This is a genomic window from Bartonella capreoli (genome assembly GCF_902813205.1).
Taxonomy (GTDB): Bacteria; Pseudomonadota; Alphaproteobacteria; order Rhizobiales; family Rhizobiaceae; genus Bartonella; species Bartonella schoenbuchensis.
In genome coordinates, this window is record NZ_CADDZX010000005.1 from 57,672 (window position 1) to 115,342 (window position 57,671).

Sequence of the window (57,671 nt, forward strand, 5' to 3'; positions counted from 1 at the left end):
TTCTGGTCAATATAACTCATCTGAACCGTTTCCCCGATGCGTACTGTACCTGAATCAGGCTGTTCCTGCCCTGTTAACATTTTAAATAAGGTAGACTTACCCACACCATTGGCACCAATAACGCCCACAATTCCACCGGCAGGAAGCTTGAAAGAAAGAGAATCGATTAATACACGCTCACCATATGCTTTTGACAAATTATCAACCTCAATAACAACCTGTCCCAATCTTTCTCCAACTGGTATAATAATTTGCGCATCTCCAGGACGGCGTTCACGCGCAGCCTGAACCAATTCATCATAAGCCCTGATACGAGCTTTTGATTTTGCTTGGCGCGCTTTCGGACTGGAAGCTATCCACTCCTTTTCGCGTGACAATGCACGTTGACGAGCAGCTTCTTCACGCCCCTCTTGTGCCATACGTTTAGCTTTAGCACTCAAATAAGCAGAATAATTTCCCTCATAAGGGATACCTTTACCGCGATCTAATTCTAATATCCAACCCGTTACATTATCGAGAAAATAACGGTCATGTGTAATCAGAAGTACTGCACCTGGATACTCACGTAAATGCCTTTCAAGCCAAGCTGTAGTTTCAGCATCTAAATGGTTTGTTGGTTCATCTAAAAGCAATAAATCAGGTTTTGACAAAAGTAATTTACAAAGCGCAACACGCCGCCTTTCACCACCTGAAAGTTTAGTTACACCCTCCTCCCCTGGTGGACAACCAAGAGCGGCCATAGCCATTTCTACTTGATTGTCTAAATCCCAAAGATTTTGGTTGTCAATAATATCCTGAAGTTTAGCACTTTCATCGGCTGTTTCATCACTGTAATTCATCATCAATTCATTATAGCGATCTAAAATTGCCTGCTTATCTGCAACCCCTTCCATCACATTACCCCACACGTCCTTACTTGAATCAAGAACAGGTTCTTGCGGAAGATAACCACAACGTGCTCCTTCAGAAAGCCACGCTTCTCCTGTATATTCTTTATCTAACCCACTCATAATACGTAAAATCGTCGACTTACCTGCACCATTCGGCCCTAAAATACCAATCTTAGCATCTGGATAAAAAGATAAATGAATATTTTCCAAAATTTTCTTATTGCCGTAAACCTTATTGACTCCAGCCATATGATAGATAAATTGACGCGCCATAAATTTCTCTTTGATATTATACAAAATTAAAGGGTGAGAATTTCGAAAGTATTATTTTCGCTTTTCTTAAATTTCACAATTAGCAACACTTAAATAATACCCTAACAGCTTTATCTTTATATTGATATATTTTTTCTAATCCCACAAGCCCTACTTTGCGCTTCAAATGCAGAAAAACACTATCCCAAAGTACAAAAAGGAAATATTCTTAAATTATACTTGAATTATGCTATCAAATAGCTCTTTTCTGCTCTATATAAGATACAAAACTACGCTTTTACCATATTAAACCAATCTATTAGTGCAACAAAAATCATAAGAGAAAGCCAATTTTCTATGCACCATTTTCTCATCTTACAGATTTTACATCATACCACCTTCCTCCACCCCTTTTCATCATTTTGATATCATCAAAATAAATGATCCCTACTATATTATTTTATGTGATTAAAACTGCATTAAAAAATGAGAACACATTTATAAAATCTAATGCCCCAGCCCTATTATTATCAAAGCTTTGTACCAACACATAGTTTATCACTAAATAGTGCACCACTTATATATTGATCCACAGTTACAAATTAGCACAAAATTACAAAAATTATTGTACCAACTGATCCATTTATCTCTTTTGTTTTTTAAATCATCAAAATAAGCACAAACATTGACCAAATCATCTCAAAACTTTAAGACGAAACACAATCTTTAAAAGGCTACGACAAAAAAATCACCCACAGGAACAAATTTATGGAAAAAAAAGCCTTAATCGTTATCGATGTACAAAATGACTTCTTACCAGGAGGAGCACTTGCAGTCCCACAAAGCGATATTATTATACCTGCCGTCAATGACCTTATAAACCGTTTTGATCATGTCATTTTAACCCAAGATTGGCATCCCAAAGGCCATTGCAGCTTTGCTTCTTCCTATCCCCACAAATCTCTTTATGATACAATTAAGCTTGAGTACGGATTTCAAACACTGTGGCCCGATCATTGTGTACAAGGAACACAAGGAGCGAAATTTCATACGTCTCTCATGGTTGGTAAAGCACAACTTATCCTTCGAAAAGGTTATCATCAGAAAATTGACAGTTGTTCTGCTTTTTTTGAAAATGACCAAAAAACGCCAACAGGCTTACAAAGTTATCTCAAAGAGTGCGGTTTTACACAATTAATTATATGTGGTTTGGCTACTGATTTCTGTGTGGGATTTTCTGCACTTCACGCCGTAAAATGCGGCTTTAAAGTGAGTGTTTCACTGAACGCCTGTGCCGGTATTGATCTAAATGGATCATTAAATACGATGCTTAAAACTATGAATGAAACCGGCATAGAGCTCTTAATGACATTATAAATCACTTCCTCGTCCTATCTTGTGGTAATAAATAGAAGAGTTTTTATAGAATCTGTATTTCAAAACAACAGATTATTCGGAAGATAATGTTTTATGTTTAAAGCGAATGGAGGAATAAAAAGCCACCCCAAGAATACATACACCAATAAGTCCTGTTAATGCTTCAGGCACCGGCATAATAATTTGTATATACATAATCACTGCAAGTACCAAGATTGCGTAAAAAGCACCGTGTTCCAAATAGCGGTAATGCAACAATATTCCTGTTTCAACCAACATGATAGTTATAGCACGTACATAAAATGCACCGATACCAAGACCAATTGCAATAACAAAAAGATTATGTGAAAAAGCAAAAGCACTCATAACACCATCAAAAGAAAAGCTAGCATCTAGAATTTCTAAATAAAGAAATGAGCCCACTCCTCCCTTAGCAATAGTGACTAAAGTATTTTTTGGGGAATCCAAAAGTGAACTAACTGCTTCAACCACTAAAAATGTTAAAAGCCCATAAAGCATGGCAAATAAAACAGTCAGCTTATTTTCTGTTGTAATTTGCCCTGAGAAAAATAACATCAGAATCAAAACAATAGCAATATCAACTCCAACAAATGAACCAATCTTTTGAGCTGGTTTCTCTATAAATGCTAGCCAATGCACCTCTTTTTTAGGATCAAAAAAATATTTTAAACCAACCATTATGAGGAAAGTTCCCCCAAAAGAAGCAATACCCGCATGAGCATTTGTCAAAATTTCAGCATACTGATGTGGCTCCCATAGCGCTAATTTGACTGCTGCAATTGGACTAATCCAAGCCGCAAAAGCAACAATCAGTAATGGAAAAATAATTCTCATACCAAATACTGCTATTAAAATGCCCCATGTCAAAAAGCGACGGGACCATAGCTGATCCATCCTTTTAAGAATACGTGCATTGATAATAGAATTATCAAAAGATAGAGAAATTTCTAAAATTCCCAAAACACAGCAAATGAAAAAATATTTTAAAAAACCAATGAGACTACCCGTCTCAAACCAACCAACAAATCCACCCCCCAAAACACCAATAATTGTGAAGAAAAAAGCCCATCTAAAATAGCCTAATAGGGCCATGATCACGCCTCAAAATTTATCTCTTTAATCTATCCTGGTACTCACTCATATTGAAAGATCACAAGACTGAAAGATTACATCTATCGATAAGTACAATAATATACATTGTAAAATTTATATGGAATCTCTCCAAGAAAAAACAAGAGAAGAATCAAAAAAGCCTATATTTCTTCCAATAAAAAGGTTATTCCTTATAATAATAAAATACAAAAAATTAAAATTTAATCCAAATATTTATTAAATATTTAAAAAAATAAGAGGAATAAAAGTCAATAAATATTGACATTAGGTAATGAGATATTCATACATTGTGTGCTTTTACCAACACAAAGCTCATACCATGATGATTTACTGAGGGAGATAATTCGTGGCACGTCCTGAAACTGAAGCAAAAACTGTATTTGGAAAACGTTTACGTCATGTACGCCTCGCTTTAGGCGATCCGTCACGTGAAATATTAGCTAAAAATTTTAGCATGACAAAAAATTCTATCGCCTTTTATGAGCGTGGAGAAAGAGAACCTAACCTTAGCGTATTACAAGCATATCGCACGTTGTATGGAGTCAACATTAATTGGCTGTTAACTGGACAAGGAAAAATGTTTGACACCGAATGCACTAGAAGTGAATTCGACTGGAATTATTTTATTAAAAAAATTGAAGCAATTGAAGATATTCTTACCAAAAATGATCATAACGATACACTAAATCAAAAAAAGATTGAAAATTCTTATGAAAAATTACAGCAATATCTTTTGACACAAGGTATATCCAATAGCCTCAATCCAAAGGCAATTACTTCTCTGGTCAATATGAAAGCAAATATGGCCAACTCTTATGCTCTTAGTTTGTTTATCGATTTACTTATTCGAAGCATATCGCACAAAGAAACAACCGCTAACTAATAATATTCATTTTAAATAAAATCAGGCTTAAATTTTATTAACGTGGACAGTAGTATTTCGCTTTTACCATATTGATAAAGTTTAAGCTGCTTTATAATTTTTTCCGTAGTAAAATAATCAAACAAGTTCTATTTGAAGCAATAACTTTTTTTATTTTCAATACCAGTTAAAATCGAAAAAAATTAGTTCTAAAGTATGAAATAGCTTCTTATTAAAGAGGTCTTTCTCAGAAGGAAGAGGACATAAAATGTTCTTTGCGGTTGTCAACGCACTTATTCACAGCCTCCACCTACAGGCTTTTATAAGTAATACACTTTTTGCCAAAACTAATCACTAAATCATCATTAAAGCTTGTCATCATCCTGCAATAATACCGATTATTCTTAACTGAAAAGAAATAAGAAGTTATTTTAAAGCGTAGAGGAAAGCAATGGGTGAAAAAATATCTTGAGATTATACTTGATGCATCCGCTGCTCTTTTAGAAATTTTGGTAAATGTTTGTCAGATTGGAAAGAACGTTGAATAATACAAACAGATAAATCTTTAAAAGTAGCAACAACAAGGTTAAAAATAGAAGGTGAGATTGATAAGAAAAGTGACGCTAATTTGCGCTCTGATCTTTCTGACAGAACGCGTAACAAGTGAAAATGCTCCTTGCGTTGGATGTTGCCAATGTATTTAGACAGCAAGATTACAACAGGATCAGTTCAAACTTAGCAAGAGACATTTTAAAACATAATGAACACAGAAAACATTTATGTGGGTAGGAAGCCTATTCACAAAACAAAATGATTGTGATGTTAATTTCTATTGTAAATCATCTTTATCGTTGCGGATTATAGCACGTAAACCATTCAAGGATGTACATTTTCACGCCCCATTTTAGCATCTTCAATAGCTTGTGTAATGTTTTCAAATTGGGTTGGAATGAATCAAGTGACAACTTTCGATTCTTAGCAATATCAATAATTTCACCAGGAATACGGATCGGATCTTTCTCATTATGAAATCTCCTATCTATATTGATATTACAGCACATAATAAACAAAGTCTATGTAAAAATCCTATTCCCTAACCTTATTATTTCATTCCCTAACCTAAAAAAATAATAATAAAATCAAGTGGTTATAAAGATAAAAGAGGGTATGGTGGGCCCGGAGGGACTCGAACCCCCAACCAAGCGGTTATGAGCCGCTGGCTCTAACCAATTGAGCTACAGGCCCTACAGACTATTTTTTTCTAAACTAAAATGCCTTACGATACAAGAGACTGCTTGAATTATAATTCACTTTTTTAAGTTTCTCTCGTTTTTCATCTTTCAGTATTTTAATACTTTACAACGATTCCCGAAAATGGAAAAGTAAAAATCTATAAATGAAAGGAGTGAAAATGAATATGACACAAATAATTTTCCAGCTAAAAAATACTAACTTAATTAAAATTTCCATGTTAGCAGCATTAACATTACTAACCACTTCGTTCTCTGTACATGCAGAAGAATGTACAACGAAAAATTCAACTATTGTAGTTACTGCAACAGGTGAAAGCCAAGCAACACCAGATATGGCAATTATCAATCTATCTATTGTTACTCACGACAAAACCGCTCAAAAAGCATTAGCGGACAATAATAAATTTATGAACAATGTTTTAGCTTCTTTTAAAAAGAATAATATTCAAGAATACGACTTGCAAACATCAAATTTGTCTATTTATCAGTCTAGCTCAGATAAACAGCAAGAACAAAAAAATAGCGAAAATCTTTATCAAGTTTCCAATTCTTTAACAGTGCGTATCCGTGATCTTGCTAACGTTGGTAAAATATTTGATCAAGCAATATCTTTTGGCATTAATTCTGTCCATGGCATTACCTTTACCAATGCCGATACAAAACCTTTTTATAAAGAAGCGCGTCAAAAAGCCATTGCTGAAGCTATTGAAAAAGCAGAAACTTTAGCACAAGCAGCTAATTTAAAATTGGGTAAAATCATTGAAATTAATGAAAATAATAATAGCTTTCATCCAACACAGCGCTTAAGCAGAAGTGCACAATTTGCAAGCTATACAGATACAAATTTTTCAAGCGGTGAATTGAACTATAATGTCAGTGTTACTGTAACATTTTCTATCGACTAAGTAAGGTATCGTCATTAATTCGTACATAAAACAGTACAGAAAAAAAATTGTATCACCGGCCCTCATATAAAATGCCGGTGATATATTGAAGATAAGCCTCGTCAGATGATAATTCATTTTCGTAAACTTCAATCTTCCCGTGTGCAGAAAATTGTGCTTGATGTACCGTTTGGCGATTTCCTGATATAAGTGGATGCCACCAATGAAGGTCTTTCCCTTCATTAATTAACCGATAAGCACAATTTTTTGGCAGCCAATGAACTTTTTTCACCGTTGCAATATCCAATAATATACAATCTGGAACTATTGATTTACGATGAACATAATCTTGACACTGACAAGTTTCCATATCTAAAAGACGGCAAGCAACGCTAGTTGTATAAATATAACCAGTGTTTTCATCTTCTACTTTATGCAAACAACAAAAGCCACAACCATCACAGAGACTCTCCCACTCAACAATGGACATCTCTTCTAATTTTTTAACTTTCCAAAAGGGAGCCTCTTTACTCATAAATCGACTATACTCTTTTTAAAAATAAGAAAATTTATGCAAAATGAGTATAATGTTGTCTCTGTAACATTATACATCTCTAAGCTAATTTAATACCATCCATATTCATTCTGCCCCAAAATAATCTTCCCAAAGATTAATTCAACAAAGATAAAAGACATCTCTAGAAAAAATCTCATATAAAAAATACCTTATAAAGATATCTTATCACAAATGAACTTAAACCCAGAAACAATACCTAATTGTAATATCCTACAAACTACAATTACTGACAAAAACTAAATGAATTTTTTTCTACAAACTATACACTTGTATAAACCATTTTATAAAAAAGAGATTTTTGTGTTTACCTATGATCTAATACACTTCAACATGAAGCATATTCAACATCATCCCATCTGGAGCTAACTTCATCTACATGTACAAATAATAGTTTTTATGACACCATTTATTTCTTCGTAGATCATTTCTATGATTTTACACTGTCTTTTTTTTCACAGAGTACAGTAAATAAATATTTAAGTCATTATATTGCTTGAACATTGAATTTTCTCCAATTATTCAGCATACCTCTTTTATCTTTTTAAAAAAATTTTTTCAAAAAATGACACAGTAAACTTTTCATTACAATAAACGGTACATTTTGAAATATACTGTAAAATTATTAAGAATCAAGAAAACTGCGTAATTTCCGTGAACGGCTAGGATGCTTCAATTTACGAAGCGCCTTTGCTTCAATCTGACGGATACGTTCACGTGTAACTGAAAACTGCTGACCAACTTCTTCCAACGTGTGATCAGTGTTCATCCCAATACCAAAACGCATCCGCAAAACACGTTCTTCACGCGGTGTTAGTGAGGCAAGTACGCGAGTTGTTGTATCTCGTAAATTAGCTTGAATAGCTGCATCAATCGGCAACAATGCGTTTCTATCCTCAATAAAATCACCTAAATGGGAATCATCCTCATCACCAACTGGTGTTTCAAGTGAAATAGGCTCCTTTGCAATTTTAAGTACTTTTCTCACTTTTTCTAATGGCATAGAAAGTTTGCTAGATAATTCTTCCGGTGTAGGTTCACGCCCAATTTCATGCAAAATCTGACGTGATGTACGAACAATCTTATTAATAGTTTCAATCATATGAACAGGAATACGAATTGTGCGCGCTTGATCAGCTATCGAACGTGTAATCGCCTGACGAATCCACCATGTCGCATAAGTTGAAAATTTGTATCCACGCCGGTATTCAAATTTATCGACCGCCTTCATCAAACCGATATTGCCTTCTTGAATAAGGTCAAGAAACTGTAAACCACGATTAGTGTATCTTTTTGCAATTGAAATCACAAGGCGTAAATTGGCTTCTACCATTTCCTTTTTAGCGATTGTTGCTTCACGCTCACCTTTTTGTACCTGCGTAACAATTCGACGAAACTCCCCAATTGAGATAGCAGTTTCTTGCGCAAGACTTTGTATTTCACTGCGCAAACTCTGTATTACCTTGGCTTCACGAGTTGAAAATTCTTTCCAGCCAGATCCCGGCAAAGTTGCAATATAATTAATCCAATCTGCATCTAATTCACGACCTTGATATTCTTTTAAAAAATCTTCGTGCCCAACTCCATAGTTGTTAGCAAGCCGCTTCAATTTACCTTCACTATGAACCAACCGTTTATTGATATCATAAAGCTGTTCAACCAACGCCTCAATACGATTTTGGTTCAAAGAAAGAGACTTTACTGCTTGAATTAAATCAGCTTTCAATTGAGTGCATTTCTTTTTTTGAGAAGATGAAAGAGCATCCTCTTTACAATCTGCCAAACTGCTTTCAACGTGTTGATCTTGCAGTTTTCGCAGTTTTACATACGTCTCAGCAATAAAATCTAAAGTTTCCATAACCTGAGGACACAACTCATTTTCCATCGCTGCAAGCGATAAATTAACTTCATCCTCCTCATCATCTTCAACACCAATGTCTTCTGCAAGATCGTCTACATCATGCATACTAGAACACGGCATTTCCTCTTTTATTCTTTCTACTCCACTGCGCTCAATAGCAGGAGCTTGCTTGGCTTCTGGGCCAGCATAAGTCATTTCAAGATCAATAATTTCACGAAGAAGGATACGCTTCTCATTTAATTCTTCACGCCATATAATTAAGGCTTGAAATGTTAAAGGGCTTTCACATAGCCCCGCAATCATTGTTTCACGCCCTGCTTCAATACGCTTGGCAATGGCAATTTCACCCTCACGTGAAAGTAATTCAACTGCTCCCATTTCACGCAAATACATGCGCACCGGGTCATCAGTCCGATCTGTTGCATCCCGTTTTGATATCGTTGCAATTGATCGGCTGGTGGCTTCCACCAAATCGCCACCTTCTATCGTAATTTCTTCCTCATAAGGTTCAGAATCGATTTCATCCTCGTCGTCTACAACATTAATCCCCATTTCAGACAGCATGGCCAATGTATCTTCAATTTGCTCAGATGTAACTGATTCAGAAGGAAGAACTGCATTCAATTCATCCATTGTCACATAACCATTTTTCTTGGCGAGTTTAATCATCTTTTTGATAGCATCATCGGAAAAATCAAGAAGAGGACTGTCCAAACTTACTTGGCCCGTTTCTGCCACGCTATCTTTTTGTTTAGCCTTTGTTGCCATACCATTAACTCCACTTGATCACTACTAGATTTCATGTGACCAGCTTTTTGCGTTTTCATTTAGCGCATCAACAATTTCTCATATGCATTTTATCCTAGGATAAAATCCTCATTTTCAAAGACACACTTTATATACGCTTTTACCCACATAAAAACGCGGGAAAACTATAGAAGTTTCCCCGACACTTTCAGCCCTTTTGAGATAATCTCTACACTCCATAGTAAGAATCAATTTCCGCTTTTTTAAAATTCACTCGTCATTCTTCACAAAAATGCCGTCTCTTACAATAGATTTTTTCACATTAGACTTTGGTGACTGATTCGCTTAAAAAAAGCGAATCATTTTATCTTATTTGCCTCACTCTCATCTGTTTCTTCATCAAACCAACATCCAAACCCTTCAATCAAAGCGTCCGTTGCCCGCATTTGTTCCAATTCAGTTTTCGTTTCACGCAGTAGATCAAAAACCTCATTATTAGGATTTTCCATGAGTTGTTCCTCAATATCTTGTAATCTCTTATGTAGGTGGTGTTCTCGAAGATGCAAGTAGATAGCTTGTTTTAATACAGCACGAGCATCTTCTATGGGAGCTTTAGTAAAAGTAGTACGCATACCAACGCTTTGCACAAGATTTCTCATACGTTCTAAAATAGCCTTTTGCCCTTTTTCTTCTAAAAGCGTAATCATTACTGTTTTATCATGAATCTGTTGGCTTCCTAGAATTTCCAGCATCGATTGATGAAAATTTGTTAATTCAGTATTTTTTAATTCTAACTTAGAAAGAACTTCAAAATTTTCATGCCAAAGATCAGGATAATGAGCTAAAATTAATAAAATAACTGCCTCACGCAATGGAATAGAATGCGGCATATTGCGCACCATATTAGAATTTTCCAAAGTAGAAAAAGACTGTCTTTTAAATATTTCATCTTTTTGATTTTTACCATATCCTCCTACATTCTTTTTTTGTAAAAAAGGAGGACAAAAAAAATCAAAAAGCCGTTTCTTTATATCTTGAAAATAATAACGACGTACATCTTCATCTTTAATCGTAAAGACCTCTTGTTTAAGTCTTCTTTCCAGTGCTGCTCGCGTTTCTGGTGTTTCAAAACGTTGCCCATAAGTAGCACGCCACCATAAAAGCTCAATCAGTGGAATTGATTTTTGCAAAAAAGAATTAAAAAGAGGAGCACCACCAGCACGAACAATTTCATCTGGATCTTCACCTTGCGGCAATAAAATAAAATGTACAGATACCCCCACCCTTAAAAGGGGTAACACACGATCAGCTACACGAAAAGCAGCTTTTAAACCAGCATCATCCCCATCAAAACAAAAAACACAGTCAGGTTCTATTTGCCATAAAAGCGCAATTTGCTCCTCTGTTAATGCTGTACCCAAAGGCGCTACCACTTTTTCAAAACCAGCCTTCGTCAACGCAATCACATCCATATAGCCTTCAACGACAAGAATAGAACGTGCTTTTTTCTCTTCCATGGAATGATTGCTTTTGCGAGCAGAAGCTGCATTGTAAAGCATATTTCCCTTATGAAAAAGTACCGTTTCAGGACTATTGAGATATTTTGCTCGCACGTTTTTATCTAATCCGCGTCCTCCAAAAGCCACCACACGCCCACGTAAATCTTCAATAGGAAATATGATACGATTTCTAAATCGATCGTAGGGAACCGTAACATCCTCACCCGATACAAGAAGACCACAATCTTCCATCTGCTTTACCGAAATACCACGCATACTTAACGCTTCTTTTAAAGCTGTACGCCCTGTTGGAGCAAAACCAATTCGAAAGCGTTTTATAAGTTCTGGTGTCACGCCACGCTCACCAAGATAATAACGCGCCTGTTCTCCCTCTTTATTATGTAAGCTACATTGAAAAAAATCCGTAGCCATTCCCATAACATCATAAAGACTGGCTTTTTGCATTTCACGTTCATAACTTTGTGGATCAAGAACAGGTAGTTTCATACCTGCAAGATCAGCCAAACGCTCTACAGCTTCTAAAAACTGCAATCCATCAAGTTCACAAAGAAAAGTGAAAATATTACCGCTTACACCACAACCAAAACAATAATAACAACCTTTACGATCATTACAGTGAAAACTTGGGGTTTTTTCACCATGAAATGGGCAACAAAACCAAAAATCTCCTCGTGCTGGCTTGCTTTTTTGAGGGTCAAATGTCACCCTTTGGCTAATAACCGTTGAAATTGGTAATCGGCTGCGGATCTCATCAAGGAAATCAGGTGGAAAACGCATTATATCTCACAGAGTTTTAAATTCTTTTTTATATTGTTTAACTACTTTGAAGCATAATTCCAATACTTCTCTTAAATGGTTGATAAATTCCAAGTGATCAACCCTAAAATAATTTGAGAAACGGAGATAGAAAAGTGACCGAATTTCTTGCTCAATATCCATTGTTAGAGGCTATTTCTTGGCTCATTATCCTTACTCTTATTGCTATTTTAATTAATATTTTAGCACGCAAACTGCTTATTCATAAAGCAAAACAGCTTTTTTCTTTTCTTCCCGCAGATACAACTAATGACACTGAGTATACCATTCGGCACATGGCTAATACTGCTTCAGCCTTTATTTTCTCAATCGGTGTTAATTTTATCCCTACATTGCCCAATCCACTCAGTACCATTATTCGTAATGTTTCCAACGCTTTTATTATTTTTGTTATTGTCTTAATAATTTCTGCACTTCTTAATATTGTTAATACTCTTTATGAACAACGGCCAACATCGCGGTTAAAACCGATAAAAGGTTATATTCAAATCGCTAAAATTGCACTTTTTACCGTTGCTACTGTTTTAATATTAGCTAAATTGATTGACCGCTCCCCTCTTATCCTCTTTTCCGGTCTTGGTGCGATGGCAGCTGTCTTGATTTTGGTCTTCCAAGATACGCTTCTTTCCCTCGTTGCAAGTATTCAAATTTCATCTACTGATATGGTGCGTGTTGGTGATTGGATTGAAATCCCCAATCTCGGTGCAGATGGAGACGTAATTGAAATTGCACTCCATACTGTCAAAGTTCAAAATTTTGATAAAACGATTACCAACGTCCCTATTCGTAAACTTGTAACCGATCCTTTTAAAAATTGGCGTGGTATGCAAGAATCAGGTGGAAGGCGTATCAAACGATCTCTTTTTATTGACCAATCCAGTATCCGATTCCATAGAGAAGAAGAACAAGAATACTTGATGCAATTTAATCTATTAGAAAACTATTTTGCAAAAAAATTACCGGAAATCAATGAATGGAATGCTAAATTAGATAAAAATCGCGATATATCAGCTAATATCCGTCGCTTAACAAACATTGGAACTTTCCGTGCTTATGCTTTATCTTATTTACAAAATCACCCAAATATTACAAATAATATGACTCTCATGATACGGCAATTACCCCCTACACCAAATGGTTTACCTTTAGAAATCTATTGTTTTACGAACACCACTATTTGGATAGAGTATGAACAAATTCAAGCTGATATTTTTGACCATCTTTATTCCATCCTCCCTAGTTTTGGTCTTAAGCTTTTTCAAAACCCAAGTGGTTATGATTTTGTTCACGCATTTGAAACCAAACAAAACCGTAAGTCTTAATTATGTAAATTCTTTAAATCGAACTATATTCTCAACATAAAAAGGAAAGAAAAAGTATCACGAATAGCATTAGTAATTCTTCATCTTTCAGGTTCTATTTCTTTACTTTTTTGGATTACACACACATGGTGTGAACAGGAATTAAACATGTGAAACTACTGCCACAAAACCTTTACGTGATAGCGCAATTTTGCCTAATACCGCCATCATCTTTCAACAGATCTTATTTCTGTTTTTTGTTGGTGGTAGTTGTAATTTATTTTTTACATTCATTCCATTACAGAAATCATTTTGTTAATAATTTTTGCTAATTATAATCTTACTCATACCCAACTATCGTTATGATGGTCCTTAGCATTAATTTAGGCTCTTCTTTCGCAACTCCAATTTTAATGCACAATGCCTACATTATTTTAATATGTTCGCCCTTCTTGCAAAAAAATACTATCAATAGAGTTTAAAAACCAACCCCTAAACTCATTCATATAAGTACAAATGCAGCCTAACAAAACTCCTGACTTTAAAAAAACAGCTCTTGATGATAATGCTTTTAATCGCCCAACTTCAGTTTTCTAACGTCAGATGTGAGGAGTGATCTATATCTGTAATCTTGTTGATTATAATGCTACAAAAAATGAAATTTTACGAAAATCCAGATCACTCCACCGTATATGAGCTTAATCAATAAATATTAGTTGTTAAAAGAAATAAAAAAATCCACAATTCACTCACAACAGTTGAAATGACCCGCTTTATTCCTATGCAACTGTTTTAGCTAATGCGCATATTGCATTAATGTTTTCATCTCATGCGATACCCATACTGTACATTATTATTAGCGCAAAAAAGATCAGCTCCGTAATTTAGAAAAAATGAGCTTAAAAAATTAAATACCTACATGAAATTAATATCCAAAATATAGAAACATCCAGTCTGTATCTTGATAGTGTTCATCATCTAAAAACAAATTAATTCTCTTCTCTCTTCTACGGTCTATCCTATTTTAGAAGAACAGGAACTACCCCACAGTTTTCGTCTCCATAACCCTTCTAAATAACAAGCAAGACTTGACCTTTAAAAAGCTTACCCTACCTAGAATTTACAGTTTAATTCAGGCAAAGGAGAGCGTAATGGAAGATGCAAACATCGGCTGGATTGCAGCTATTATCATTGGTGGTCTTGCAGGTTGGGCTGCACAATATTTTATGAACAGTCGAACAGGAATATTTTTAAACATCATCCTAGGAATTATTGGAGCGTCATTGGCTAGTTTTCTTTTTGGCCTTTTTGGTGTTACTTTTGTTGGTATATTTGGTTACCTTATTTCAGGTTTCATCGGCGCCTGCATTCTTATATGGGTCGGTCGAAAAATCCGACCATAAAATGCTTAGTTTCAAAGGCACCTTTTGGTGCCTTTTTAAGCCACCTTAAAATTCTATCCTAGTTTTGAAATTATAATCTACTAGCTAAATATAGTAGTAACCATTCAGCACAACAATCATCCTACTAGAATTAATATTGATCTATCGACGACTAAAACCTTAAAAGCGTAATCAATGATAAAATCTTGATGTGAAGACGAAAAAATATTTTTCACACACTAGCTAATATTCTCTAAAAACTTTCTCCTATATAGCAAATTGCTTAAATAATAACTGTGTCCAGTATGAAATAATTACTGTAATTCACATTTATACCATTAGCATTTCCTGCATAAAATAATGTAAAATAATATAATATCGATAATCAAAATTCTTAAACTAAAATAAAATGCGCTAATCATACTAATAAATTTTTGTTTATCGCCGAAATACTAAAACTATAGCCATAAAGCCAATAATCCATTTCATGCCCTACCCTTATCAGCTTGCTGCTTTTGTATTTCTACATTATAATTAGGAAGCTTTATAATAGGTATTTTAACAACCTGTATTATCTAGAACAACATGCAGTTTGAATCATGTCGAGTACTAGAACTAGAAATTCTATTTTACCACCGCTAAAGTGGTTATCTGATCAAGACCTTTCAGTGCCTATTACTATCAAAGATTGGTTGATGGAACCAGGCTCTATGACTCGTCGTTTGGAACGTTACTGTACTCAGATACATATTGAACCACAACGTGAATGCTTCATTACTTATGATGAGCTAGAGGAAGAGGCTGAGCATTTGCCTGATACCTCCCGTTATTGGCTACGCGAAATTGTACTAATGGGAGACAATCAACCTTGGCTTTTGGGGCGTACAGTGATCCCACAAGAAACTCTAGATGATCACAATCAACTAACAAACTTGGGAAATGTACCTCTAGGGCGTTATTTATTTAACAGTAAAGAACTAACCCGTGATTACATTCATATTGGCCAAAAAGATGCGCTATGGGCGCGCCGTTCTCGTTTGCGGCTAGCAGACAAGCCACTATTGCTGACTGAGCTGTTTTTAATTGCTTCACCAATATATAAAACTGACCTTATATAAATCAGGAAAATCAATATTTTGAAAAGAAACGTAGTATACAATAAATAACAAAGATCTTATTCATTGCCCTCCATCAATGAAAACTCACTAATTTGACTACTTTTTTCTAAGTCCCTCATAATATTTATATAGTCGAGTGTTATTTATAAATAACGCATTTTATTTTTTGCTAGCTTAACGCTCTACTCGTTATAAAAAACAGCTTGAGATATTCTTAGTCAATTCGATAAACTTATTTAAGCGTTTATGAAACGCTATCACTATAACCTTAAAAAATCTACTTACCTATATAATCGTCTCTTTTGAACAAAGTTATAATTTACTCACCCTATATTGCATCATTCTTTAACCCTTGTTACCTAAAATACCATAAAAACCTAATCACCTTGTGCCCTATTAACTGGTAGAGAGATCGCAAACAACAACCCCTGCTACTTGCGTTTTAATCCCCAAAATATCAGTTTATTTATAAACACGTGTTGATTTCTAAAAGCATTATTTTTGTTAAAATAGAATGTTCCTAGCTATTATCACTTTTATTTTTTCATCATCATCAAACATTCTAAATACTCTGACATTTCTTAATCACGTAATATCCATTAAGTAACGTAGAGCAAAACATGTTCTCTCTCTTCTTCTACAAAATCATTTGGAGTGCTTTATGAAGCTAATCAATACAACATAAATTTATCCAATTTTGTTCAAATGGGTATATACTCTTTTTAATACTCTTTAATATCTGACAATGCATAATAATAACAAAAGTCTCGGAAAATCTAAAAATGGGGCTTTACCTATTTATGGAATATACTTATACTTTCAAAATTAAGCAAAACATTGCAAGATAATATACAGCATCTGCTATGGCTGCGGTTTTCGTATGACGTCGAACTGTGAGCGCACACTATGACACAAACCACCCTATCTCCCAAACCTTGGTGCACCAGCAAACCTACAGCTCTTTTAGTATTAGCTGATGGAACCGTTATTGAAGGCAAAGGTGCAGGAACTACAGGTATTGTTGAAGCAGAAATATGTTTTAACACTGCCATGACAGGTTATGAAGAAATTCTTACCGACCCCTCATACACTAAACAAATCGTTAACTTTACCTTTCCTCATATAGGTAATGTAGGTATAAATAGTGAAGATATTGAAGATCTTACACCAATTAATCACCATGGTGCAGTTGGTGCTATTTTTAAGGCAGATATTACTCACCCCTCTAATTACCGTGCGAATGAAAACTTAAATCAGTGGCTTAAAATGCGTCAAATCATTGCAATTTGCGGCATTGATACACGTGCACTAACTGTTCTTATCCGTGAAAAAGGTGCGCAAAATGCTATTATTGCTCATGATTTAAATGGTAATTTTGATCTTAGTGCTTTAAAAAAACGTATGCAAAAATGGTCAGGGATCACCAATCTCGACCTCACAAAAAAAGTGACATCACACCAGTTGATGGAATGGAATGAAAAAGCGTGGACTTGGAATCAAGGTTACGGTAGAAACAGTAAACATAATTTTCATATCGTTGCGGTCGATTATGGTATTAAGCGCAATATACTCCGCCTTATGGCAACACAAGGTGCGCGTATTACTATTGTGCCAGCACATACAAACGCAGAAGAAATTCTGGCAATGAAGCCTGATGGCATTTTTCTTTCCAATGGACCAGGAGATCCATCTGCCACAGCCGCATATGCAGTCCCAACTATAAAAAAACTAATTGACTGTAATATTCCACTTTTTGGTATATGCCTTGGCCATCAGCTTCTTGCCCTTTCTGTTGGAGCTAAAACCATAAAAATGCATCAAGGGCATCACGGAGCAAATCACCCTGTAAAAGACCTTACCACTGGAAAAGTAGAAATTACGTCAATGAATCATAGTTTCACTGTAGATGCAACATCTCTACCAAAACATGTTGAAGAAACACATATTTCTCTTTTTGATGGCTCAAATTGTGGCATTCAGATTATTGGAAAACCCGTTTTTTCTGTTCAACATCATCCTGAAGCTTCCCCTGGGCCACAAGACAGTCAATATCTTTTCCAGCGTTTTCATAATCTGATCGTAGAGTATAAAAAAACAGCCTAATTAATTTGAATTTTCCACCAAACATTGGTGCATTTTATTGTATTCAAATACACCAGCTCTTGAAATAACAAAATAGTTAGATTCACTCATAGAGCATAGGAGTTATATTTTATTGAATTATTTTGGTAAAACATCTCCAGGAAGCTTTTTTAGAGACTGTCTTACCCAGAAAGCAAACACTAAAATTGCTAAAAAAAGCACACAGAAACTCCCGGCAAAAGGTGCACCAGAAAAATGAAATGCTGCATCTTTATGCGTAAATTGTTCGAAGAGAAATGTATAAAAAATGGGCCCAATTATCAAACTTAACGAAGTAATAGATGTCATTGCCCCTTGTAATTCCCCTTGTGCATTAGCTGGTACTTGTGCTGCAGCAATAGAACGTATAGGTGCATGAACAAGATATTCAAGCATTGTACAGACAAAAACAACATAAATCATCCACCCTTGCGCCGCAAACATATAGCCAAGCATAGCAATCAATGAAAAAATGAGTCCTACCATAGTCATGCGCCAATCGCTCCAGCGCTTAGAAAGATATGGTAAAATGAGAACCATCACAAAAATCTGGCCTATACCAAAAACACTATAAGACAATCCAATAGAAAATGTGTTCCAATCATAGCGTTCTTTAGCAATAAATGCCCAAACGCTCGGCCATACGGCTTCTGCAAGCCAATAAAGAAAAAAGGCTAACAACACCCAAATAACTGCTGGATATTGTCTAAATTGCAAAAGTGCACCTAAAGGATTAGCACGCTTAATATTAAAACGGCGTCTATCATGCATAGCAAGAGTTTCTGGAAGCATAAACCATGCAAAAATAAAATTAACAAATGAACAAGCAGCTGCGAAATAAAAAGGCAAGCGCAACTCAAATTGGCCCAAAAAGCCACCAATAAGGGAGCCTATAATAAATCCTACCCCAAATGCCATTCCTATCATACCAAAATTACGTGTACGAGTTTTATCATCTGATATATCTGCTAAATAAGCTGAACAAGTTGCAAAGCTTGCACCACTTATCCCCGATAAAAGACGCCCAATAAACAACATAGAATAACTCCATGCTATAGCACATATAAAATTATCAATAGCAAAACTGATAATAGAGATAAGCAAAACAGGACGCCGACCATAACGGTCAGAAAGATTACCAATCAAGGGAGCAAATAAAAATTGCATTACTGAATAAACTGCCAGCAACACACCCCCATTTATGGAAACCTTACTAAGATCCTCTCCAGTCAAATGATGAAGATATTCAGGCAAAACAGGACTAATAATTGCAATACCAATAATATCCAATAACAGAGTAATAAAAACTAAAATGAGCCCACGACGGATAAATTTTGGATCGAGCTTTTGATCTTTCACAGTATGCATATTTCTTCGCCTATGTTTTTTAAACCTTACTTATTTTTAGAGCGGCCCAAAAACATAACTTGAGTTTCATATATAACAATAGCAAAATAAAAAAAGGTTACGAAAAACATGAAAAAATATGATATAATACTATTTATTATTAAATTTTATAATCATGTCTAAACTATTCACCACACGTAAGAAATCTGAATAAATTTCAAAACTCCATAGCCGTGTATGTTTTTTCAAAACATTATCATTAATTTTACTGCTCACATTTAGTATTCCTACACCATCACTTTTGAAAAATCTTTTTTAGTTGGTTAAATCAATCAAAATCTTAATGTAACAACCTTGGCAATTCTATCTATACAAGAAATATTAAAAATGCTATAAACTCATTGCATATTTATGTAGGTTATTTCTTAAAAAAATAAATCAAATTCATACATAATAACGTAAGTTTAGAAAATAGCGCAGTGTGCGATTTTGGTATCACCATTCAGTTTGGAATGTACCACTAAAATAAAAATTATAATCAGCCAAATAGTGATAAAACCAATAGCAAAGATGCAATCTATAAATATCAACATAAGTTCTTGCCAACACGTGGTTATATCAGCAGAAAATTACAGCCAAGTATCTTTCTAGCAATGTTGAACATTCATTACCGTGTTTAAAAGAGAGCTCTATTTTGAACGTCATCACTAAAGAGAACACAATCAAATTATCATCCAAAAATTTAATAAGGATAATCAGCACATAAGTATGCTGCAGTTATTGCTGTACACAAACAGCTTAATTTTTATCTGTCTAAATTCTATTTACGATCAAAAGCTGTTTATATCTTATCAAACACACCAATCTTCAATACATTGATTTGAACATGCTTTTTGCTAATACACTATTGTCTCTTTTATCAAAAAACATACTTTCATAGCTATATAAAGTTTATCAGCAACAAAGAAGAAAATATTGATTTTCAATTTTTATAAAAAAAGCATGGAAAAAGCATTTTATTGATTACTTTCCTCGTTTATTAACCTATAAAGTGAGTTTAGCCTTAAAATTTTCAATATTCTGCCTGCCACAACTGCGCACAGAAATTTGTGATAGGAAAAAACATGCCAAAACGTACAGATATAAAATCTATTCTTATCATTGGAGCAGGACCTATTATTATTGGCCAGGCATGTGAATTTGACTATTCAGGTACACAAGCTTGTAAAGCTTTAAAGGAAGAAGGATACCGAATTATTCTAGTCAATTCTAATCCTGCCACTATTATGACCGACCCAGATTTAGCTAACGCAACTTATATTGAACCCATCACTCCAGAAATAGTCGCCAAAATTATCGCTTATGAACGCCCAGACGCTCTTTTACCTACCATGGGAGGACAAACAGCACTCAATACAGCTTTATCATTAAAGCGCATGGGAATTTTAGACCGCTATAACGTTGAAATGATTGGAGCTAATGCTGACGTTATTGATAAAGCCGAAGATCGTGCTTTATTTCGCAAATCAATGGCAAAGATTGGTTTAGAAACACCGCGTTCTATGTTAGCCAATGCAACTGAACTCAAAGAAGAAGATCGTCAGTTATACGAAAAAAGACGTAATGAACTGAACACTGAACTTTCCGGTGATGCACTTGAGCAAGCATTAGAGAAATTTGATCACGATTGGTATCATACAGAAGCCGATCGTAAACAACGTTATATAGCACATGCCACAGCAAAAGCAGTTCAAGCCCTTGATATTATTGGGCTTCCAGTTATCATTCGCCCTTCATTCACGCTTGGTGGCACAGGCGGTGGCATCGCTTATAACCGCTCTGAATTTTATGAAATTATTGAACGTGGCCTTGAAGCGTCTCCCACAACGGAAGTTCTGATTGAAGAAAGTGTTTTGGGGTGGAAAGAATATGAAATGGAAATCGTCCGCGATAAACAAGATAACTGTATTATCGTTTGTTCCATTGAAAATATTGATCCTATGGGTGTCCACACTGGTGATTCTATTACCGTTGCCCCTGCTCTTACTTTAACCGATAAAGAATACCAAATCATGCGCAATGCCTCAATTGCTGTATTGCGTGAAATTGGTGTCGAGACTGGTGGGGCTAATGTGCAGTTTGCTGTCAATCCTGAAAATGGTCGTTTAGTTGTTATTGAAATGAACCCTCGTGTTTCACGTTCTTCAGCACTTGCTTCAAAAGCAACAGGTTTTCCAATTGCCAAGGTGGCAGCAAAATTAGCGGTTGGTTATACACTTGATGAATTAAAAAACGATATTACGGGTGGCATAACACCAGCGTCATTTGAACCCTCTATCGATTATATTGTCACCAAAATCCCTCGTTTTGCTTTTGAAAAATTTCCTGGTTCATCATCTGTCTTAACCACTGCAATGAAATCTGTTGGGGAAGTCATGGCAATTGGCCGTACTTTTCAAGAATCATTGCAAAAGGCACTCCGTGGACTTGAAACAAGTCTTACCGGCCTTGATGAAATTGAGCTTCCTGAACATGCTGAAGGTGATGAAAATAATTCTATACGTTCAGCCATCGCAATACCAAGCCCTAATCGTCTACGTTATGTGGCTCAAGCAATGCGCATGGGATTACCTTTAAATGAAATCCACCAAATAAGTAAAATTGATCCATGGTTTTTAGAACAAATAGCTTCTATCGTCGAAATGGAACAGCGTATTCGCACTCATGGTCTTCCTCAAGATGCAGACAATCTACGTATGTTAAAAGCCATGGGCTTTTCAGATACACGTTTAGCTAACCTTACAGGGCAAGAGCCAGACAATATTGCTACTTTACGTAAATCGCTTAATGTTAAACATGTGTTTAAACGGATTGATACTTGTGCTGCTGAATTTGCTTCACCTACAGCTTATATGTATTCAACCTATGAAACACCTTTTGCAGGGGTAACATGTTCAGAAGCACACGTTTCTCAACGTAAAAAAATCGTCATTTTGGGTGGTGGTCCAAACCGCATCGGCCAAGGAATTGAATTTGACTATTGTTGTTGCCACGCTGCTTTTGCCTTGCGTGATGCAGGCTTTGAAGCCATCATGATTAACTGCAATCCTGAAACTGTTTCGACTGACTACGATACATCTGACCGCCTTTATTTTGAACCTTTAACAATAGAAGATGTTTTAGCTGTTTTAGAAACAGAACAGGAAAAAGGTGAGGTGATTGGAGTTATCGTTCAATTTGGCGGACAAACACCGTTGAAATTAGCAAGTGCGTTAGAAAAAAATAACATTCCCATTTTAGGTACTTCACCTGATGCTATTGATCTGGCAGAAGATAGAGATCGCTTTCAACAATTATTATTCAAGCTTAACTTGAAACAACCCCAAAATGGCATTGCCCATTCAATTGAACAAGCACGTCTTATCGCTCATGACCTAGGGTTTCCATTAGTTGTACGCCCTTCTTATGTTTTAGGCGGACGTGCCATGCAAATTATCCGCGATGAACGCAGCTTGCAAAATTATCTACTTGAAACAGTTCCCGAATTAATTTCCGAAGATATCAAAGCTTGTTACCCTAATGATACAACAAAGCAGATCAATACATTACTCAGTAAAAACCCACTTTTATTTGATACCTATCTAACACAAGCTATTGAAGTTGATGTTGATTGTCTGTGCGATGGTGAGGAAACACTAATCGTTGGCATTATGGAACATATTGAAGAAGCAGGTATCCATTCTGGCGATTCCGCTTGTTCTTTACCTGTAAACACACTTTCATCTGAATTGGTCCTTGAATTAGAACGCCAAACAAAAGCTTTAGCACAAGCACTTCATGTTGTGGGCTTAATGAATGTACAATATGCCATCAAAGATGGAGTGATTTATGTTTTAGAAGCCAATCCCCGTGCTTCGCGTACTGTTCCATTTGTTGCAAAAACCATTGGCCGACCAATTGCTAAAATTGCTGCACGTATTATGGCGGGAGAAAAACTTCACAGTGCACTTCAAGCTTACGGTGGATTACCTTCTACACTACAAAAACCGCATATTGCCGTCAAAGAAGCAGTCTTTCCTTTCGATCGTTTTCCTGGTGTAGATACACTGCTTGGTCCAGAAATGCGTTCAACCGGAGAGGTTATGGGGGTCGATTACGAATTTGCACTTGCTTTTGCTAAAGCACAACTTGGGGCTGGTGTTGACCTGCCATATGAGGGAACTGTATTTGTTTCCGTGAAAGATGAAGATAAAAAACGTATCCTTAAGTGCGTCAAACGTTTAACTGAGCTTGGTTTTTCTGTTTTAGCGACAAGTGGAACACAAAAATTTCTTGATGTTCATGGTGTTAAAGCCCAAAAAATTAATAAAGTGCTAGAAGGCCACCCTCATATTGAAGATGCCATTCGTAACCGGCAAATCCAATTGATTTTCAATACAACAAATACGGCCAGTGCCATTTCAGACTCTAAATCTCTGCGCCAAGCAACACTCATGCAAAAAGTACCCTATTACACAACAATAGCTGGAGCTGAAGCCGCAGTACAAGCCATTGAAGCACTCAAATTCAGCCCTTTGGAAGTGCGCCCCCTACAAAGCTATTTTGCTTAAGATTTGAACTGCATCTATAAAACTAACGTCTCTTACTTCTACTGACCTTTTCTTTGCATAAAGATAGTGATTAGACTTGTTTATTATTCAAAAGTCTTTTATCATTATTGCGATCGGATTTTCGGTTACGTGACTTTTTTCCTGTGCAATACGCATTTTTGACAAAACTTCTCCTGCCTATAATTTCGATTTAAAGCCATATTGAAAGCTTTTAGCTTCAATATATGATAATTATTTATATAAGGAGTTTCCTATGTCTTCTACAGGAACAGTTAAGTGGTTTAATACAACAAAAGGTTTTGGTTTTATCCAACCTAATGATGGGAGTGCAGATGTATTCGTACACATTTCTGCTGTTGAACGCTCTGGTTTGAGTAACCTTAATGAAGGGCAGAAAATTTCGTATGAAGTTGTTCAAGATCGTCGTTCAGGAAAACTTGCTGCTGGAAATCTCGCAGTTCTTTAACTTCAAGTTTATTTTGTTTTTTAAAATCTCGTCTTCATAGGCGAGATTTTTATTTTGTATAAAATATTTTACCCCGATATAATAACGATTATTTTCAACATTTTTGTACTTATCTTAAAATCTGCTTATAATTATCCATAATTTTTGAGGAAAATCCTTAAGAAAAATAATAAAAAATATGGAAAATTAACTAGAAAAATTTCAAGTATAAATTTCTCTCTCTTATAAATCAGAGCACTATTTTATCAGAAAAATTCAAAGTAAATGCCTGTATTATTCCAAAAAAGAAGACTTTCTTCGCGTTCGCTTTTTAGATATTTTTCCAAAATTTCAAAATAAAATTATATAATCTGTGCTTAAAATAAAATTTTCTAAGAGTTTTCTTGTAGTTTTTTATTGCTTACGACATAATCTTTTATTGGGGTATCTATTATAAAATAATCACCCGCCTAGATCATTAAGGATTTTAATTATGGCTTTTATTGCTGATAAGCTTTCTTACATCAAACCTTCTGCAACAATTGCTGTTGCTCAAAAAGCGCGTAATTTAAAAGACTTAGGCCGTGATATCATTTCCTTAAGCGCTGGAGAACCAGATTTTGATACCCCAGACAACGTTAAAAAAGCCGCTATTGAAGCTATTCAACGTGGAGAAACAAAATATACACCTATATCTGGTATTCCAGAATTGCGTAAAGCAATTTCTGCAAAATTTAAAAGAGAAAATAACCTTAATTATACACCAGAACAAATCATTGTCGGCACAGGTGGGAAACAAATTCTTTTTAATGCGCTTATGGCAACTTTGAATCAAGAAGACGAAGTCATTATTCCCTCTCCTTATTGGGTGAGTTATCCTGAAATGGTTATTATTAATGACGGCACACCTATCTTTGTAGAAAGTAAAGAAGAATTCTCTTATAAACTCCAACCGCAAGATTTAGAAGCTGCTATCACCCCTAAAACCAAATGGTTTATTTTTAACTCTCCCTCAAATCCATCAGGAGCCGCTTACACATATGACGAATTAAAAAAGCTAACGGACGTTTTAGTAAAATATCCTCATATTTATATCCTCACCGACGATATATATGAACACCTAACATATGGAGATTTTACTTTTGTCACTCCAGCTCAAGTAGAACCAAAGCTTTATAACCGTACATTAACAATGAACGGTGTTTCCAAAGCCTACTCAATGACGGGTTGGCGAATTGGTTATGCAGGTGGGCCTCAAGAATTAATTAAAGCCATGGATACAATTCAGGGGCAACAAACATCTGCTACAAGCTCCATTTCACAATGGGCAGCTGTCGAAGCACTTAATGGACCACAAGATTTCATTATTCAAAATAAAAGTGTTTTTCAAGCGCGTCGTGATCTTGTCGTCGCCATGCTCAACCAAGCTCCTGGTATTAATTGCCCAACGCCCGAAGGTGCTTTTTACGTTTACCCTTCTTGTGCAAATCTCATTGGCAAAAAAACACCCGGAGGGAAAATTATTGCAAATGATGAAGACTTTGTAACAGAGCTTCTAGAATCAGAATCTGTTGCTGTAGTGCAAGGATCTGCCTTTGGGTTTGGGCCAGCATTTCGCATTTCCTATGCAACATCAGAAAAAATACTCGAAGAAGCTTGCTTGCGTATCCAACGCTTTTGTAACAGTTTACTTTAAAAAGCTCTGAATCATTTTTTATATCTCAAAACAAAAACTGGATATACGCTCAGCTAGTTTGCTAGATTTGTAGAAGATAAAACAAATCTAACAGACCTTCTCAGGAAAATACCAAAAAACGTAATAGAAGTAGATATAACTTAGAAGTAATAGATCTATAGCATTTTACAAAAAATAAAGCAATAATAAAAACTTAAAGCCAGTTAGTGCACACCAAACACATAGCTTATTAAAGCTTTTTTATTGTAATTACTCAATAGTTTAAAAACATCACTTTATTAAAAAGACCATTTACGAGCTTTTAGAAAAATATAATCTCGAAAAGCATTGAGCTTTGCCGAATTTTTCAAAGCATCAGGATAACAAAAGAAGGTGTCAAAGGAAGGGATATCAACCATATCAGGAAAAAGACGTACAAGCTGCTCATTGTTATTCACGATATAATCGGGAAGCACAGCAATACCAAAATCACGCATAAGCGCATTCTTGATCGAAATAATATTATTAATTTGTAAGACTGAAACACGCAAAGAGCCATCACTTCTCCCAGCTTTTTCCAACCAATTCAAACCAGACAAATAAGAGGGGACAGGTTCACCAAATGAAATAATACGATGTGAATCTAGTTCAGATAATTTTTCTGGTTTCCCATAAGTTGCAATATAATTTACTGAAGCATAAACATGCATATGAACCGTAAATAATTTTCTTTGTATAAGACCAGGTTGTTGGGGTTGACGTAAGCGAACTGCGCAATCTGCATAACGTATTGTTAAATCAATCTCTTTATCATCAAGCAAGAGTTGTACTTGCATATCGGGATAAAGACTAAGAAATCCATACACACGCTCTGCAAGCCATCCCGCCCCCATTCCAAAAGTTGATGTAACGCGTAAACGCCCTGTTGGTTTTTTGCTGCTTTCATTTAATTGTGAACGCGCATTTTCAAGCTTCATTAACACATCATAAGCGGTACGGTAGAGAATTTCACCTTGCTCTGTTAAAATTAAACCCCGCGCATGGCGTTGAAACAAGGGAACACCAACATCCTGCTCTAAAGCAGCAACTTGTCGTGAAATTGCTGATTGAGACAAATGAAGCTTTTCAGCTGCATGCGTAAAAGAACCTGCTTCTGCTGCAGCATGAAAAACTCTCAATTTATCCCAATCTAACGGTGAAGTCACAATTTTTCTCTAATCTTTTTTACTAATTAAATAACTTCTGTTGTAAAAATGCTTATGTCTGTAAATCTAAAAACCGTTCTGCCTCTAACGCAGCCATACATCCCCTTCCAGCAGCAGTCACAGCTTGACGAAATACATCATCCGCTACATCTCCTGCAGCAAAAACGCCAGAAATGCTTGTAGCTGTTGAATCTGGTGCCGTCCATAAATAGCCACCTGGTTTTTGTTTCAATTGTCCTTCAAACAAAGAAACAGCAGGATCATGCCCGATAGCAATAAATATCCCGTCTACATCCACTTTAAGTTCTTGACCTGTTTTAATATTTTTAAGACGCGCTCCTGTCACAACAGCACCCATTGATGAATTAGCTGGTAAACCAACAATTTCTTCTACTATATGGTCCCAAATAATACGCACATTATCGCGAGCAAATAATCTATCTTGCAAAATTTTTTCCGCACGAAAATGATCTCTCCGGTGAACTATACTAACACTTTTAGCCAAGTGTGATAAATAAAGTGCTTCTTCAACAGCTGTATTTCCACCACCTACAACAATAACATCTTTATCACGATAAAAAAAACCGTCACAAGTAGCACAAGCAGAAACACCACCGCCCATAAAGGTTTGTTCGCTTTCCAAACCAAGCCAGCGAGCTTGTGCTCCTGTTGCAATAATCAATGCATCACAACAATATTGTGTTCCTGAATCCCCATATAAAGTAAAAGGACGTTTTGATAAATCAGCTTTTATAATACTATCATAAACAATTTCCGTACCCATATGCTCAGCTTGTTTTGCCATTTGTTCCATCAACCATGGCCCCTGAATTGAATCAGAAAAACCTGGGTAGTTTTCAACATCGGTTGTAATTGTCAACTGTCCACCCTGCTGCACTCCTGTAATCAAAACAGGTTTAAGCATTGCTCTTGCCGCATAAATTGCCGCTGTATAACCAGCTGGCCCCGAACCAATAATAAGAACGCGAATATGCGGTTTTGTCATAAAATCCCTTTCTTTTTTAATCCTCTTTATATCTATAAATTATGATGAAAAATGTAGCCTTTTTAAAATATTTCTCTTACAATTCAAGTTATGGTTCACCTGTATTTCTTTCAAGGTCTACTAAAGGTTGATTGCCAATTTATCATAGCTTGCTTACTATAGAGACTAAACTACATCTTACACATATACACACTAATGAGTACAAAACCACAAACAAAATAAAAAAGAGATAGGAAACGATCATTTTTCAGTTTATTACCAATATCTGCGCACGTTTTGCATTAATCATGGGAGCAGCAATGCTTTTACCTGCTCTTGCAGATTTGCGTGATGGAAACCACAATTGGGCAGCTTTTCTTTACTCTTGTGTTATAACTACCATGCTAGCAACGTTGATTCTTTTAGCTACCAGAGGTGCTAGCTGCCGTTTTTCAGCACGTCTTGGTTTCACACTAACTCTTTGCCTTTGGTTAACAGGTAGTATAGTGGGTGCTCTCCCTCTGTATCTTTCTCCACTCCCAATTTCCTTAGCAGGAGCAATTTTTGAATCTGTCTCTGGAATTACAACAACAGGTTCCACCGTAATCACAGGTCTTGATAATCTCTCACGAAGCATTTTGCTATGGCGTTCTCTCATCTGCTGGATAGGAGGTATTGGTTTTATTGGTTTAGCTTTATTGCTTTTGCCTTCACTTCGTGTTGGGGGAGTACAACTTTTTCACATGGAATCATCAGATAAATCCGAAAAAATATTGCCCCGTATTAATCAAATCGCTAATGGAATTATCATTGCCTATATTGGACTAACACTTGCTTGCATGCTCTCTTATTTTGCTGCTGGCATGACTTTATTTGATGCCATCAACCATGCAATGAGTACAATAGCAACTGCTGGGTTCTCAACCCACGATGCCTCATTTGGTTATTTTTCTAATAAGCCAGCCATCCTGATCGTTTCAACAATCTTCATGTTGCTTTCTGCTTTACCCTTTGTACTTTATGTAAAACTAGTGCTTCCTGGACAATCAAAACGCTCTATCGATCCACAAGTTATCGTTTTCCTAAATATTGTTTTCTTTTTCAGCTTTGCTTTAGCTGTATGGCTACGATCTCAGGATCATCTTACCTTTCATTGGGCTTTTCTTGATGTGATTTTTCACTTTGTATCTATTATCAGCACCACCGGCTATAGTGCTGAAAATTATCAACTTTGGGGACCTTTTGCATTTGGTGTTTTTTTCATTGTTTCTTTTACAGGTGGGTGCGCTGGTTCTACCTCTGGTGGTATAAAAATCAACCGCTTAATTATTCTTTGGCGCATTGCACAAACAAATATGGCAAAACTCCTTTCCCCTAATGCAGTTGTAAAAGTTCGCTATGATCATTCGAATATATCTAGTGATATCGCGCAATCCGTTTTGCTTTTTGTATGCCTGTATATGTTTTGCCTTCTTATCGGCACTACACTTTTACTCACCACCGGGCTTGATTTTATTTCTGCTTTTACAGGCGTTTTAACGGCACTTTCAAATATCGGTCCAGGTTTTGGAGAAATTATTGGTCCTTCTGGTAATTTCACGACGATTAATGATAACGCTTTATGGATTTTAAGTTTTCTCATGTTAGCCGGTCGTCTCGAAATTATAACTATATTTGTATTTTTTATTCCTACTTTTTGGCGTGAGTAGTACTTATGTTTAATGCTTAATTTTGTAATAAAAGAAACTCACAAGCAAAACAAAAAGGTAAATAACACACACGTTAAAGTTAATCTTCAATCCAATTGATGGAAAATCTTTAAAGAACCTCAACCGGGATAGTTACATTAGTAATGTTAAATTAACATCAACTATAATTTCTGTTTCATCTGCCTAAGTCACGTTTGTCAATAAGCAAAGTAACGTTATTAAAAACGACTAAAATACTGGTAAAATAACTTCTTATATTGACTAAGATTTGTAATATCCTGCTTTGTAGGTCTTTTCTATCAGTCCAAAGCTGGTCTGAACTACTTCTTTGTTATGACTTATAAATGGCTACCAGTTCCAACATGGGAAAGTTTTGGTAAATCTGATTTTTCTATATTACGTTACATTTTATATCAAAATTTTTACAGCTTTGTTGTTTAACAACTCACTTCTATTTTTAGTATTGAATCAATACAAAAAGCTTTAAAGACTTGCATCTCGAAAGAAGAACTATCCTATACCCTTAAATGAAACGCTGTAGAAAAATAACATTTTTTTAAAATTCACTGACAGTAATGTAACAAAACAAAAATCTGAAATAATTATTGTTAACTATACTCCGCCAACAAGAATTTAACACTTTACCTTAATGCACCCCCCCTTGATATAAACAATCAATTAAGTACTAGTGAATATACCCAGAATCATTTTGCAAATGGTATACGACATTTCTTTCAAGGTATCCGTTTTCTCTCTTCAAAATAATTATCCTAAAGACCTTGAAGTATATTTAAAATGTTTTTCCCTCAAACATCATCTCATAGACACTCCCAATTGCAGCAGCTTCCTTTTCTAAAGGAAAATGAGTGCGAACATGAGCTAAAGCCTTTTTCCCTATAGCTAATGTTTTTTCCAAATCAGCAAAATAAGGTTCAATTGCAGCAGTTAAAGCTAATCCATCTCCTGCTTTAACAACTGTTCCTGTTCCTTCTACCACCAATTCTTCATAAACACCTGCATCACTGGTTACTACAGCTGTTTGTGACGCCATCGCCTCTAGTGGCGTTAAACCAAAACCTTCCACACGAGAAGGTGCTACATAAAGCGATAGACGACGGTACCATAACGGTATATCTAATACTTCACCAAGAATAATAATGCGATCATTCAAACCAGCATGAGCGATCTTTTGACGTAATTTCTTTTCAAAATTATAATGTTGTATTGTAGTACGACCAGCGATAATTGCTGTCCAATCAGGGTAGTGTGGTAATAATTTTAACATTGCATCCACAAATAAATCAGTACCCTTTAAATAGCGCACACGCCCAAAACACCCTACTGCATATTTTCCTGGTAGCCCTGTTGCTACAAAGCAATCATTAACAGTTTTTGACGGTGAAAAACGCTCAAGGTCCACTCCATGCATAATAACTTGATAAGGGACTTCTAGATAAGTTCCAGTGCGCGCACTGGTAGCAATAACTTTATCCATGCGACGAATTAACCATTTCGTAAAAGGTTTATGCTGATGCTGAGATGCTGACGTAAAAATGAGTTTAAGCTTCATGCGCAAAACATCGCGAAAAAAGATACCACAGAGCATCTCAATATTGCGTCGTGCATGCCAGATACGAAATGGCTTGCTTACTGGATTTTTCCAAAGCCCAAAAAGATCTCTAAAAGAAAGAGCTGGCAAACTTTGCGGCAATCCCCATCCCAAAGTAGATATACGTATTCCCTGTTTTTGTTGCAATGGAATAAGTTGAATAATTGTAGACGTTACTCCTGACAGACGTTTTTTAAAATGAGGAGCAATAATATCAGTCTCTTTTAAAAATACATACATAAAATTTAGATATATTGAATCTTAATAATTTCATAATTATGCGCTCCACCTGGAGCATTGACTTCAATGACATCCCCCTCTTGCTTACCAATAAGTGCACGTGCAATAGGTGAAGAAATAGAAATTTTACCAGTCTTTACATCGGCTTCTTGATCACCAACGATCTGATAAACCTTTTTTTCTTCAGTATCTTCATTCAAAAGTTTTATAGTAGCCCCAAATTTAATTCTATCACCTGAAAGGCGAGAAACATCTATAACTTCTGCCCGCGCAATGTAATCTTCAAGTTCGTTTATACGCCCTTCATTATGACTTTGCGCTTCCTTAGCGGCATGATATTCAGCATTTTCCGACAGATCACCATGTGCACGTGCTTCAGAAATTGCTTCAATAATCCGTGGACGTTCCTGCTGTTGGCGCCAACGCAACTCTTCTTTGAGATTTTCAAAACCAGTTGTAGTCATCGGAACTTTTTCCATGATCCGTCCCTTTCTTTTACACAGAAGGCCTTATAAAAATACAAAAACGGCTTCCAAAATTACTTTTGGAACCCGAGCATTCAACTTCCTATTATATAGGACAAAAACCTCGTTTTCCATATAAAAAATAAAAACAACACATAACGTATTAGGATTCTTTTAGATAAATTTACATTTTCGGCTTAAATACTCACCCATAACACCTATAATGATAAACACATCAAAAGAACAATTATATTTTTCTATCTTATCATTAACTTAAACAAAAAAGACATTGTGTAAAACTAAGAAGAATAGAACTATATAAAAATCCTTATGAGGTTAACAATGAAAAAATTGATTGTTTTTTTTGTGTTCAGCTTTTTCTTCCTGACCACAACCGCAAGCCAAGCCACAAACGCAATTGTAACAAGAAATCTTAATCTTAGAGCAGGACCAAGTATTCATTACGCACTTCGAGGTTTAATTCCTGCAGGACACTTAATAGCCGTCTATAGCTGTAGAAATAACTGGTGCCAAATTAATTATGACTCACGAACCGGTTGGGTATCATCTCGTTATTTATCATTTAAAAATGGAAATGAGCTCTATTATACATATACGATACCATCATCTTCAACTATCTACCATCATTATTGATAACAGTTGAGTGAATTTAAAAATCCCTACACCGCACACTTTTACCATTCACCCCACTCTAGCGGTTATGCTGCTCTAATTTTTCTAAACTAACTACATTTCTATCAAAGACAATAACTATTAGTTAAGTAGCATAATCATAAAAACTACATAACAACCATCACCCACAACAAATAAATAATAGGTACAAGCAACTCTAGTGTTATCAAACTAAAAATGCTAAAAACTTCTCCATAACAGGTAGAATGCAAAGCTGATGATAACATTGAAGCTTCTTTTACTTTATCTCTTACGATAAAAACCCATAAAATGTTTCCACAATGTCGTACCAAAAACCTAAAAGACCTGCCCCAAAATCTAATAAAACATCCTATAAGATAAAAACAGGCCATACCGCAATTGCTAAACAACCTTCTGCTACTAACTCTAACCCAGTAATAGAGTCTGATATTTCCTTTAAAACTGCAAGTGATTTTACATCTCACAATGCAACAAAAACTGGTGTTACAGCAACAGTTGAAGCTCTTTCTACGCTTATTGCTTCGGATAATCCCCTTTTTAAAAATGGTACAGTATGGACACCTCATCGTCCCATTCGCCCTGAAAAATCTGAAGGTGGAATTCCATTCCAAATAAACACACCTTTTGAACCTGCAGGAGATCAACCAGCAGCAATTAAAGCTTTGGTTGAGGGCGTTGAGCGAAATGAGCGCACTCAAGTACTTTTAGGCATTACCGGTTCAGGAAAAACTTACACAATGGCTAAAATTATTGAAGAAACACAACGCCCTGCTCTAATCCTGGCACCAAATAAAACTTTAGCTGCGCAACTTTATGGAGAATTCAAAAGCTTCTTTCCCCAAAATGCTGTCGAATATTTTGTTTCTTATTATGACTATTACCAACCAGAAGCCTATGTTGCACGCTCTGATACTTACATCGAAAAAGAATCTTCTATTAATGAACAAATTGATCGTATGCGCCACGCTGCAACACGTGCCGTACTTGAACGCGATGATGTCATTATCGTTGCATCTGTATCCTGTATCTATGGAATTGGTTCAGTAGAAACTTACACCGCCATGACCTTCCAAATGCAAAAAGGTGATAAATTAAATCAACGGCAATTATTAGCTGATTTAGTTACTCAACAATATCGTCGACAAGATATCAATTTTACGCGTGGTTCTTTTCGTGTGCGAGGTGATACGATCGAAATATTTCCTTCTCACCTTGAAGATCGTGCTTGGAGGATCTCACTATTTGGTGATGAAATTGAAACAATTACTGAATTTGATCCCTTAACAGGACAAAAAACGGGGGATCTTCAATCTATTAAAATTTATGCAAATTCACACTATGTCACACCACGACCAACATTAAATCAAGCAATAAAAGCAATCAAAATGGAATTAGCCCAACGTCTTGATGAATTAAATTCTGTTGGCCGCCTTTTAGAAGCGCAACGTTTAGAACAGCGCACAATATTTGATCTAGAAATGTTAGAGACGACTGGTTCTTGTTCTGGAATTGAAAATTACTCACGCTATCTAACGGGCCGTAATCCTGGTGAACCGCCCCCAACCATGTTCGAATATATTCCCAACAATGCTCTTATTTTTATTGATGAAAGCCATGTAACTATTCCCCAAATTGGTGGAATGTATCGGGGTGACTTTCGACGAAAAGCAACCCTGGCTGAATATGGATTTCGCCTACCCTCTTGTATGGATAACCGTCCTTTACGCTTTGAGGAATGGGATGCGATGCGCCCACAAACGATTGCCGTTTCTGCAACACCTGGACGTTGGGAAATAGAACAAACATGTGGCGTTTTTGTCGAACAAATCATTCGTCCAACAGGGCTCATTGACCCACCAACACAAGTGCGCCCAGCACGCACACAAGTTGATGACGTTATGAATGAAATTCGCAAAACAATTAAAAAAGGCTATCGTACATTAGTAACTGTTCTAACCAAACGTATGGCTGAAGATTTGACAGAATATCTCCATGAACACAACATTCGTGTACGCTATATGCATTCTGACATTGATACATTAGAGCGTATTGAAATTCTTCGTGACCTACGACTTGGTACTTTTGATGTTTTAATTGGCATTAACTTACTGCGAGAAGGATTAGACATTCCAGAATGCGGTTTTGTTGCTATTTTAGATGCTGACAAGGAGGGATTTTTACGTTCAGAAACCTCTCTTATTCAAACAATTGGACGAGCTGCGCGTAATGTAGATGGCCATGTTATTCTTTATGCGGATACAATCACCAACTCCATAGAACGAGCATTGCAAGAAACAACACGACGCCGACAAAAGCAAATAGCCTATAATGAAGAGCACCATATCACCCCTACCAGTATCCAAAAAAATATCGGTGATGTTCTCAATTCAGTTTACGAAAATAATCATCATGCAGATATTCCTGATTTTATCGCACAAAATAATAAAGTTGATAATAATTTAGCCAACCATATTCAACATCTCGAAAAATCAATGCGTGAAGCAGCCGCCAATCTTAACTTTGAAGAAGCAGCTCAACTTCGTGATGAAATCAAACGGCTACAGAAAATAGAATTAACAATTGCTGATGACCCTTTAACACATGATAATAATGAACATTCCACTAATGAGACCACAATACAATCGAGCCTTTTTTCCAAACCTGATCTTGACCATATGGGACCTACTATGGATGTCGGTCTTTTAGAAAAGCATCCAATAGAAAAAAAGTTGCATAAAAAAACTCTTGATAAGAAAGTAATAAAGGAAGCTAAAGTCTCTTCAACTACTAGCACTTCTAAAAATGACTCTCATACAACTAGAAAACGGAAACGCTTTACAAAAAATGGTTTTCCAAAACATCAGTAAGCGCTAAATCCATAATCAAAAAAGCGCTTACTATTGTATTTTTTTGTTTTTATAATTCATAGTAAAATAAAAAGACTTAATCTTTTAAAACCATTTTTAAATGAAAAAATGACATAAGAAGGTAGATTGTACGAATAAAATTTTTGTCAAATATCTTCTGCTTAAAAAACTTACCAACTTTTGATAAGTTATAAATATCACAAAGTTATAAAAGAACTATTTCCCAATTTTGAAATAAGCAAAAAACCAATCAAGAAAGAGCTTTTTATATATCAAAAGCTACTTTAATATACTAATTTTATAGTATAGGGCATAGTTTTTATTGCCTATCGTTTAAAAAGCAACGACATAAAAACACTTTATACCTTAAACAGATAAGTAAAGCTTTAAAACAATAATAAGGGTTTTAATTTTATTAACTTTAACAATAGTAGCATTGATATTTTTATTACATTACTCTTGTCTAAGATTCAGACAGTGCTAGATTACATGATGTACAAAGTATATTCGATATAAAAGTTTGACCACCGTAGTAAAAAATAAAACTTCAAATACTGACGTTTTATGTGTTAATTTATATAACATGTTTTGTGCAATCAGATTTTAGCGTAATTTTATTTTGTTATTTTATAATTTATTCTCAACTAAATGGCTTCTTTATTCGTTCTATTAAAAACCGTTCAGGTTATATTCAGCTTAATGCATATAAAGTATGAATAATATAAATTTATAAAGGGAGTATGTTATGAACAAATTGACTAAATTAGTAGTATTATCAGCAATATCAACTGCAACCATCTCAACATCACTAACCACAGCATTTGCCCGTAATGATTATGTGTACATTCAGCACAATGTAAACAGCATCCCTCAACATCATACTCAATATCATCGCGAGCAACGGCATATTCATCACAAAAACCCAACGCGTCACTCTTATCATTACGAACAAACAACGCAGTACAATACTCATCAATATTATGTCAATCGCCCTAATAACACGGGTGACGCTTTAGCGGCAGGTGTTCTCGGTCTCGCTACAGGTGCAATTCTTGGCAATGTTTTAACAAAACCTGCGCAACCACAAATTATCTATCAAGCCCCATACCCTCAAAACCAGGTGATCTATCAAGAAATACCACAATCTCAAGTAATTTACCAAGTGCATCCAACAGTAACCTCTCAACCCATCTACCAACCGTGGACATCACAATGGCTTCAATATTGCACAAAAAAATACCGCTCATTTAATCCTAGAACAGGTACTTTTCGTGGTTACGACGGTTTAGACCATTTCTGTCGTGCTCCATTACAATAATTTTAAACAATATTGAAAAACCCCGTTTAAAAGCGGGGTTTTCATATATTTACCATTAAATTCCTTGAAGAAAAGAATTGAAGCGGCGTTCATAACCTATTGTGCTTCCTGGTCCATGACCAGAAATAAAGCTGACATCATCACCTAAGGGTAAAACTTTTTCTTTAATGGATGTCATCAATGCCTCATGAGAAGATAATGGGAAATCAGTACGTCCAATAGAACCACGAAAGAGAACATCACCCACTAAAGCCAAGCGCTCTTTTTTATTGAAATAAATAACATGCCCAGGGGTGTGACCAGGGATATGCAAAACATCAAACACATGTCCAGCACAATCAAGGCTATCACCATCTTCTAACCATTGATCAGGCACACAAATACGCACATCAGCCATGCGATAGACTTTTGCTCTTTCGATCACGTCTTCCATAATTGGTTTATCACCACAATGTGAACCAATGATTTTAACATTAAGTTCCTCTTTAGCTTGCATCGCTGCTCCTACATGATCAACATGACCATGTGTTATCCAAATAGCTTCAACGCTAACACCTATTTCTTGAATTGCTGCTTGGATTTTAGGCCAGTCACCACCTGGATCAACTAAAACCCCCTTTTTACTTTTACTATCAAAAAGTAAAGTACAATTTTGTTGGAAAGATGTAACTGGAATAATATGTGCGCTCAGATTACTCATAGTACCCCTTTTAAAGAAATATTTATCAATTAAATAACAGTTTCATACATTTATAAAATCAAAAATTGCGAGCTCGACAGCTTGATGCAACTTATGTAGACTGGATCTTATTGGAAACTGGATTTTCGTCAAGGTTTTAAATAATGACCGACCATGTTCACGTTTTATGCGATGATGCACCTCATCTCCTTGTTATTGATGATGACACGCGTATTCGTAGCCTCTTATCTCAATTTCTTATTAAAAACGGATTTCGTGTTTCAGTTTCTGCTAATGCTGATGAAGCCAGGCGTCAACTTGCAAGCCTAGATTTTGATCTTCTCATTGTTGATGTCATGATGCCTGGTGAAAATGGCATTGATCTTACCCTTTCATTACGCCAAACAAAAAATGTCCCCATCCTAATGTTAACGGCTTTATCAGAAACAGATAATCGTATTCATGGGTTAGAAGCAGGAGCAGATGATTATCTATCCAAGCCATTTAATCCTCGTGAACTTTTACTCCGCATTAACGCCATTTTACGGCGTGGTTTCTCACCTAACCAGTCCAAAATCGAACAAATTGTTTTTGGGCCTTATATGTTTTCAATTTCACGACGTGAACTGAAAAAAGGGGGAGAAGTCATCAAACTAACAGATAAAGAACAAGAAATGATGGTTATTTTTGCCGAACATGCAGGTAATACAATTCCACGTCATAAATTCGCAACAGGTGATAGCGAGATAAGTGAACGTGCTATTGACGTACAAATTAATCGTTTACGTCGCAAAATCGAAAAAGACCCAGCAACCCCTATATGGCTTCAAACTGTGCGAGGGGTCGGTTATAAACTCTCAATTGAATAGACGTAAATAATGATTAAACTCGCAAGACAATTTGCTCAGTGGCTAACGAGGCAAATGCCTAAACGTCTTTATGCCCGCTCTTTGATTATTATTATTGCTCCCATGGTGCTCTTGCAAACAGTAATTGCCTATGTCTTTATGGAGCGTCACTGGCAAATGGTAACTGAGCGTCTCTCAACTGCTATTGTCCACGATATCTCTGCCATTATTGATATAATTGAAACATATCCGCAACAACATAACTATGAAGATATCAAGCGCATTGCACAGCAGCGTATGGGATTAAATATTTCTATCTTACCCCCTGATCCCCTGCCCCCTCCTGGCCCTAAACCATTTTTTGCAATTCTTGACTATTTTCTTAGTGAAGAAATCACCCATCAAATTAACCGCCCCTTCTGGATTGATACAGTAGGCGATTCTAATCTTGTCGAAATCCGTATTCGTCTTGATAACAGCATTTTGCGCGTCTTTGCTGTGCGCAGTCAAGCTTATGCTTCCAATACCGGTATCTTCTTAAGCTGGATGGTAGGAACGGCCCTTGTTTTATTACTGATAGCCATTTACTTCTTACGTAATCAAATCAAACCGATCCAACAACTTGCTGAAGCAGCTGAAAGTTTTGGACGGGGACGTCCCCTACCAAAAGATTTTCAACCACAAGGAGCTGATGAAGTGCGCCGTGCTGGTATCGCTTTTCTACGCATGCGTGAACGCATTGAGCGCCAAATTGAACAACGCACTATGATGCTTTCAGGTGTAAGCCATGATTTAAGAACCATTCTTACACGTTTTAAGCTCCAACTAGCCTTAGCAAGTACAGACTTTGATATTAGCCCGCTCGAGCAAGACGTTAGCGACATGCAAAATATGTTAGAAGATTATCTTGCTTTTGCACGTGGAGAAAGCGGTGAAAATGTTAGTTCTCTTGACTTAAATATCCTTATGCAAAAATTCTCCACCGAAGCTCATCTTCATAAATGTCAATTCTCTTACACAATTGAAGGCCCTACACAGATACAAGTACGCCCTCATGCTTTTACGCGTTTGGTTAGCAACCTTGTGTCAAATGCATTTCATTATGCAAACACCATCAAACTAACAGCTACATCCCAACAAGAATCGCTTATTATTATTATTGATGATAATGGACCAGGCATTGATAAAAACATGCGTACAGAAGTATTTAAACCATTTTTTAGACTTGATAAAGCGCGTAATCAAGATGCAAGTGGAACAGGTCTTGGTCTTGCCATTGCCCAAGATATCGCACGTAGCCACGGGGGGAATATTCAATTAGATGACAGCCCATTAGGAGGCTTGCGCGCTATTATTGATATTCCCCTATAAAATATACAAAAAAACTTCGATTAAGAATTAATCAGAAAACAAATTTATTGAATGATTTTAAGCGTTTCCTACAGTTTCAAATAAAGCATATTGTAATGCCTTATAAGCACTTTCACCCATCCAAGCTACCATTTGAAAAGCAGTATAATGACTTTCACAAACTTTAAGCGCGTGGATTAACAATGTTTCAACTTGTACATGGGATGGATGCACCCCACCAGCTAAAAGAAGACCTTGCCGATAAATAACTGAATTGTCTCCTTGCCAATAATCAAAATGCCCTAGTAACAACTTTTCATTAATTGCTAATAATAAGCGGTGCATTTCCTCCGTTCGAGTATTTTCAATAGAAAGATCAAATGCACAAGCTAAATGAAGAGCTTCTTGTTCTTCCATCCATGAAAAAGCAAGACGATAATTAGCCCGTTTTCCTTCTACGCAAACATTAATTTCATCTTCTGCATTCCGTTCAAAAGACCAGTCATACCTATAGGCAATCTGTTCGATAAAATCGACTGGATGCTCTTCTCTTTGTGCGGCGCTAAAGGCAAGCCTCATCATTAACCCTCAAAATAATCAAGAATGTTATCAATACAGCGTAAAATGCTTACAATTGTAATAACATTTGTTACAATTAAGCCCTTACACCAAACAAAATACACAGTAAAACGTAGACAATATATAACACCTAGAAACACAACAGGTGATATTTCCCATGGTATATAATAGCCTGATAAAGATAAAACGAATCATCAAGCTATTTCAGTGTATTGATACAATCTCATAGTGCTAGCCCCCTGATTTAAAAAAATGCTTTTTTATAAAAAACGAATCCAACAATAAATTAACGATTTTCCTTAACAGATTCAGAATTAAGCATTTTTTAGCTTCGTGCATAATATTGAAAAATTGGGGATTATTTTTTTGAGAATACAATTTTTATACTAAAACTAATTTTAGTTTCCGTCACGGACTCTATTTTTCTAAATCATCAAGACGTTTTGCCAAATCAGCGTTTTCCGCACGCGTTTTAAGCACCATTTCCTTAACTACTTCAAATTCCTCACGTGAAACAAGATTAAGCTTATTGACTATCTTCTCAGCTTGCGAACGAAAAATTGTTTCAGCTTCATGCCGTACACCTTGCGCAGCACCAGCTGCATCTGTCATTAATTTTGCTAATTCGTCAAGAATACGGTTGGGTCCATCATGCATGAAATTTTTCCTTAATTTTAGTCAATTATGTATGCATTATAGTGCATTTTATAACATATAGATATTGTATTTGTTTCTTTTATAAAATCCATCGTAATTTTTCTATCCTCCCCTTACATCTATAAACAATAGCGATCTATTCTCTTCTTGCCTTGACCATCGTGTGTTCATCTGTCATGTTTTAACAACCTATAATTTTATAAATGTAAAGCGCTTCCTAATGAACGACTTTCCTTTTTGTCCTGCTATTAATTTTCCTACCTTTCTTGATCCTGTTATTATCCATTTAGGCCCCATAGCGCTACACTGGTATGGGCTTGGTTATGTTGTAGGTATTCTTTTTTCTTGGTGGTATGCACAAAAATTATTGGCAAAAAAATTCTTGTGGCACGCAAATCAACCCCCTATGGATCAACATAAAATAGGTGATTTTGTTATTTGGGCTACTATAGGTATTGTTGTTGGTGGTCGTTTAGGACAAGTATTTGTGTGGGATCCTGCTTATTATTTTAACCATCCAAGCGCCATTATTGCAGTGTGGACTGGAGGAATGTCTTTTCATGGCGGCCTTATTGGTACCACCATTGCAATGATCTGGTTTGCTCGTAAAAATGGCATTAACATTTGGGCAATGTTTGATACAATTGCTGTAGGTGCCCCCGTTGGTATCGGCATTGTGCGGGTGTGCAACTTCATTAACCAAGAATTATGGGGTAATGTTACCACCGTTCCTTGGGCTATTTGCTTTAACTATGATCCCCAATATCTACCACGCCACCCAAGCCAACTTTATGAAGCGTTGATGGAAGGATTTCTTCTTTTCATCATATTGGCTATTGCTGTTTTTGCTTTTAAAGCACTAAAACGCCCTGGAACAGCAACTGGAATATTTATTCTAGGTTATGGGATAGCACGTAGCATTTCAGAAATTTTTCGTGTTCCTCAAGAAGACCCAGAATGGTTTTCTGCCCTCTTTTATTCCACTGGATTTACCTATGGAATGGCACTATCTCTTCCTATGATTCTCTTTGGCTTTTATGCACTTTTTCAAGCTTTTAGAAATCATTCTACAAAATAATGACCACTCTAAAAGAAAAAATTAAAGAAATTATTGCTGTCAATGGGCCAATAACTGTTAGTCAATATATGACATTAGCCCTCACAGACCCACAATTTGGCTATTACCAAACACAAGAGCCTTTTGGATCTACGGGTGATTTCATTACCGCACCTGAAATAAGTCAATTATTTGGAGAGATGATCGGTATTTGGGTTTTTGCAAGCTGGAAAGCTCAAGGTAGCCCCAACCCTTTCATTTTAACTGAAATAGGTCCAGGACGTGGAACACTTATGGACGATGTTTTACGTACCATTCAAAAATTATGTAAAATAGCCTTCAATGCTGCTGAAATTTTTCTTGTTGAAATAAGCCAACGTCTTGCAACAGAACAAAAAAAGCGTCTTTCCTCTTATCAAAAACATATTCATACTATTGAACATTTTAATCAAATACCTTCAGGACCTCTTTTTCTCATTGCTAATGAGCTCTTTGATGCACTTCCTATCCACCAATATATCAAAATCAACGGAGAATGGAGAGAGCGTTGCATTACACTTGATCAAGATGGTCATTTTACCTTTATAGCTGGAGCACATAAATTTTCTTCTGGTGACTTACCAGTCTATTGTGCTCAAATGCCCAACGGAACAATTTGGGAATACGCTCCCTTACGTAACCAACTGATGCAACAAATTAGTAATCGCTTAATACAAGATAAAGGATCTGCTTTGCTCATTGATTATGGTGCTTCTGATTGTGCATTTGGGGATACATTGCAAGCTATTTCAAAACATAAGTTCCGCGATGTTTTTGCCAATCCAGGTGAAAATGATTTAACATCACATGTTGATTTTTTCACTTTAAAAACAATAGCACTTCAAGAAAGTTGTTTTGCTGAAATTCTAGAACAAGGAGATTTTCTTGTAAAAATGGGAATTCTTGAACGTGCAAAACAGCTTAGCATTAACAAAGATACCTTGATCCAAAACAAAATCCGTCAAGATATTGAACGGCTTGTCAGCCCAGATCAAATGGGTAAACTTTTCAAAGTTCTCCATGTTAGTGATCAATCTACTACTATCTCTAACTTTTTTGACTTCCAATAATGACAAAGAATTGACAAATACTGCTGTCTTGAACACCATTGCCTGTTCAAACAATTATGTGGAGTTTTCATGAAGCCTGTCCTTAAGCCTATCCTTGCAAAAGATCTTCTTGCTTTACATAAACACGGGATAAAACATGGTTTTTTTACGCGTCAAGGCGGAGTTTCACAAAACCTTTATCACAGCCTTAATGTCGGCCAAGGCTCAAACGATCACCCTAAACATATTACGCAAAATCGCACATTAATCGCAAATTATTTTGATATTGAGATAAAAAATTTGATCACCGTCAATCAAGTACATTCTTGTGACGTAGCCGTAATTGATCAAGCTTTTATCAGTGAACGTCCTAAAGCTGACGCTCTTGTCACAACTACTAAAGGTTTAGCAATCGGCATCCTTACAGCCGATTGTGGACCAGTTCTTTTTGCTGATCCGCATGCAGGTGTTATCGGTGCTGCACACGCTGGTTGGCGAGGAAGCTTGAATGGAATTTTGGAAAAAACAATTTTAGCTATGGAAGAACAAGGTGCCAAACGAAAATCAATAACAGCAGTGCTAGGACCTTGTATTGGTCCCCATCATTATGAGGTAACAAATGAATTTTATAACCAATTTATGAATCGCAGTAATCAATTTCAAAAATATTTTTTAAAAACAGATAAAAAAAACCATTTTCATTTTAATCTATGGACATTCATTATTGACCAATTAGAACAAGCAGGCCTCAATGCTTTTTGTCTAAAACTTTGTACTTATCAAGATGAGCAACGCTTTTTTTCCTACCGTCGTGCAACACATCGCAATGAATCTGATTACGGGCGACAGATTTCTGCTATCATGCTAGAAAATGAAAAATAAGTTTTTTACCTTAAAAACATATCATAACTACAAAATAAAATTTCTTATCCAAATGAAAAAAGGTACGCTTGATCATGTTTTGTTTGTTTAATGAAATAACTTATAAATTCGTAAATTATGATAATTAAAAATCTTATTTGTGAATACTTGATTTGTCATAACTAATAGCAAAATAATTCTTTTAACCCATGCTAGATAAAATTATAATGTTTTTGTAATTGTTCCTTTGCAATCTGATAATAAAAAGTTAAAAGCTGTATCAGATTCTATCATGATTATTCAGGGGTTCTATCATGAAACTTTTCTGTGGCAATTCTAACCCACATCTTGCGAAAAATATTGCAAATTATTTAAACATCTCCCTAGGTGAAGCAACCGTCAAGCGTTTTGCTGATCAAGAGATTTTTGTAGAATTGCATGAAAATGTGCGTGGAGAAGATGTATTTGTGCTGCAATCAACCTCTTATCCAGCCAATGATCATTTGATGGAATTACTCATCATGATTGATGCCCTGCATCGTTCTTCAGCACGTCGTATTACAGCTGTTATACCCTATTTTGGATATGCTCGCCAAGACCGTAAACCTGGACCACGCACCCCTATTTCTGCAAAACTTGTTGCCAACCTGATTACTCAAGCAGGTGCCCATCGTGTTTTAACATTAGATCTTCATGCAGGACAGATCCAAGGTTTTTTTGATATTCCTACTGACAATCTCTATGCCGTTCCCGTTATTTCTCGTGATGTCAAAACGCGTTATTCTCTTGAAAATGTTATTGTTGTTTCACCCGATGTCGGTGGTGTGGTACGTGCACGCTCCTTAGCCAAGCGCTTAAACAGTTTACTTGCTATTGTTGATAAACGCCGTGAACGACCAGGTGAATCAGAAGTAATGAACATTATCGGAAATGTAGCTGGAAAAGATTGCCTTCTACTAGATGATATTGTTGATTCAGGTGGCACTTTATGCAATGCAGCAAGCGCTCTTCTTAAGCATGGAGCAAATAGTGTTACTGCTTATATTACACATGGTGTTCTTTCTGGAAACGCTATCGAACGTATTACCAACTCAGAAATGAAAGAATTGGTCATTACTGATTCGATTATGCCAACAACAAAAATTGAACAAGCACGTAATATACGTGTTTTGGCTATTGCTGACTTAATAGGAGAAGCGATTGCAAGAACAGCAGCAGAACAGTCTGTTTCAAGCTTATTTGACTAAAATAGTGCCTAGTTTTAAATTTCCTGATAGTTTTTTAAAATTGAAACCGGGAAATATCTGATGTGTTTACTATTAAATTAAATAAATACGGATAACGCAAAATTCACGCTTTTCCAAATAAAGCCAAAATTAGATAAATGGGTTTTCCTACAACTCTTGCATCTCTAAAGGGTTTGAATTATAGAATAAGCTTCTGCGTAGACACCCTTGGAGGCAACGCAGAATGGAGCTAATTGCTGCTTTGCAGTACATATCTTCATATTCATGCAAAAACTGCTAGTTGTTTTTGATGAATCTCCAATCATGTAAGAAGGATTTAACCATGAGCAAGAGTTATACTCTTAAGGCCGAAATACGCGAGCGGGTTGGTAAGGGGTCCTCCCGTGAACTTCGTCGCAACGGTCTTATTCCAGCAGTCATCTACGGTGACAAACAGCCCCCTTTGGCAATTGCAGTTTCTTATAAGGAAATTTTCTACAAAATTCATGCAGGTGGTTTTCGTACTACTGTTGCTACCATTGAAGTTGATAAAAAAAGAATTCAAGTTCTACCAAAGGATTATCAACTTGATCCTGTCCGTGATTTTCCTCTGCACGTAGATTTTTTACGTGTTTCAGAGAAATCAGTTGTGCATGTGAACATTCCTGTACATTTCCTCAATGAAGATACAGCACCAGGTATTAAACGAGGTGGTGTTTTAAACATTGTTCGCCATGAAATTGAATGTACTGCACCAGCAAATGCTATTCCTGAAGCAATTAACATTGATCTTTCTAGTTATTCTATTGGTGACTCTATCCATATCTCAGCCGTGCAATTACCAAAAGGTGTAACTCCGGTTATTCAGGATCGAGACTTTACCATTGCAACCATCGCAGCTCCTGCTGGTACAAATGTGAACGATAACTCCGAACAAGAGAGTGATGAAAATAATTAAAACTTTATAAATTTTCAGTAGGTGGGGAGTTTTCCCACCTACACCTATTTTGAAATGTTTTGCTAATCATTTATACTTTATTGAAAGCGTATATGTTGCTCATTGCTGGTCTTGGCAACCCTGGTTTGTCCTACCAAAACAATCGCCATAATATTGGTTTCATGGCTGTTGATGCCATTCATAAGTCCTTTTCCTTTTCTCCATGGTCAAAAAAATTTCAAGCTGAAATTTCTAATGGTCTTATAAATGGTGAAAAAATTCTTCTTATTAAACCTCAAACTTTTATGAATTTATCTGGTCAAGCCATCAGCCAAACCTTGCGATTTTATAAACTAGAATTAAATAATTTTATTGTTTTTTACGATGAATTAGATTTACCTCCTGGGAAAGTACGCGTAAAAATTGGAGGAGGAAGTGGAGGACATAATGGCATAAAATCTATTGATAACCATTGCGGTAATAACTACTGCCGTGTACGTTTAGGGATTGGACATCCCGGTTCCAAAGAATTAGTTCATCAACATGTTTTAGGCAACTTTACAAAATCTGATCAAGAATGGTTACCTACTTTATTAGACATAATCGCGGATAATATTGCTATTTTAATAAAGGGAGATGCTAATCAATTCATGAATAAAATTTCATTGGTAATAGAGGAAAAAACTCGCGATAAAACATAATCTCTTTTAAGTAGATGCGATAACGAACAATTTTTTACAACCTTTACATATAATACACTCTCTCTAAGGAGAGTGTTAATATTAAATATTTATCAGATAAAACTGCTCAAACCTATATGGCCATTTGGAATTACAAAGAAGCCATGTAATGAAAACTTATAGTATATTTTATTATGGCTACAAAACCACCACACGTGAACCATTAGGAACACGGTTATAAAGATCAATAATATCTTGATTGAGCAAACGGATACACCCACTTGAAATAGCCTGGCCAATTGACCATTCTTCATATGAACCATGAATCCGGAAAAGCGTATCCTGACCATTTTTAAAGAGATATAATGCCCGGGCGCCTAATGGATTATCAGGCCCTGGCGGCATCCCTTTTCCTAAATGACCGTATCGTTCTGGTTCACGAGCCATCATCGCCGCAGTTGGAGCCCAAGACGGCCAACGACGTTTATATTGTACAACTGCTTCACCTTTAAACTCTAAACCTTCTTTACCAACGCCAATACCATAACGCATAGCTTTTCCATTTTCACCAACAAGATAAAGAAAGCACTCTTGAATATCTACAATCAGCGTACCAGCCGGATAAGAAGTATCGTAATCTACTTGTTTACGCAAAAATTTTGGATCAATTTCCGCAAGATCAATTGCAGGTAATGAATAAGGTTCATTCGTTATAGGCCCATATAAAGCCCGTAATTCCTCTGGAATGAAGCGAACTTGTTGAGAAGAAACAAAAGGCTCACTTGGTTGATGTGTAGCGCAGCCAACCAACACCAGAGCAACAGCCATTAAAAAAGCACGACGAGACAACAATTCCATATTCCCGCAATCAGTTGATTTAATATAATTATTTAATTCTATAGTTTTCTATACTATAAAAAACTTAGCACATTGTTAACGTTAATCTATAATTTTATAATTATTAAAATAGGGAATGTTTAGGATTTGTCGATTAAAAAATGACAATTACTTGCTAAAATCGTCATAATTATTTCAGTTTATCTTTTTTATCACCACAAAAAGCTGAAGACTAGAACTCTTTTTCAAACATGCTATAAAAACGCCAATAAAGTGTATCTTAGTCATTATAAATAAATCAAAAGTCTAATTAAGAGAGAGAACCTATGGGTTTTAAATGTGGTATCGTCGGGCTGCCTAATGTCGGTAAATCAACCCTTTTTAACGCGTTAACAAAAACAGCTACAGCGCAAGCAGCTAACTATCCCTTTTGTACAATCGAGCCTAATACCGGTGAAGTTGCTGTGCCAGATCCACGAATGGAAAAAATTGCCTCTATTGCTGGTTCAAAAGAAATCATTCCTACACGTATTAATTTTGTTGATATTGCAGGACTCGTCCGTGGAGCTTCAAAAGGTGAAGGTTTAGGCAATAAATTTTTAGCCAATATTCGTGAAGTCGATGCCATTATCCATGTGCTACGGTGTTTTGAAAATGAAGACATTACCCATGTAGAAGGAAGGATTGATCCCGTTTCTGATGCTATAACTGTTGATACAGAACTCATGCTTTCAGACCTTGAAAGTCTTGAACGGCGAATTATACAAGTCCGTAAACGTGCAATCGGAAAAGACAAAGAAGCTTTGGCAATCCTCCCTACAATGGAAGCAGCGTTAGAATTATTACAAAGAGGAGATCCTGTACGGTTATTACTTAAAAATATTTCCTCTGATGAACGACGTATTCTTCATGGTTTGAATCTTTTAACCTCAAAGCCTGTGCTTTATGTTTGCAATGTTAGCGAAAATGAAATTGCTCATGGCAATGATTTTACTAAAGCGGTGGAGAAAATAGCTGCAGAGCAAAACGCGCAAAGTATTATTATTTCTGTTTCCATTGAAGCTGAGATCGCTCAACTTTCTGATGAAGAAGCTATTGAATATCTCCAAGTCTTAGGATTATCTGAGCCTAGTTTGAATCGACTTATTCACGCTGGTTATCACCTGCTTGATTTAATTACTTATTTTACTTGTGGACCTAAGGAAACACGAGCCTGGACAATCACCCGGGGTACCAAAGCACCTCAAGCAGCGGGTGTCATTCACTCAGACTTTGAACGCGGCTTTATTCGTGCACAAACTATTAGCTATGAAGATTATATTACCTTAGGTGGAGAAAACGCAGCAAAAGAAGCAGGAAAAGCCCGTGATGAAGGTAAAGAATATATCGTACAAGATGGTGATGTTATGTTGTTTAAACACAATACTTAAATATCATTACCTCTTTAATAACTTAAAACACTTTTTACATAAAACTGTTTCCATATTCTCAACGAATACTATTTGACAAAAACAGCCGCACTATAAGAGCGACTGTTTTATTCATCAAAGACAGAAATACAAAAACTAGCGTATCAAATAGTCTTTATATTTAAATTCTGGCATTTCTTTCAAAGCATTCTTTGTTACATTGACCATAAGCTTCCACTTACCATCATCAGCTTTCATCCGAACTTGTTCTGGAGAAACAATAACATAATGCTCACCCATACCTAAAAAACCGCCAACGCTAATAACAATCCCATCGATATTATTCTGACGTAAAATAATATCTTTTACCTCACCAATTTCTTCATCTTCTATATCGCATACATCTACACCAATAAAGTTTGAAGCAACAAAATTAGCTGTTGAAGGCGTAACATAACCTGCAACCATATCCGCCTTAACTCGTACAATACCCTCTGCCAAAATCTTTCCATTTTCAGAAGGCGATGAAAATTGGGCATAAGCACTAGAAACCATTAAAATTGACGCAAGAGCAGTGATAGCAATTTTTTTCATTTTACATTCTCCATTTTTATTTTACATTGCTCTCAATGCACGATAATTTGATTTGTTCCCTATGAGCTTTAAGATTGGCTTGTTCTATTTTTATGTATTCCCTCAATTATGCGGTTTCTTTTTGAAGTTTTTTATCTCAATCATGCTAAACTTAGCTTTTATAAGATAAACAGCACCTAAAATATTGAAAAGTAAATAATATGAGAACTTGTTATCTTAAGAAGATCTACGTATGGATTATCAGCTCAAATTTTAAAATAGAGATATTATGTATGATAATGTTTCGTTGTTTCTAAAATTCTACTTTAAAAAGAAATACCCAAGCATTTATCAAAGAAATGTATTTTCAATCAGTTGGATATACATAATACCTTCATACTCTTTGAAACATAAATTTTATTGAATATATTAAGAATATACACTCTCTCTATTTGTTGTATATAGATAAAAGCCCGTGTAAATAACCCTCTCTAAAGTTTAGAACAAACAGTTATTAAATAAAAAAAACAACGCTTCTATGAATATATTTCTATGAAGAGTTGTATAGATCTTCTACAGAGAAATATGTAAAACCATATGGAACAGCGTATGCCACTTCACATCGCTCTTTTTCAACCGGATATTGCTGGTAATACTGGAACAATTTTACGCCTTAGTGCTTGTTTTGGCGTACACGTACATATTATTGAACCAGCAGGCTTTAATTTATCAGATCGTAACCTTAAACGAGCAGGTATGGATTATCTTGAACATGCCTTGTTGGAACGTCACATTGATTGGCAACATTTTATTGAAACTATGAGGCATTTTAACCGCCGTCTTTTGCTTTTGAGCACAAAAGCAAAAACATGTTATACAGATATACGCTACCAAAAAAACGATGTTTTACTTTTTGGCCGTGAATCAGCAGGTGTTCCTAATTATGTTTATGAAGCAGTTGATCATACATTAACAATTCCTATGCAGCCACACGCACGCTCTTTAAATCTCGCAATGAGTGTAGCCATAACAACCGGTGAAGCTCTTCGCCAAATTGGTTACAATGAGATAGAAAATGTCTCATTAAAAAAAACAGAGAGTTGCTCATAAAAAACTTAGTTATTCCTGCTCAATTTTTTCTAATAACTCATTACGATCCATTAAAAATCCGCTTTTAACCCAGATTTTTTCTAGCTCTTTAAGCTTTTGACCTAAAAGTGCTCCCTGAGTTAAACCTTTTTTCATCAAATCTCTGCCACTTATAGGAAAAGTTGGAATCTGCCATTGTTGAGCCAAGTGATAAAGTTGAAGATAATATTCTGCTTTTTCTAAAATTTCATCTTCATCTAAAATACCAGTACAGACAGATGCCAAGGACAAGGATAATTGATCTAAAACGGGCTGTCGACCATGAAAATAAATCAATTCTTTCACGCAAACATCTGAACAGTTTGGATTGATAATCCCCAACTTTGCCCATTCTTTCAATCGCTTTTTCTCTTCATTAGACAAACGCAAACGATGAGCCATATCGTGAAGGCGTACAGGATCAGGAGGTAGTAAACTTTCTAACCGCAGCAATGGATCTGCTTTCCAACCAAGGATACGCTCTATTTTTACAAGGGGGTGGATTGCATCAATACCCCATTTTTCTGTTTCAGGTAAAATGAGTGTTAAAATACCGCTTTGACGCATCCATAAAAGAGCACGTGTTGGATCTGAAGCAGTAAGAAGTTTTTTCATTTCTCCCCAAACACGTTCAGGTGAAAGTTTGTGCAGACCTTGTTTCAAAGAAATGCATGCTTTCAACCCCTGCGCATCAGGCCGCCCTCCCCCATACCAAGCAAAAAAACGAAAAAAACGTAAAATACGTAAATAATCTTCACAAATACGATCCTTCGCGACACCTATAAAACGTATCGTTTTGCTTTCAATATCGTTCAAACCTCCCACTTCATCATAAAGCTGACCAGATGCATCACAATAAAGTGCATTGATAGTAAAATCCCGTCGCTGAGCGTCCTTTTTCCAATCTCGACAAAAAGCAACTTTTGCATAGCGACCATCTGTTTCAATGTCAGAGCGAAGAGTTGTAACCTCATAGCAACATGACTCTATAACAACTGTCACTGTACCAAAATCAACACCTGTAGGAATAGCTTTAAATCCTTCCTTTTCTACACGCTTTATAACCTGCTGTGGCAAACATGTCGTAGCAATATCAATATCGCTAATGGGCTGATTAAAAAGCTGATTACGTACTGCACCACCAACAATACGTGCCTCTTCACCATCCAACGATAAAACACGAAGAAGTGTTTGAATATGGCTGTGTTGCAACCAGTCAACTTTTCTGAAATTTTGTGGTATGCTCATCCACTCAACCTTTTGAACAAATTCTTAATGTTTTCCTCCACTTAGGTAGTCTTATTGCACGATAATTTGTAATACATTTCTCATAAGTTATAATTCCTGCCTCATTAATGCACTTCTCCATCTGTGTACGAATTAAAAAAACAGCTTATCATGCTTCTTTTTTCTTCATTTTCTGCTACAAATTATAAATATTTATTATCGTATAAAAGAAATTATTACTTTGCGACAACTGTTTTAAGGAAACAATATGAGTCAAGATGATACGTTATCTAATACCATCAAAAAGACTAGTATAAATAAAGATAGCCAATCGATCGTTGATGATATTGATGCAGCGTATAAAGAATTAGCTACTCTGCAAAAAGCAATCGACAAAGTTATTTTTGGTCAAAGCCACGTGATTGAATATACCTTAACGGCCATTTTGGCCGGGGGGCATGCCCTTCTTGTTGGCGTTCCAGGGCTTGCTAAAACACGTCTTGTTGAGACATTAAGCCTTGTTTTAGGGCTTGATGGAAAGCGCATCCAATTCACACCAGATTTAATGCCATCAGATATTATCGGTTCTGAAATTATGGACTTGGATAAAAATGGTAAACGCTTCTTCCGTTACATCCAAGGCCCTGTTTTTGCCCAACTTCTTATGGCAGATGAAATTAACCGTGCTTCACCGCGCACTCAATCAGCTCTTTTGCAAGCCATGCAAGAATATCATGTCACTATTGCCGGCACTCGTTATGATTTGCCAAAACCTTTTCATGTATTTGCAACGCAAAACCCTCTCGAACAAGAAGGAACCTACCCACTTCCTGAAGCACAACTTGATCGCTTTTTGATGCAAATTGATATTGATTATCCCGATCTTACTACAGAACGGCGTATTATTTTAGAAACAACAGGTCAAAAAAGCCAAACTGTAAAACCAGTTCTCTCGACCAAAAAACTACAAAAAATTCAAACAATCGTCCGCAAAATACCTATTTCTGAAAATGTCGTTGAAGCCATTTTGAAACTAGTGCGTTCGGCTCGTCCAAATGAAGATAATTCCTTTGCAAATACTTATATTGCTTGGGGACCTGGCCCTCGGGCATCACAGGCTCTTTCACTTTGTGCTCGCGCCCGGGCTCTTTATCACGGGCGTCTATCCCCCTCACTTGATGATGTTAAAGCGTTAGCTTATCCCGTATTACAACACCGCATGGCACTTAATTTTTCTGCACGTGCTGATAATATAACCATCAAAGATATTATCGCTAAGCTTGTGAAAGATGCTCTTTAATGGCTATTGGCAAAAAAGTCTCTAAGAAAAATCCACTGTCGTTTATTGCAAAACTGCATAAAGACGTAGGAAATATGTCCGATCTTCTTTTACAAGCACGCCTCATTGCTAATACACTAATGGCTGGCTGCCATAATCAACGTAAACGTGGCAATGGAGATAATTTTTGGCAATTTCGTCTATATGTCGAAGGGGAATCTACAACACATATTGATTGGCGTCGTTCTGCACGTGATGAACACACCTACTTACGTGAACGCGAATGGGAAACAGCCCAAACAGTTTGGATCTGGCCCGATCAAAGTGCTTCCATGCACTATTGCTCACGCTTTTCTAAAATCTCTAAAGGTAATCATGCGATTATTCTTTCCCTTGCACTGGCGACACTTCTTGCACGAGATGGTCAATATATTGCTATTCCTACTTTAATGGCTCCCACCATGACATCTAATATAGCAGAACGCATGGCAATAGCTTTAACAAATCACCAAGCTGAAAATTCATTTCCAGATTTCTCGGCTATTACCCGCTTTTCACAAGTCATAATAATTAGTGATTTTCTTGATCAGCCTGAACAAATCATTCAACATTTAAAAATTTTGGTAGCAAAACAGGTCAATGCACATCTAATTGAAATTGCCGACCCTGCAGAAGAGAGTTTTCCTTACAAAGGACGTACAGAGTTTTTTGATCCTGAAACCAAACAAAAGCTTCTCTTAGGAAAAGCAGAAAACCTTCGCAAACATTATTGCAAACTCTACCAAGAAAGACGGGAAGAATTAATAAATTTCTGTTCACGCCAAGGATGGAGTTACCATGTGAGCACAACTGACCGACCTTTAAAAGAAACCATCTTGCAACTTACAAAGAGAATGAATGCCTCTTCACCTCATACAGGGAGGGCAATTTGAGTTTTGAAGCTCCCCTAGTTTTGCTCGGACTTTTGGCCCTACCAGTTATTTGGTGGTTGTTGCGCACAACACCTTCAACGCCTCATAAAGAGCCTTTTCCTCCCTTACGCTTCTTGCTTAAACTAACTAATCAGCAAGAAACAGCCAACCATACACCTTGGTGGTTGTTATTGCTACGGCTCTTTATGATAGCATTAATCACTATCGCCTTAGCGCGCCCTATATGGAACCAAAATCCTGTTATTTTTTCCGGATCTCAACCGCTGGCACTTATTATTGATAATGGATGGGCTTCTGCTGAAGAATGGAAAAAACGTATTACTGTTGCAAAATCCTTACTTGTACAAGCAGAAAAACATAAAAAAGACATTTATTTACTTGCAACAGCTGAAAATAACACCCAAGAAATTGGCCCCTTTTCTGCAGAAGTTGTAAGACAACATTTAACACATTTGCAACCTCAACCCTGGCCTGTCAATCGCTTGCAAGCATTTAAAAAACTTATTGAAAAAACTGGCGAAAAACCTCTTGATATTGCCTACTTAAGTGATGGCTTACAAACAAACGAAGATAAACAAGTTCTCACTTTCATTGAACAATTAAAGCCTAAAACACTCTTATGGTATTCAGCTGATATTTCTCACTTAATTGGCATAACAGGCATAGTCAATAATGATGGAAATATCGCAGCACGTATTATTCGTGCAACCACTCATGATAAGTCTATGACAACATTAAGCCTTTATGATTTCAAAAGTCAGCTTCTTGGGCGTTTTACAGCACACTTTCATGAAGGAGAAACAACAACTCTTGTCCCCCTTAATTTACCGCTTGAATTACGCAATGACATTGCATGGATAAAAATTGATAACCATGCTCAAGCTGCCGCAACTTTTTTAATTGATAGCCGTAATCAAATAAGTCGCGTTGCTCTTTTATCACCAAGCGTTAATGAAATGGTGCAGCCTTTATTGTCTCCACTTTATTATGTCATCAAAGCATTGCAGGAACATGCACAAATTATAACAGCTGGCGGAGGAGAGCTTTCAGTTGATATTGATCACTTACTCAAACAAAATCCGTCTGTTTTCATTATGGGTGACATTACTAATATGTCAAAAGCAGCAGAAAAAAAACTATCTAATTTTGTGAATAAAGGGGGAGTGCTTATTCGTTTTGCTGGGGAGAATTTGAGTTCTACAGAACAATATGACAGTTTACTACCTGTACCACTACGTTCTGGTGAACGTTATCTTGGAAGCACTATGTCATGGGCTAAACCACAAAAATTAGCACCTTTTGCAAAAAATAGCTTTTTCTTTGACCTTCCTTTTCCAGAAGAAGTTACTGTTTCACGTCAAATCTTAGCAGAACCAAGCTCAGACCTTTTTGAAAAAACGTGGCTTAGTCTTGCTGATGGCACCCCCCTTCTCACAGCTGCTAACTATGGAAAAGGCATACTCATTTTTGTCCACATTGCGCCTGATCCTACATGGTCAAATCTTCCGCTTTCTGGATTTTTTGCACAAATGTTGCAAAAGCTTACCACGCTTGGTGTACATGACCAGGAAACCCCTATACAAACACAGGCAACAACGACACAAAGCCCTTGGCGAACATTAAATGCTGATGGTCAATTACAGATACCCTCCCCTCATATTGCACCACTTGTTATTAATGTACAAAAACCACCCCTTCCATCCTATGATACCCCACCTGGATTTTACGGTTCCAAAAATAATCTTTATGCATTGAATTTATTAAATCATTCATCACGTTTAACAAAACAATCGCCATTACCTGCCTCCTCAGGCAATGACCCGTTATCTTATGATACACAAGAAAAACATTTTGCTGGACCACTTTTAGGGCTGGCTAGCCTATTCTTAGCGCTAGATAGTTTTTTAGTTTTATGGATGGGAGGAGCTTTTCTTTTTAATCGACGAAGTAATATGTTCCTCTTACTTCCCTTGATAGCAAGTTTTATCGTCTTATTGTCTTATCCACCAATCACTCATGCACAACCCCTAGAAAAGCATGACGAAATCATGGTGCAAGCAGCGGGTGCCACCCACCTTGCTTATGTTGTGACTCATAATCATGAAATTGATACAACAAGTAAAAGTGGCTTGGAAGCACTCAGTCAATTTATCTCAGAGCGCACAATGCTTTCACCCGGTTCTGTTGTAGCGCTTGATCTTGATAAAGATGAACTTTCTTTCTATCCTCTCATTTACTGGCCTATTGACGCTGATGGCCCCATGCCAACGCAAAAAAGCCTTGAAAAAATAAATGCTTTTATGAAACATGGTGGTACAGTTTTATTTGACACCCGTGATCAAATAAGCGCCAATCTGAACCTTGAAGAAACTGCTACCCCAGCCACACAAAGATTGCGTGCCATTTTAAGCGGATTAAATATCCCAGCCATTGAGCCAGCATCAGCTGATCATGTTATTACTCGTTCTTTTTATATTATGCCCGATTTTCCTGGACGCTATCGTGGCTCACCTTTATGGGTTGAAGCATCATCAATAAATAAAAAAAATAAAAACTCTATTGCTACTGGCGATAATGTTAGTTCTCTTCTTATCACTGCCAATAACTTCGCTGGTGCTTGGGCGCTAGACGAGAAAGGTACATGGAAATACCCACTTGTCCCCAATGACCCTATGCAACGCCTATGGGCATTTCGTGCAGGACTGAATATTGTCATCTACATGCTCACAGGTAATTATAAAGCCGATCAGGTTCATGTTCCTGCATTGTTAGAGAGCTTTAACAGAAAAAAAAGTCAATGATACCATCGATCACTTTTCAGTCTCTTCTACCCATCTCTTGGCTTCTTTTTTTAGGAGGACTTCCCACCTTTTTTATTATCATCGGCCTCATTACGAAGCGCTCTGGAGCTTTGTTGCGTCTTATAGCATTGAGCTCAATCATTCTTGCTTTGCTTAATCCAATGATAATAAAAGAAGAGCGCCAACCTGTTAAAAGCACTGTGGGTATTGTGATTGACCAAAGCGAAAGTCAAACATTTGGTACACGTGCAGACGATAGTCACAAAGCGCGCATACAATTAA

The 57,671-nt window shown here is 36.3% G+C and carries 45 protein-coding genes, 1 tRNA gene and 1 pseudogene (2 of these 47 cut by a window edge); 29 read left to right on the forward strand and 18 right to left on the reverse strand.

From position 1 onward, the window contains the following. Positions 1-1,163 carry the 5' portion of an energy-dependent translational throttle protein EttA gene (gene ettA / locus J7R05_RS05325; RefSeq protein WP_208541492.1) on the reverse strand. It extends 487 nt beyond the left edge of the window, so the window shows 1,163 of its 1,650 coding nt (coding positions 1-1,163); its start codon is at positions 1,161-1,163; its stop codon lies off the left edge, out of view. 747 nt (positions 1,164-1,910) lie between these two features. Between ettA and pncA the strand changes: the two genes are divergently transcribed. Then, positions 1,911-2,519: a bifunctional nicotinamidase/pyrazinamidase gene (gene pncA / locus J7R05_RS05330; RefSeq protein ID WP_208541493.1), complete on the forward strand. Its 609-nt coding sequence runs from the start codon at positions 1,911-1,913 to the stop codon at positions 2,517-2,519. 72 nt (positions 2,520-2,591) lie between these two features. On the opposite strand, the gene J7R05_RS05335 is transcribed toward pncA, so the two are convergent. Further along, positions 2,592-3,632 carry a DUF475 domain-containing protein gene (locus J7R05_RS05335; protein WP_208541494.1) on the reverse strand — a complete coding sequence of 347 codons (1,041 nt, stop codon included), beginning with the start codon at positions 3,630-3,632 and terminating at the stop codon, positions 2,592-2,594. Positions 3,633-3,999: 367 nt separating this feature from the next. Between J7R05_RS05335 and J7R05_RS05340 the strand changes: the two genes are divergently transcribed. Further along, the gene (locus J7R05_RS05340) at positions 4,000-4,536 is read left to right on the forward strand and encodes a helix-turn-helix domain-containing protein (protein ID WP_208541495.1); all 537 of its coding nucleotides are present in this window, start codon (positions 4,000-4,002) and stop codon (positions 4,534-4,536) included. 453 nt (positions 4,537-4,989) lie between these two features. On the opposite strand, the gene J7R05_RS09640 is transcribed toward J7R05_RS05340, so the two are convergent. Then, a complete protein-coding gene (locus J7R05_RS09640; protein WP_208541496.1) occupies positions 4,990-5,178 on the reverse strand; it encodes a hypothetical protein in 189 nt (62 codons plus the stop codon). A 505-nt stretch (positions 5,179-5,683) separates the two neighbouring features. Next, a tRNA-Ile gene (locus J7R05_RS05350) sits at positions 5,684-5,760 on the reverse strand. 172 nt (positions 5,761-5,932) lie between these two features. Between J7R05_RS05350 and J7R05_RS05355 the strand changes: the two genes are divergently transcribed. Continuing rightward, the gene (locus tag J7R05_RS05355; RefSeq protein ID WP_208541497.1) at positions 5,933-6,673 is read left to right on the forward strand and encodes an SIMPL domain-containing protein; all 741 of its coding nucleotides are present in this window, start codon (positions 5,933-5,935) and stop codon (positions 6,671-6,673) included. 52 nt (positions 6,674-6,725) lie between these two features. On the opposite strand, the gene J7R05_RS05360 is transcribed toward J7R05_RS05355, so the two are convergent. The 3 genes from J7R05_RS05360 to dnaG form a co-directional block, all read right to left on the reverse strand. Beyond that, complete coding sequence (locus tag J7R05_RS05360; RefSeq protein WP_208541498.1) at positions 6,726-7,187, reverse strand: YcgN family cysteine cluster protein; 462 nt, start codon at positions 7,185-7,187, stop codon at positions 6,726-6,728. Between the two features lie 664 nt (positions 7,188-7,851). Next, positions 7,852-9,855: an RNA polymerase sigma factor RpoD gene (gene rpoD / locus J7R05_RS05365; RefSeq protein WP_208541499.1), complete on the reverse strand. Its 2,004-nt coding sequence runs from the start codon at positions 9,853-9,855 to the stop codon at positions 7,852-7,854. Between the two features lie 338 nt (positions 9,856-10,193). Beyond that, a complete protein-coding gene (gene dnaG, locus J7R05_RS05370; protein WP_208541500.1) occupies positions 10,194-12,131 on the reverse strand; it encodes a DNA primase in 1,938 nt (645 codons plus the stop codon). Positions 12,132-12,265: 134 nt separating this feature from the next. On the opposite strand from dnaG, the gene J7R05_RS05375 reads away from it, so the two are divergent. From J7R05_RS05375 to carA, 5 genes and pseudogenes are all read left to right on the forward strand, one after another. Further along, positions 12,266-13,492 (forward strand): mechanosensitive ion channel family protein, encoded by a 1,227-nt coding sequence (locus tag J7R05_RS05375; RefSeq protein WP_208541501.1) that lies wholly within the window; start codon positions 12,266-12,268, stop codon positions 13,490-13,492. A gap of 741 nt (positions 13,493-14,233) precedes the next feature. Next, a pseudogene (locus J7R05_RS09645) lies at positions 14,234-14,549 on the forward strand (Na/Pi cotransporter family protein); the annotation flags it as partial. A 73-nt stretch (positions 14,550-14,622) separates the two neighbouring features. After that, positions 14,623-14,874 carry a GlsB/YeaQ/YmgE family stress response membrane protein gene (locus J7R05_RS05380; RefSeq protein WP_007476824.1) on the forward strand — a complete coding sequence of 84 codons (252 nt, stop codon included), beginning with the start codon at positions 14,623-14,625 and terminating at the stop codon, positions 14,872-14,874. 578 nt (positions 14,875-15,452) lie between these two features. Then, positions 15,453-15,971: a chorismate lyase gene (gene ubiC / locus J7R05_RS05385; protein WP_208541502.1), complete on the forward strand. Its 519-nt coding sequence runs from the start codon at positions 15,453-15,455 to the stop codon at positions 15,969-15,971. A gap of 906 nt (positions 15,972-16,877) precedes the next feature. Continuing rightward, positions 16,878-18,074: a glutamine-hydrolyzing carbamoyl-phosphate synthase small subunit gene (gene carA / locus J7R05_RS05390; protein WP_208541503.1), complete on the forward strand. Its 1,197-nt coding sequence runs from the start codon at positions 16,878-16,880 to the stop codon at positions 18,072-18,074. 117 nt (positions 18,075-18,191) lie between these two features. On the opposite strand, the gene J7R05_RS05395 is transcribed toward carA, so the two are convergent. Beyond that, a complete protein-coding gene (locus J7R05_RS05395) occupies positions 18,192-19,460 on the reverse strand; it encodes a TCR/Tet family MFS transporter (protein WP_208541504.1) in 1,269 nt (422 codons plus the stop codon). A gap of 1,103 nt (positions 19,461-20,563) precedes the next feature. Here J7R05_RS05395 and carB point away from each other — a divergent pair. From carB to J7R05_RS05410, 3 genes are all read left to right on the forward strand, one after another. Then, a complete protein-coding gene (gene carB, locus J7R05_RS05400) occupies positions 20,564-24,049 on the forward strand; it encodes a carbamoyl-phosphate synthase large subunit (protein WP_208541505.1) in 3,486 nt (1,161 codons plus the stop codon). Positions 24,050-24,302: 253 nt separating this feature from the next. Further along, positions 24,303-24,515 carry a cold-shock protein gene (locus tag J7R05_RS05405; protein WP_007476813.1) on the forward strand — a complete coding sequence of 71 codons (213 nt, stop codon included), beginning with the start codon at positions 24,303-24,305 and terminating at the stop codon, positions 24,513-24,515. Positions 24,516-24,987: 472 nt separating this feature from the next. Next, positions 24,988-26,190, forward strand: coding sequence for a pyridoxal phosphate-dependent aminotransferase (locus J7R05_RS05410; protein ID WP_208541506.1), 1,203 nt, complete (start codon positions 24,988-24,990; stop codon positions 26,188-26,190). 278 nt (positions 26,191-26,468) lie between these two features. Here the strand turns inward: J7R05_RS05410 and J7R05_RS05415 are convergent, their stop codons facing one another. Together J7R05_RS05415 and trxB are read right to left on the reverse strand one after the other, a co-directional pair. Then, entirely contained in the window at positions 26,469-27,374 is a 906-nt protein-coding gene (locus J7R05_RS05415; protein WP_208541507.1) for a LysR family transcriptional regulator, read from the reverse strand. A 52-nt stretch (positions 27,375-27,426) separates the two neighbouring features. Next, a complete protein-coding gene (gene trxB, locus J7R05_RS05420; RefSeq protein ID WP_208541508.1) occupies positions 27,427-28,380 on the reverse strand; it encodes a thioredoxin-disulfide reductase in 954 nt (317 codons plus the stop codon). Between the two features lie 299 nt (positions 28,381-28,679). Here trxB and J7R05_RS05425 point away from each other — a divergent pair, with 299 nt between their 5' ends. Beyond that, a complete protein-coding gene (locus tag J7R05_RS05425; RefSeq protein ID WP_208541509.1) occupies positions 28,680-30,068 on the forward strand; it encodes a TrkH family potassium uptake protein in 1,389 nt (462 codons plus the stop codon). A 790-nt stretch (positions 30,069-30,858) separates the two neighbouring features. On the opposite strand, the gene J7R05_RS05430 is transcribed toward J7R05_RS05425, so the two are convergent. After that, on the reverse strand, positions 30,859-31,917 hold the full coding sequence (locus tag J7R05_RS05430; protein ID WP_208541510.1) for a glycosyltransferase family 4 protein: 1,059 nt from the start codon (positions 31,915-31,917) through the stop codon (positions 30,859-30,861). A 5-nt stretch (positions 31,918-31,922) separates the two neighbouring features. Continuing rightward, positions 31,923-32,396: a transcription elongation factor GreA gene (gene greA / locus J7R05_RS05435; RefSeq protein ID WP_007476805.1), complete on the reverse strand. Its 474-nt coding sequence runs from the start codon at positions 32,394-32,396 to the stop codon at positions 31,923-31,925. A gap of 327 nt (positions 32,397-32,723) precedes the next feature. Between greA and J7R05_RS05440 the strand changes: the two genes are divergently transcribed. The 3 genes from J7R05_RS05440 (at position 32,724) to J7R05_RS05450 (ending at position 37,241) form a co-directional block, all read left to right on the forward strand. Further along, entirely contained in the window at positions 32,724-33,035 is a 312-nt protein-coding gene (locus tag J7R05_RS05440; RefSeq protein ID WP_208541511.1) for an SH3 domain-containing protein, read from the forward strand. 320 nt (positions 33,036-33,355) lie between these two features. After that, positions 33,356-35,923, forward strand: a complete 2,568-nt coding sequence (gene uvrB, locus J7R05_RS05445; RefSeq protein WP_208541512.1) for an excinuclease ABC subunit UvrB — start codon at positions 33,356-33,358, stop codon at positions 35,921-35,923. 745 nt (positions 35,924-36,668) lie between these two features. Beyond that, a complete protein-coding gene (locus tag J7R05_RS05450) occupies positions 36,669-37,241 on the forward strand; it encodes a BA14K family protein (RefSeq protein ID WP_208541513.1) in 573 nt (190 codons plus the stop codon). A gap of 55 nt (positions 37,242-37,296) precedes the next feature. Here the strand turns inward: J7R05_RS05450 and J7R05_RS05455 are convergent, their stop codons facing one another. Next, entirely contained in the window at positions 37,297-37,941 is a 645-nt protein-coding gene (locus tag J7R05_RS05455; protein WP_208541514.1) for an MBL fold metallo-hydrolase, read from the reverse strand. 143 nt (positions 37,942-38,084) lie between these two features. Here J7R05_RS05455 and J7R05_RS05460 point away from each other — a divergent pair, with 143 nt between their 5' ends. Beyond that, positions 38,085-38,789, forward strand: a complete 705-nt coding sequence (locus J7R05_RS05460) for a response regulator (RefSeq protein WP_182480169.1) — start codon at positions 38,085-38,087, stop codon at positions 38,787-38,789. Positions 38,790-38,798: 9 nt separating this feature from the next. After that, positions 38,799-40,139 carry an ATP-binding protein gene (locus J7R05_RS05465; RefSeq protein ID WP_208541515.1) on the forward strand — a complete coding sequence of 447 codons (1,341 nt, stop codon included), beginning with the start codon at positions 38,799-38,801 and terminating at the stop codon, positions 40,137-40,139. A 57-nt stretch (positions 40,140-40,196) separates the two neighbouring features. Here J7R05_RS05465 and J7R05_RS05470 read toward each other — a convergent pair whose 3' ends face one another. Both J7R05_RS05470 and J7R05_RS05475 read right to left on the reverse strand, forming a co-directional pair. Further along, positions 40,197-40,697: a type III secretion system chaperone family protein gene (locus tag J7R05_RS05470; protein WP_208541557.1), complete on the reverse strand. Its 501-nt coding sequence runs from the start codon at positions 40,695-40,697 to the stop codon at positions 40,197-40,199. 417 nt (positions 40,698-41,114) lie between these two features. Continuing rightward, positions 41,115-41,354 carry an accessory factor UbiK family protein gene (locus tag J7R05_RS05475; RefSeq protein WP_208541516.1) on the reverse strand — a complete coding sequence of 80 codons (240 nt, stop codon included), beginning with the start codon at positions 41,352-41,354 and terminating at the stop codon, positions 41,115-41,117. Positions 41,355-41,574: 220 nt separating this feature from the next. Here J7R05_RS05475 and lgt point away from each other — a divergent pair, with 220 nt between their 5' ends. The 6 genes from lgt to pth all read left to right on the forward strand — a co-directional run bounded on the left by lgt (position 41,575) and on the right by pth (position 47,224). After that, positions 41,575-42,432, forward strand: a complete 858-nt coding sequence (gene lgt, locus J7R05_RS05480) for a prolipoprotein diacylglyceryl transferase (RefSeq protein WP_208541517.1) — start codon at positions 41,575-41,577, stop codon at positions 42,430-42,432. Beyond that, entirely contained in the window at positions 42,432-43,520 is a 1,089-nt protein-coding gene (locus tag J7R05_RS05485; protein ID WP_208541518.1) for a class I SAM-dependent methyltransferase, read from the forward strand. Before lgt ends, J7R05_RS05485 begins: the two co-directional genes overlap by 1 nt. A 69-nt stretch (positions 43,521-43,589) precedes the next feature. Next, on the forward strand, positions 43,590-44,381 hold the full coding sequence (pgeF, locus tag J7R05_RS05490; RefSeq protein WP_208541519.1) for a peptidoglycan editing factor PgeF: 792 nt from the start codon (positions 43,590-43,592) through the stop codon (positions 44,379-44,381). Between the two features lie 293 nt (positions 44,382-44,674). Then, positions 44,675-45,607 (forward strand): ribose-phosphate pyrophosphokinase, encoded by a 933-nt coding sequence (locus J7R05_RS05495; RefSeq protein ID WP_208541520.1) that lies wholly within the window; start codon positions 44,675-44,677, stop codon positions 45,605-45,607. A 322-nt stretch (positions 45,608-45,929) separates the two neighbouring features. Next, positions 45,930-46,544, forward strand: coding sequence for a 50S ribosomal protein L25/general stress protein Ctc (locus J7R05_RS05500; RefSeq protein WP_078689986.1), 615 nt, complete (start codon positions 45,930-45,932; stop codon positions 46,542-46,544). Positions 46,545-46,636: 92 nt separating this feature from the next. After that, complete coding sequence (gene pth, locus J7R05_RS05505; protein ID WP_208541521.1) at positions 46,637-47,224, forward strand: aminoacyl-tRNA hydrolase; 588 nt, start codon at positions 46,637-46,639, stop codon at positions 47,222-47,224. Positions 47,225-47,401: 177 nt separating this feature from the next. On the opposite strand, the gene J7R05_RS05510 is transcribed toward pth, so the two are convergent. Then, positions 47,402-48,055, reverse strand: a complete 654-nt coding sequence (locus J7R05_RS05510) for a L,D-transpeptidase (RefSeq protein WP_246468231.1) — start codon at positions 48,053-48,055, stop codon at positions 47,402-47,404. 311 nt (positions 48,056-48,366) lie between these two features. Between J7R05_RS05510 and ychF the strand changes: the two genes are divergently transcribed. Then, complete coding sequence (gene ychF, locus J7R05_RS05515; RefSeq protein WP_208541523.1) at positions 48,367-49,470, forward strand: redox-regulated ATPase YchF; 1,104 nt, start codon at positions 48,367-48,369, stop codon at positions 49,468-49,470. 135 nt (positions 49,471-49,605) lie between these two features. Here the strand turns inward: ychF and J7R05_RS05520 are convergent, their stop codons facing one another. Next, positions 49,606-50,043, reverse strand: coding sequence for a PRC-barrel domain-containing protein (locus tag J7R05_RS05520; protein ID WP_208541524.1), 438 nt, complete (start codon positions 50,041-50,043; stop codon positions 49,606-49,608). A gap of 588 nt (positions 50,044-50,631) precedes the next feature. Between J7R05_RS05520 and J7R05_RS05525 the strand changes: the two genes are divergently transcribed. Beyond that, the gene (locus J7R05_RS05525) at positions 50,632-51,132 is read left to right on the forward strand and encodes a tRNA (cytidine(34)-2'-O)-methyltransferase (protein ID WP_208541525.1); all 501 of its coding nucleotides are present in this window, start codon (positions 50,632-50,634) and stop codon (positions 51,130-51,132) included. 9 nt (positions 51,133-51,141) lie between these two features. Here the strand turns inward: J7R05_RS05525 and J7R05_RS05530 are convergent, their stop codons facing one another. Continuing rightward, positions 51,142-52,398 carry a CCA tRNA nucleotidyltransferase gene (locus tag J7R05_RS05530; RefSeq protein WP_208541526.1) on the reverse strand — a complete coding sequence of 419 codons (1,257 nt, stop codon included), beginning with the start codon at positions 52,396-52,398 and terminating at the stop codon, positions 51,142-51,144. A gap of 247 nt (positions 52,399-52,645) precedes the next feature. On the opposite strand from J7R05_RS05530, the gene J7R05_RS05535 reads away from it, so the two are divergent. The 4 genes in view from J7R05_RS05535 to J7R05_RS05550 are tightly spaced (each overlapping or abutting the next) and all read left to right on the forward strand, a layout consistent with a single transcriptional unit that may run on beyond the window. Next, the gene (locus J7R05_RS05535) at positions 52,646-53,677 is read left to right on the forward strand and encodes an AAA family ATPase (protein ID WP_208541527.1); all 1,032 of its coding nucleotides are present in this window, start codon (positions 52,646-52,648) and stop codon (positions 53,675-53,677) included. Next, the gene (locus tag J7R05_RS05540; RefSeq protein ID WP_208541528.1) at positions 53,677-54,588 is read left to right on the forward strand and encodes a DUF58 domain-containing protein; all 912 of its coding nucleotides are present in this window, start codon (positions 53,677-53,679) and stop codon (positions 54,586-54,588) included. Before J7R05_RS05535 ends, J7R05_RS05540 begins: the two co-directional genes overlap by 1 nt. Further along, entirely contained in the window at positions 54,585-57,389 is a 2,805-nt protein-coding gene (locus J7R05_RS05545; RefSeq protein ID WP_208541529.1) for a DUF4159 domain-containing protein, read from the forward strand. The genes J7R05_RS05540 and J7R05_RS05545 overlap by 4 nt, the downstream gene beginning before the upstream one ends. After that, positions 57,386-57,671: the start of a hypothetical protein gene (locus tag J7R05_RS05550; protein WP_208541530.1), read on the forward strand. The gene runs 1,811 nt beyond the window's last position; 286 of the gene's 2,097 nt are visible here — the first part of the coding sequence; the start codon lies at positions 57,386-57,388; its stop codon lies off the right edge, out of view. The genes J7R05_RS05545 and J7R05_RS05550 overlap by 4 nt, the downstream gene beginning before the upstream one ends.

Excerpts from the sequence above, each read along its gene's own strand:
- pncA (WP_208541493.1), top strand. The coding sequence starts at position 1,911 with ATGGAAAAAAAAGCCTTAATCGTTATCGATGTACAAAATGACTTCTTA.
- J7R05_RS05335 (WP_208541494.1), bottom strand. The coding sequence starts at position 3,632 with ATGGCCCTATTAGGCTATTTTAGATGGGCTTTTTTCTTCACAATTATT.
- J7R05_RS05355 (WP_208541497.1), top strand. The coding sequence starts at position 5,933 with ATGACACAAATAATTTTCCAGCTAAAAAATACTAACTTAATTAAAATT.
- J7R05_RS05360 (WP_208541498.1), bottom strand. The coding sequence starts at position 7,187 with ATGAGTAAAGAGGCTCCCTTTTGGAAAGTTAAAAAATTAGAAGAGATG.
- rpoD (WP_208541499.1), bottom strand. The coding sequence starts at position 9,855 with ATGGCAACAAAGGCTAAACAAAAAGATAGCGTGGCAGAAACGGGCCAA.
- dnaG (WP_208541500.1), bottom strand. The coding sequence starts at position 12,131 with ATGCGTTTTCCACCTGATTTCCTTGATGAGATCCGCAGCCGATTACCA.
- J7R05_RS05380 (WP_007476824.1), top strand. The coding sequence starts at position 14,623 with ATGGAAGATGCAAACATCGGCTGGATTGCAGCTATTATCATTGGTGGT.
- ubiC (WP_208541502.1), top strand. The coding sequence starts at position 15,453 with ATGTCGAGTACTAGAACTAGAAATTCTATTTTACCACCGCTAAAGTGG.
- carA (WP_208541503.1), top strand. The coding sequence starts at position 16,878 with ATGACACAAACCACCCTATCTCCCAAACCTTGGTGCACCAGCAAACCT.
- J7R05_RS05395 (WP_208541504.1), bottom strand. The coding sequence starts at position 19,460 with ATGCATACTGTGAAAGATCAAAAGCTCGATCCAAAATTTATCCGTCGT.
- carB (WP_208541505.1), top strand. The coding sequence starts at position 20,564 with ATGCCAAAACGTACAGATATAAAATCTATTCTTATCATTGGAGCAGGA.
- J7R05_RS05405 (WP_007476813.1), top strand. The coding sequence starts at position 24,303 with ATGTCTTCTACAGGAACAGTTAAGTGGTTTAATACAACAAAAGGTTTT.
- J7R05_RS05410 (WP_208541506.1), top strand. The coding sequence starts at position 24,988 with ATGGCTTTTATTGCTGATAAGCTTTCTTACATCAAACCTTCTGCAACA.
- trxB (WP_208541508.1), bottom strand. The coding sequence starts at position 28,380 with ATGACAAAACCGCATATTCGCGTTCTTATTATTGGTTCGGGGCCAGCT.
- J7R05_RS05425 (WP_208541509.1), top strand. The coding sequence starts at position 28,680 with ATGCTTTTACCTGCTCTTGCAGATTTGCGTGATGGAAACCACAATTGG.
- J7R05_RS05430 (WP_208541510.1), bottom strand. The coding sequence starts at position 31,917 with ATGTATGTATTTTTAAAAGAGACTGATATTATTGCTCCTCATTTTAAA.
- greA (WP_007476805.1), bottom strand. The coding sequence starts at position 32,396 with ATGGAAAAAGTTCCGATGACTACAACTGGTTTTGAAAATCTCAAAGAA.
- J7R05_RS05440 (WP_208541511.1), top strand. The coding sequence starts at position 32,724 with ATGAAAAAATTGATTGTTTTTTTTGTGTTCAGCTTTTTCTTCCTGACC.
- uvrB (WP_208541512.1), top strand. The coding sequence starts at position 33,356 with ATGTCGTACCAAAAACCTAAAAGACCTGCCCCAAAATCTAATAAAACA.
- J7R05_RS05450 (WP_208541513.1), top strand. The coding sequence starts at position 36,669 with ATGAACAAATTGACTAAATTAGTAGTATTATCAGCAATATCAACTGCA.
- J7R05_RS05455 (WP_208541514.1), bottom strand. The coding sequence starts at position 37,941 with ATGAGTAATCTGAGCGCACATATTATTCCAGTTACATCTTTCCAACAA.
- J7R05_RS05460 (WP_182480169.1), top strand. The coding sequence starts at position 38,085 with ATGACCGACCATGTTCACGTTTTATGCGATGATGCACCTCATCTCCTT.
- J7R05_RS05465 (WP_208541515.1), top strand. The coding sequence starts at position 38,799 with ATGATTAAACTCGCAAGACAATTTGCTCAGTGGCTAACGAGGCAAATG.
- J7R05_RS05470 (WP_208541557.1), bottom strand. The coding sequence starts at position 40,697 with ATGAGGCTTGCCTTTAGCGCCGCACAAAGAGAAGAGCATCCAGTCGAT.
- J7R05_RS05475 (WP_208541516.1), bottom strand. The coding sequence starts at position 41,354 with ATGCATGATGGACCCAACCGTATTCTTGACGAATTAGCAAAATTAATG.
- lgt (WP_208541517.1), top strand. The coding sequence starts at position 41,575 with ATGAACGACTTTCCTTTTTGTCCTGCTATTAATTTTCCTACCTTTCTT.
- J7R05_RS05485 (WP_208541518.1), top strand. The coding sequence starts at position 42,432 with ATGACCACTCTAAAAGAAAAAATTAAAGAAATTATTGCTGTCAATGGG.
- pgeF (WP_208541519.1), top strand. The coding sequence starts at position 43,590 with ATGAAGCCTGTCCTTAAGCCTATCCTTGCAAAAGATCTTCTTGCTTTA.
- J7R05_RS05495 (WP_208541520.1), top strand. The coding sequence starts at position 44,675 with ATGAAACTTTTCTGTGGCAATTCTAACCCACATCTTGCGAAAAATATT.
- J7R05_RS05500 (WP_078689986.1), top strand. The coding sequence starts at position 45,930 with ATGAGCAAGAGTTATACTCTTAAGGCCGAAATACGCGAGCGGGTTGGT.
- pth (WP_208541521.1), top strand. The coding sequence starts at position 46,637 with ATGTTGCTCATTGCTGGTCTTGGCAACCCTGGTTTGTCCTACCAAAAC.
- ychF (WP_208541523.1), top strand. The coding sequence starts at position 48,367 with ATGGGTTTTAAATGTGGTATCGTCGGGCTGCCTAATGTCGGTAAATCA.
- J7R05_RS05520 (WP_208541524.1), bottom strand. The coding sequence starts at position 50,043 with ATGAAAAAAATTGCTATCACTGCTCTTGCGTCAATTTTAATGGTTTCT.
- J7R05_RS05525 (WP_208541525.1), top strand. The coding sequence starts at position 50,632 with ATGCCACTTCACATCGCTCTTTTTCAACCGGATATTGCTGGTAATACT.
- J7R05_RS05530 (WP_208541526.1), bottom strand. The coding sequence starts at position 52,398 with ATGAGCATACCACAAAATTTCAGAAAAGTTGACTGGTTGCAACACAGC.
- J7R05_RS05535 (WP_208541527.1), top strand. The coding sequence starts at position 52,646 with ATGAGTCAAGATGATACGTTATCTAATACCATCAAAAAGACTAGTATA.
- J7R05_RS05540 (WP_208541528.1), top strand. The coding sequence starts at position 53,677 with ATGGCTATTGGCAAAAAAGTCTCTAAGAAAAATCCACTGTCGTTTATT.